At 42.7% G+C, this 57,671-nt stretch carries 58 protein-coding genes and 1 riboswitch (2 of these 59 cut by a window edge); of the genes, 24 read left to right on the top strand and 34 right to left on the bottom strand.

What is annotated here, in order from left to right; all coding sequences use genetic code 11:
* Together qoxB and qoxA are read right to left on the bottom strand one after the other, a co-directional pair.
* Nucleotides 1-1,049: the 5' portion of a cytochrome aa3 quinol oxidase subunit I gene (qoxB, locus tag MHZ95_RS16465; protein ID WP_239391877.1), read on the bottom strand. 910 nt of this gene lie to the left of the window's left edge; the window shows 1,049 of its 1,959 coding nt (coding positions 1-1,049); the start codon lies at nt 1,047-1,049; the stop codon falls past the left edge of the window.
* 96 nt (nt 1,050-1,145) lie between these two features.
* Nucleotides 1,146-2,054 carry a cytochrome aa3 quinol oxidase subunit II gene (gene qoxA, locus MHZ95_RS16470; RefSeq protein ID WP_239391878.1) on the bottom strand — a complete coding sequence of 303 codons (909 nt, stop codon included), beginning with the start codon at nt 2,052-2,054 and terminating at the stop codon, nt 1,146-1,148.
* Nucleotides 2,055-2,562: 508 nt separating this feature from the next.
* Here qoxA and MHZ95_RS16475 point away from each other — a divergent pair.
* Nucleotides 2,563-2,847 carry a phospholipase gene (locus MHZ95_RS16475; protein WP_239391879.1) on the top strand — a complete coding sequence of 95 codons (285 nt, stop codon included), beginning with the start codon at nt 2,563-2,565 and terminating at the stop codon, nt 2,845-2,847.
* A 40-nt stretch (nt 2,848-2,887) separates the two neighbouring features.
* Here the strand turns inward: MHZ95_RS16475 and MHZ95_RS16480 are convergent, their stop codons facing one another.
* Together MHZ95_RS16480 and MHZ95_RS16485 are read right to left on the bottom strand one after the other, a co-directional pair.
* Nucleotides 2,888-3,553 carry a TIGR04104 family putative zinc finger protein gene (locus tag MHZ95_RS16480; protein WP_239391880.1) on the bottom strand — a complete coding sequence of 222 codons (666 nt, stop codon included), beginning with the start codon at nt 3,551-3,553 and terminating at the stop codon, nt 2,888-2,890.
* Nucleotides 3,534-4,055 (bottom strand): sigma-70 family RNA polymerase sigma factor, encoded by a 522-nt coding sequence (locus MHZ95_RS16485; protein WP_239391881.1) that lies wholly within the window; start codon nt 4,053-4,055, stop codon nt 3,534-3,536. The genes MHZ95_RS16480 and MHZ95_RS16485 overlap by 20 nt, the downstream gene beginning before the upstream one ends.
* 288 nt (nt 4,056-4,343) lie before the next feature.
* On the opposite strand from MHZ95_RS16485, the gene MHZ95_RS16490 reads away from it, so the two are divergent.
* Entirely contained in the window at nt 4,344-5,270 is a 927-nt protein-coding gene (locus MHZ95_RS16490) for a DMT family transporter (protein WP_239391882.1), read from the top strand.
* On the top strand, nt 5,267-6,016 hold the full coding sequence (locus MHZ95_RS16495) for an IclR family transcriptional regulator (protein WP_239391883.1): 750 nt from the start codon (nt 5,267-5,269) through the stop codon (nt 6,014-6,016). Before MHZ95_RS16490 ends, MHZ95_RS16495 begins: the two co-directional genes overlap by 4 nt.
* 73 nt (nt 6,017-6,089) lie before the next feature.
* Here the strand turns inward: MHZ95_RS16495 and MHZ95_RS16500 are convergent, their stop codons facing one another.
* Nucleotides 6,090-7,085, bottom strand: a complete 996-nt coding sequence (locus tag MHZ95_RS16500) for a 5-oxoprolinase subunit C family protein (protein WP_239391884.1) — start codon at nt 7,083-7,085, stop codon at nt 6,090-6,092.
* The gene (gene pxpB, locus MHZ95_RS16505) at nt 7,082-7,801 is read right to left on the bottom strand and encodes a 5-oxoprolinase subunit PxpB (RefSeq protein ID WP_239391885.1); all 720 of its coding nucleotides are present in this window, start codon (nt 7,799-7,801) and stop codon (nt 7,082-7,084) included. Before pxpB ends, MHZ95_RS16500 begins: the two co-directional genes overlap by 4 nt.
* 260 nt (nt 7,802-8,061) lie before the next feature.
* Here pxpB and MHZ95_RS16510 point away from each other — a divergent pair, with 260 nt between their 5' ends.
* The 3 genes from MHZ95_RS16510 to MHZ95_RS16520 are packed head-to-tail and all read left to right on the top strand — an operon-like array spanning nt 8,062 to nt 10,883.
* A complete protein-coding gene (locus MHZ95_RS16510; RefSeq protein WP_239391886.1) occupies nt 8,062-8,823 on the top strand; it encodes a LamB/YcsF family protein in 762 nt (253 codons plus the stop codon).
* A gap of 15 nt (nt 8,824-8,838) precedes the next feature.
* Nucleotides 8,839-10,059, top strand: a complete 1,221-nt coding sequence (locus tag MHZ95_RS16515) for an NRAMP family divalent metal transporter (protein WP_239391887.1) — start codon at nt 8,839-8,841, stop codon at nt 10,057-10,059.
* Between the two features lie 32 nt (nt 10,060-10,091).
* Complete coding sequence (locus MHZ95_RS16520) at nt 10,092-10,883, top strand: putative hydro-lyase (protein ID WP_239391888.1); 792 nt, start codon at nt 10,092-10,094, stop codon at nt 10,881-10,883.
* Nucleotides 10,884-10,996: 113 nt separating this feature from the next.
* Here the strand turns inward: MHZ95_RS16520 and MHZ95_RS16525 are convergent, their stop codons facing one another.
* The 4 genes from MHZ95_RS16525 to MHZ95_RS16540 all read right to left on the bottom strand — a co-directional run bounded on the left by MHZ95_RS16525 (nt 10,997) and on the right by MHZ95_RS16540 (nt 14,897).
* Nucleotides 10,997-11,719 (bottom strand): amino acid ABC transporter ATP-binding protein, encoded by a 723-nt coding sequence (locus MHZ95_RS16525; RefSeq protein ID WP_239391889.1) that lies wholly within the window; start codon nt 11,717-11,719, stop codon nt 10,997-10,999.
* A complete protein-coding gene (locus MHZ95_RS16530; RefSeq protein WP_239391890.1) occupies nt 11,706-12,374 on the bottom strand; it encodes an amino acid ABC transporter permease in 669 nt (222 codons plus the stop codon). Before MHZ95_RS16530 ends, MHZ95_RS16525 begins: the two co-directional genes overlap by 14 nt.
* Nucleotides 12,375-12,448: 74 nt before the next feature.
* The gene (locus MHZ95_RS16535) at nt 12,449-13,303 is read right to left on the bottom strand and encodes a basic amino acid ABC transporter substrate-binding protein (RefSeq protein WP_239391891.1); all 855 of its coding nucleotides are present in this window, start codon (nt 13,301-13,303) and stop codon (nt 12,449-12,451) included.
* A gap of 616 nt (nt 13,304-13,919) precedes the next feature.
* Nucleotides 13,920-14,897 (bottom strand): 2-hydroxyacid dehydrogenase, encoded by a 978-nt coding sequence (locus tag MHZ95_RS16540; RefSeq protein ID WP_239391892.1) that lies wholly within the window; start codon nt 14,895-14,897, stop codon nt 13,920-13,922.
* A gap of 258 nt (nt 14,898-15,155) precedes the next feature.
* On the opposite strand from MHZ95_RS16540, the gene MHZ95_RS16545 reads away from it, so the two are divergent.
* Both MHZ95_RS16545 and MHZ95_RS16550 read left to right on the top strand, forming a co-directional pair.
* Complete coding sequence (locus tag MHZ95_RS16545) at nt 15,156-15,614, top strand: RNA-binding domain-containing protein (RefSeq protein WP_239391893.1); 459 nt, start codon at nt 15,156-15,158, stop codon at nt 15,612-15,614.
* A 184-nt stretch (nt 15,615-15,798) separates the two neighbouring features.
* The gene (locus tag MHZ95_RS16550; protein WP_239391894.1) at nt 15,799-17,412 is read left to right on the top strand and encodes an S-layer homology domain-containing protein; all 1,614 of its coding nucleotides are present in this window, start codon (nt 15,799-15,801) and stop codon (nt 17,410-17,412) included.
* Between the two features lie 102 nt (nt 17,413-17,514).
* Here the strand turns inward: MHZ95_RS16550 and MHZ95_RS16555 are convergent, their stop codons facing one another.
* The 10 genes from MHZ95_RS16555 to MHZ95_RS16600 form a co-directional block, all read right to left on the bottom strand.
* Complete coding sequence (locus tag MHZ95_RS16555; protein ID WP_239391895.1) at nt 17,515-18,579, bottom strand: LLM class flavin-dependent oxidoreductase; 1,065 nt, start codon at nt 18,577-18,579, stop codon at nt 17,515-17,517.
* 133 nt (nt 18,580-18,712) lie between these two features.
* Entirely contained in the window at nt 18,713-20,116 is a 1,404-nt protein-coding gene (gnd, locus tag MHZ95_RS16560; RefSeq protein ID WP_239391896.1) for a decarboxylating NADP(+)-dependent phosphogluconate dehydrogenase, read from the bottom strand.
* The gene (gntK, locus tag MHZ95_RS16565) at nt 20,109-21,680 is read right to left on the bottom strand and encodes a gluconokinase (RefSeq protein ID WP_239391897.1); all 1,572 of its coding nucleotides are present in this window, start codon (nt 21,678-21,680) and stop codon (nt 20,109-20,111) included. Before gntK ends, gnd begins: the two co-directional genes overlap by 8 nt.
* 110 nt (nt 21,681-21,790) lie before the next feature.
* Nucleotides 21,791-23,137, bottom strand: a complete 1,347-nt coding sequence (locus MHZ95_RS16570; RefSeq protein WP_239391898.1) for a gluconate:H+ symporter — start codon at nt 23,135-23,137, stop codon at nt 21,791-21,793.
* A gap of 143 nt (nt 23,138-23,280) precedes the next feature.
* Complete coding sequence (locus MHZ95_RS16575) at nt 23,281-24,300, bottom strand: zinc-binding alcohol dehydrogenase family protein (RefSeq protein WP_239391899.1); 1,020 nt, start codon at nt 24,298-24,300, stop codon at nt 23,281-23,283.
* Between the two features lie 32 nt (nt 24,301-24,332).
* The gene (locus tag MHZ95_RS16580; RefSeq protein ID WP_239391900.1) at nt 24,333-25,334 is read right to left on the bottom strand and encodes a LacI family DNA-binding transcriptional regulator; all 1,002 of its coding nucleotides are present in this window, start codon (nt 25,332-25,334) and stop codon (nt 24,333-24,335) included.
* 100 nt (nt 25,335-25,434) lie between these two features.
* Nucleotides 25,435-26,271 carry an SDR family oxidoreductase gene (locus MHZ95_RS16585; RefSeq protein ID WP_239391901.1) on the bottom strand — a complete coding sequence of 279 codons (837 nt, stop codon included), beginning with the start codon at nt 26,269-26,271 and terminating at the stop codon, nt 25,435-25,437.
* Nucleotides 26,271-27,344, bottom strand: coding sequence for a mannonate dehydratase (uxuA, locus tag MHZ95_RS16590; RefSeq protein WP_239391902.1), 1,074 nt, complete (start codon nt 27,342-27,344; stop codon nt 26,271-26,273). Before uxuA ends, MHZ95_RS16585 begins: the two co-directional genes overlap by 1 nt.
* Before the next feature lie 14 nt (nt 27,345-27,358).
* Nucleotides 27,359-27,976, bottom strand: a complete 618-nt coding sequence (locus MHZ95_RS16595) for a bifunctional 2-keto-4-hydroxyglutarate aldolase/2-keto-3-deoxy-6-phosphogluconate aldolase (protein ID WP_239391903.1) — start codon at nt 27,974-27,976, stop codon at nt 27,359-27,361.
* Nucleotides 27,977-28,012: 36 nt separating this feature from the next.
* Complete coding sequence (locus MHZ95_RS16600) at nt 28,013-28,969, bottom strand: sugar kinase (protein WP_239391904.1); 957 nt, start codon at nt 28,967-28,969, stop codon at nt 28,013-28,015.
* Between the two features lie 598 nt (nt 28,970-29,567).
* On the opposite strand from MHZ95_RS16600, the gene MHZ95_RS16605 reads away from it, so the two are divergent.
* Both MHZ95_RS16605 and MHZ95_RS16610 read left to right on the top strand, forming a co-directional pair.
* Nucleotides 29,568-30,041 (top strand): hypothetical protein, encoded by a 474-nt coding sequence (locus tag MHZ95_RS16605; protein WP_239391905.1) that lies wholly within the window; start codon nt 29,568-29,570, stop codon nt 30,039-30,041.
* 186 nt (nt 30,042-30,227) lie between these two features.
* A complete protein-coding gene (locus MHZ95_RS16610; RefSeq protein WP_239391906.1) occupies nt 30,228-30,893 on the top strand; it encodes a DUF3885 domain-containing protein in 666 nt (221 codons plus the stop codon).
* 58 nt (nt 30,894-30,951) lie between these two features.
* Here MHZ95_RS16610 and MHZ95_RS16615 read toward each other — a convergent pair whose 3' ends face one another.
* Both MHZ95_RS16615 and MHZ95_RS16620 read right to left on the bottom strand, forming a co-directional pair.
* Complete coding sequence (locus tag MHZ95_RS16615; RefSeq protein ID WP_239391907.1) at nt 30,952-31,245, bottom strand: RNA polymerase alpha subunit C-terminal domain-containing protein; 294 nt, start codon at nt 31,243-31,245, stop codon at nt 30,952-30,954.
* A 25-nt stretch (nt 31,246-31,270) separates the two neighbouring features.
* Nucleotides 31,271-31,924 (bottom strand): reverse transcriptase-like protein, encoded by a 654-nt coding sequence (locus MHZ95_RS16620; protein WP_239391908.1) that lies wholly within the window; start codon nt 31,922-31,924, stop codon nt 31,271-31,273.
* Between the two features lie 402 nt (nt 31,925-32,326).
* On the opposite strand from MHZ95_RS16620, the gene MHZ95_RS16625 reads away from it, so the two are divergent.
* Genes MHZ95_RS16625 through rbsK form a run of 3 tightly spaced genes read left to right on the top strand, consistent with a single transcriptional unit; the run spans nt 32,327 to nt 35,372 of the window.
* Nucleotides 32,327-33,508, top strand: a complete 1,182-nt coding sequence (locus tag MHZ95_RS16625) for a NupC/NupG family nucleoside CNT transporter (RefSeq protein WP_239391909.1) — start codon at nt 32,327-32,329, stop codon at nt 33,506-33,508.
* A gap of 12 nt (nt 33,509-33,520) precedes the next feature.
* Nucleotides 33,521-34,456 carry a nucleoside hydrolase gene (locus MHZ95_RS16630; protein ID WP_239391910.1) on the top strand — a complete coding sequence of 312 codons (936 nt, stop codon included), beginning with the start codon at nt 33,521-33,523 and terminating at the stop codon, nt 34,454-34,456.
* A 34-nt stretch (nt 34,457-34,490) separates the two neighbouring features.
* Nucleotides 34,491-35,372: a ribokinase gene (gene rbsK, locus MHZ95_RS16635; RefSeq protein WP_239391911.1), complete on the top strand. Its 882-nt coding sequence runs from the start codon at nt 34,491-34,493 to the stop codon at nt 35,370-35,372.
* 55 nt (nt 35,373-35,427) lie between these two features.
* Here the strand turns inward: rbsK and MHZ95_RS16640 are convergent, their stop codons facing one another.
* Nucleotides 35,428-35,901: a DinB family protein gene (locus MHZ95_RS16640; protein WP_239391912.1), complete on the bottom strand. Its 474-nt coding sequence runs from the start codon at nt 35,899-35,901 to the stop codon at nt 35,428-35,430.
* Between the two features lie 170 nt (nt 35,902-36,071).
* Complete coding sequence (locus MHZ95_RS16645; protein ID WP_239391913.1) at nt 36,072-36,494, bottom strand: SRPBCC family protein; 423 nt, start codon at nt 36,492-36,494, stop codon at nt 36,072-36,074.
* A gap of 274 nt (nt 36,495-36,768) precedes the next feature.
* Nucleotides 36,769-36,882: riboswitch (SAM riboswitch) on the top strand.
* Nucleotides 36,883-37,026: 144 nt separating this feature from the next.
* On the opposite strand from MHZ95_RS16645, the gene MHZ95_RS16650 reads away from it, so the two are divergent.
* The 4 genes from MHZ95_RS16650 to MHZ95_RS16665 all read left to right on the top strand — a co-directional run bounded on the left by MHZ95_RS16650 (nt 37,027) and on the right by MHZ95_RS16665 (nt 40,883).
* The gene (locus tag MHZ95_RS16650) at nt 37,027-37,851 is read left to right on the top strand and encodes a MetQ/NlpA family ABC transporter substrate-binding protein (protein WP_239391914.1); all 825 of its coding nucleotides are present in this window, start codon (nt 37,027-37,029) and stop codon (nt 37,849-37,851) included.
* A 105-nt stretch (nt 37,852-37,956) separates the two neighbouring features.
* Nucleotides 37,957-38,976, top strand: coding sequence for a methionine ABC transporter ATP-binding protein (locus tag MHZ95_RS16655; protein ID WP_239391915.1), 1,020 nt, complete (start codon nt 37,957-37,959; stop codon nt 38,974-38,976).
* Nucleotides 38,973-39,644: a methionine ABC transporter permease gene (locus MHZ95_RS16660; RefSeq protein ID WP_239391916.1), complete on the top strand. Its 672-nt coding sequence runs from the start codon at nt 38,973-38,975 to the stop codon at nt 39,642-39,644. Before MHZ95_RS16655 ends, MHZ95_RS16660 begins: the two co-directional genes overlap by 4 nt.
* A gap of 93 nt (nt 39,645-39,737) precedes the next feature.
* A complete protein-coding gene (locus tag MHZ95_RS16665; protein WP_239391917.1) occupies nt 39,738-40,883 on the top strand; it encodes an alpha-hydroxy-acid oxidizing protein in 1,146 nt (381 codons plus the stop codon).
* Between the two features lie 76 nt (nt 40,884-40,959).
* On the opposite strand, the gene MHZ95_RS16670 is transcribed toward MHZ95_RS16665, so the two are convergent.
* Nucleotides 40,960-41,625, bottom strand: coding sequence for a GNAT family N-acetyltransferase (locus tag MHZ95_RS16670; protein WP_239391918.1), 666 nt, complete (start codon nt 41,623-41,625; stop codon nt 40,960-40,962).
* Nucleotides 41,626-41,805: 180 nt separating this feature from the next.
* Between MHZ95_RS16670 and MHZ95_RS16675 the strand changes: the two genes are divergently transcribed.
* Together MHZ95_RS16675 and MHZ95_RS16680 are read left to right on the top strand one after the other, a co-directional pair.
* A complete protein-coding gene (locus MHZ95_RS16675; protein WP_239391919.1) occupies nt 41,806-42,192 on the top strand; it encodes an OsmC family protein in 387 nt (128 codons plus the stop codon).
* 201 nt (nt 42,193-42,393) lie between these two features.
* Nucleotides 42,394-43,356, top strand: coding sequence for an iron-hydroxamate ABC transporter substrate-binding protein (locus MHZ95_RS16680; RefSeq protein WP_239391920.1), 963 nt, complete (start codon nt 42,394-42,396; stop codon nt 43,354-43,356).
* 68 nt (nt 43,357-43,424) lie between these two features.
* On the opposite strand, the gene MHZ95_RS16685 is transcribed toward MHZ95_RS16680, so the two are convergent.
* Nucleotides 43,425-44,321: a hypothetical protein gene (locus MHZ95_RS16685; protein ID WP_239391921.1), complete on the bottom strand. Its 897-nt coding sequence runs from the start codon at nt 44,319-44,321 to the stop codon at nt 43,425-43,427.
* Nucleotides 44,322-44,522: 201 nt separating this feature from the next.
* On the opposite strand from MHZ95_RS16685, the gene MHZ95_RS16690 reads away from it, so the two are divergent.
* A complete protein-coding gene (locus MHZ95_RS16690; protein ID WP_239391922.1) occupies nt 44,523-44,981 on the top strand; it encodes a hypothetical protein in 459 nt (152 codons plus the stop codon).
* Between the two features lie 229 nt (nt 44,982-45,210).
* Here MHZ95_RS16690 and MHZ95_RS16695 read toward each other — a convergent pair whose 3' ends face one another.
* Together MHZ95_RS16695 and MHZ95_RS16700 are read right to left on the bottom strand one after the other, a co-directional pair.
* The gene (locus MHZ95_RS16695) at nt 45,211-45,429 is read right to left on the bottom strand and encodes a DUF5342 family protein (RefSeq protein ID WP_239391923.1); all 219 of its coding nucleotides are present in this window, start codon (nt 45,427-45,429) and stop codon (nt 45,211-45,213) included.
* A gap of 383 nt (nt 45,430-45,812) precedes the next feature.
* Nucleotides 45,813-46,430, bottom strand: a complete 618-nt coding sequence (locus tag MHZ95_RS16700) for an SMI1/KNR4 family protein (RefSeq protein ID WP_239391924.1) — start codon at nt 46,428-46,430, stop codon at nt 45,813-45,815.
* Between the two features lie 314 nt (nt 46,431-46,744).
* Between MHZ95_RS16700 and MHZ95_RS16705 the strand changes: the two genes are divergently transcribed.
* Nucleotides 46,745-48,148 carry an MFS transporter gene (locus MHZ95_RS16705; RefSeq protein ID WP_239391925.1) on the top strand — a complete coding sequence of 468 codons (1,404 nt, stop codon included), beginning with the start codon at nt 46,745-46,747 and terminating at the stop codon, nt 48,146-48,148.
* Between the two features lie 15 nt (nt 48,149-48,163).
* The gene (locus MHZ95_RS16710) at nt 48,164-49,345 is read left to right on the top strand and encodes an amidohydrolase (protein WP_239391926.1); all 1,182 of its coding nucleotides are present in this window, start codon (nt 48,164-48,166) and stop codon (nt 49,343-49,345) included.
* A 76-nt stretch (nt 49,346-49,421) separates the two neighbouring features.
* On the opposite strand, the gene MHZ95_RS16715 is transcribed toward MHZ95_RS16710, so the two are convergent.
* The 4 genes from MHZ95_RS16715 to MHZ95_RS16730 all read right to left on the bottom strand — a co-directional run bounded on the left by MHZ95_RS16715 (nt 49,422) and on the right by MHZ95_RS16730 (nt 54,265).
* Entirely contained in the window at nt 49,422-49,634 is a 213-nt protein-coding gene (locus MHZ95_RS16715) for an acetyl-CoA carboxylase biotin carboxyl carrier protein subunit (RefSeq protein WP_239391927.1), read from the bottom strand.
* Nucleotides 49,635-49,651: 17 nt separating this feature from the next.
* Nucleotides 49,652-51,007 carry an acetyl-CoA carboxylase biotin carboxylase subunit gene (locus MHZ95_RS16720; RefSeq protein ID WP_239391928.1) on the bottom strand — a complete coding sequence of 452 codons (1,356 nt, stop codon included), beginning with the start codon at nt 51,005-51,007 and terminating at the stop codon, nt 49,652-49,654.
* Nucleotides 51,008-51,121: 114 nt separating this feature from the next.
* Entirely contained in the window at nt 51,122-53,089 is a 1,968-nt protein-coding gene (locus MHZ95_RS16725; protein ID WP_239391929.1) for an acetate--CoA ligase, read from the bottom strand.
* A gap of 36 nt (nt 53,090-53,125) precedes the next feature.
* Complete coding sequence (locus tag MHZ95_RS16730) at nt 53,126-54,265, bottom strand: acyl-CoA dehydrogenase (protein WP_239391930.1); 1,140 nt, start codon at nt 54,263-54,265, stop codon at nt 53,126-53,128.
* A 259-nt stretch (nt 54,266-54,524) separates the two neighbouring features.
* On the opposite strand from MHZ95_RS16730, the gene MHZ95_RS16735 reads away from it, so the two are divergent.
* Nucleotides 54,525-56,330, top strand: a complete 1,806-nt coding sequence (locus MHZ95_RS16735) for a helix-turn-helix domain-containing protein (RefSeq protein ID WP_239391931.1) — start codon at nt 54,525-54,527, stop codon at nt 56,328-56,330.
* A 94-nt stretch (nt 56,331-56,424) separates the two neighbouring features.
* The gene (locus tag MHZ95_RS16740; RefSeq protein ID WP_239391932.1) at nt 56,425-56,649 is read left to right on the top strand and encodes a hypothetical protein; all 225 of its coding nucleotides are present in this window, start codon (nt 56,425-56,427) and stop codon (nt 56,647-56,649) included.
* 39 nt (nt 56,650-56,688) lie between these two features.
* Here MHZ95_RS16740 and MHZ95_RS16745 read toward each other — a convergent pair whose 3' ends face one another.
* Entirely contained in the window at nt 56,689-57,129 is a 441-nt protein-coding gene (locus tag MHZ95_RS16745; RefSeq protein WP_239391933.1) for a GNAT family N-acetyltransferase, read from the bottom strand.
* A 389-nt stretch (nt 57,130-57,518) separates the two neighbouring features.
* Nucleotides 57,519-57,671, bottom strand: partial view of a LysR family transcriptional regulator gene (locus MHZ95_RS16750; protein ID WP_239391934.1) — the 3' end only. Its footprint extends 717 nt past the window's final position; 153 of the gene's 870 nt are visible here — the last part of the coding sequence; its start codon lies beyond the right edge, outside the window; it ends in the stop codon at nt 57,519-57,521.

Here is a 57,671-nt window from a genome sequence, read left to right on the forward strand (position 1 = left end):
GCCATTGTCGTAATCGAGAAAATACTATTGGTTAATGGCCCTTGCCCCATCGTAAAGAAATGGTGCGTCCAAACCAAGAATGAGAAAAATGAAATGATCACAATCGAAGCGACCATCGATTTATAACCATAAAGGTTACGTTGAGAGAAGGTAGATACAACCTCACTATAAATACCGAATGCCGGCAAAATGAGGATATAGACTTCCGGATGCCCCCAAACCCAGAATAGGTTCGCCCAGAGCATATCCATCCCGCCATTTGTCATCGAGAAGATATGGGTACCAAACAGACGGTCCATTGTCCCTAACAAAAGTGTAACGGTCAGGACTGGGAATGCGAAAACTACAATCGCATTCGTGATAAGTGCTGTCCATGTGAACATTGGCATTTTCATCAATGTCATACCAGGTGCTCTCATCTTAAAGATTGTCGTCATGAAGTTGATACCCGAAATTAGCGTACCAATACCTGCAATCTGAATTGATAATAGGTAATAGTTTGTTCCTACTGATTGGCTGAAATCATTTCCTGCAAGTGGGAAATACGAAGTCCAACCTGCGTCAGGAGATCCGCCGATGACGAATGAGATATTGAATAACATTGCTCCCATGAAGAACAACCAGAAACTAAGTGCGTTCAAACGAGGGAATGCAACATCCCGTGCACCAATTTGCAATGGTACAACAAGGTTCATCAATGCATATATAAATGGCATCGCCATGAAGATGATCATGACAACCCCGTGCGTCGTAAATACTTCATTGTAATGCTGGGCATCTAGCAACTTATTATCAGGAACAGCCGTTTGTGCCCGCATCATCAACGCGTCTACCCCACCTCGGAAAAGCATGAGCAATGCGGAGATGAGATACATGATACCGATCCGTTTATGGTCAACCGTTGTCAACCATTCGCGCCATAAGTAACCCCATTTTTTAAAATAAGTTAAGCCTATGAGAATCGCAATCACAGTCAGCCCAATGGCAACCATTGATGCGTAAATGGCAGGACTTGGATGAGGTATGGCAAATCGATCAAAGTAGTCCATACTTTTTGTACTCCTTTCGGAAATTTAATTCGTGACAGTTAATGTCCGGTTATGGGTGCCAGGACTCTGTGGTAGCAGCTGGCACCGCTCAGTTTATTAATGATTCGAATGTTCGTCATGTGCACCCTGTGCGTCGTCGGAATCATGTTCATCCTCATCGGAATGACTTGATCCATGGTGATGACCTTCAGGCGGCGGCAAAAATTCCAAGTGCGTGCCACTAAACGTTAGCTGGCCAAGATGACCCGGTTCTAGTAACTCATTGAATTTTTCTTCAGTAAGAGGTTCAGCCGTCGCTTTCACATCTGCTACCCACTCATTGAACTCCGCTTCAGGCATCGCTTCCACGTGGAAGATATTCTCCGCGAAACCTTTCCCACTGAAGTTCGCATTTCTACCCATATATTCACCAGGAACCTCTGCGGCCAAGTGTAATGTGGTTACCATGTCTGACATCGCATACTTCTGTCCACCCAATTGCGGAATCCAGAAGCTTGTGATTGGGCCATATGAGTAAAGTCTAAATTCCAATGCCCGATCCGTCGGGATATACAAATAGTTTACCGTTTCTATATTTTCTTCCGGATAACTGAAATGCCATTTCCAATCAGAAGAAGAAGCATACACGACTAACGGTTTTTGATCTTCATATCCTTTCGGTGTCGCCTCAACTGCATAGTTGGATTTGACCGTGACAATGGAAAGGAAAATGATGATGATCACTGGAATCCCTACGATGATCGATTCAACAATATGATTCCCTTCGATATGTGGGGGTTCATAATCCTCGCTTTGTTTCGAAGCGCGGTATTTAAAAACGACGTATGCCATGAGGGCGAAAACAGCAATCACTACAATTGCCATCGTCGCAATCGATATCCAGATGACATTGGCTGTCGTCTCGGCTTGCGGTCCTTTCGGATCCAAAACCATTAGCGGTTCACACCCCGCCAACAATGCAATCATCGTTAAGATGGCAGCTAGAAAAGTCCATTTCATTCGCATGAAGAGACCCCTTTCTTTTATTTGATATACAGTGAAAATTTCTGAAAAAAAAGTATAGGGATGGGTGATTCCCCTAACATGAAATTCATCTTAATATAATAAAATCGCAAAAACAATATCAGAAAATCAATTTCACAAAAACTTCATGAGAAATACACAAAATAAGTCACAAAACGTTCATTTAACAATGTTTAATCGGACACAAAACGTTCAATAAATCGACGAACATTTTACATATTCATTAATTATACAAGAAAAATATGGCACCATTTCCCCTTTTCAGAAAACGGAAATATCCTATACCTACAACGATAGCGGCAATCAAAACTGCTCATACAGCTTTATGGGGAATGGAATATCTTATAGAAGGAAAAAAAATGAGCTAGATTAAATTAGAGCCTTCCATTGAATTTTCCACTGCATAAGGGAAGACCCTGACATCTGTTCATAGCTCCCTGTCAGGGTCGTCAATTGTTTTAATCTAGGAATAAAAAAAGAGGAGGGGGATATGTTGTCATATAGGAGAAATAGAAGATTCCGGCTTTGTGTTTTTCCTGGTTATAATTGGTGTGGACCGGGCTGCAATGGACCCGGTGCGCCGATCAATGATGTGGACGCAGCGTGCAAAGCGCATGATGAATGTTATCGTCAAGGTCGCCATCCATGCGAATGCGACCAAGAATTTCTAGACTGTCTTCGTCCAAAAATCGATCCGTGCACACAAAAAGGAAGACACGCCCGTGTCCTGTACAATTATATGCGCCTGCAAAAATGGTTCACCAGTAGATTCTAAAGTTTTAGAGGTGCCTTGACCAGGCACCCTAACCTTTCCATCACCACAACGGGTCATTGATCGGATCTTTCTCCTGAAGTTCTATATAATAAGGACTCAAACTGATTTGGAGATAGGCGACACAAGCAATGTAAACAAATAAACCGATGAAGATATGCTCAAATAATTGGGGCATGATAATGAAAAATGGAATGAATAAGTTTAGCATTCCGCCTCTCAATGCCGACTTTTTAGTTCGATATTGTTTTTGACCACAGTGCGGACAGGTCATTTCTCTATTTTTCATACTCTGCTTCAATGCCTCTTTATGTGACCATTCTTCACAGCAACTCACACAAACCGGTAAACTTATCCCCTTTTTTTGAAGCCGTCTTTTTAAAAACAACCGCAGTCCAAGAAAGAAGACTATGATAAGAATCGCTTTCCCAAAATCACTATTTAGGATCGACCAGCTCATCACCGTGCCAGTTTCAGGCGATGCTGCATTTGATGTTTTACTGGAAAAGTCATTCTGTTGCCAAAGCAAATAACCGAAGCCAAGCGCAAAAACCGTGAACGTCGCAAGTACAAAACGATATTGCCAATGGAGTCGTCGTTTTTGACGATAGGCTTTCGATTTTGCCTTCAGAACCATGCGCTGTTTTTGTTCTTTTGATAATGATATCGACTGGAGCTCATGATATAAATCATTCTTGAATTGATTCATGACGCAGTTCCTCCCATTCATAATCCTTTATCCGATGTGCAAGTTGTTTGCGAGCACGCTGAAGCCTTGTTCTGACCGTGGCTTCTGGACAATCCACTAACTTGGCGATTTCCACCGTCGTCATTTCCTCAAAATAGTACAGAATGAGCACTTCACGATAGATTAACGATAAGGTCAAAAGGGCTTCTACCAATTCACGCTTTTCTGCTTTCTCAAGCATGGCACGCTCCGGAGTATCGTTTGACCCCTTCCCCCTCACTTTTTCGAATAACATTAGCCGCTTCGCTTTCCAACTTCGCAGATGATCATGGCTTCGATTGACCGTCATCTTTACCAAATAAGTTCGAAGAGATGCCTCCGCTCTGAACTGCTCGTGTTTTTCATAAAAAGAAATGAACACATCCTGCACAATATCCTCTGCCGTCGCTCGATTTTTCACGTATAAATAAGCGACACGCAATAAATAATCGCCATGTGCCTCGATGATTTCCTCGATGTTCAATACGAATCCACCCACTTTCCCCCTACTGACGTATCCCGCACCTATTCCGATTCATTTTCCGCTTATTTTTTTCAGTATAGTATAGTTCATCATCTACTTTGTAAAAGAGTTCTGGACTTTTTCATAGCTAAAGATTAAAAGTAATGAAGCAAAAGTGGTTCTCCATGTCCTTCTACACTTGAAATTCATTTCCATAAAAACCACTATGTTGTTTGAATCCTCTCCCAAGTCTGATTTTGTTGTGTATAATAAGACTATCAGTTTGTATTGGGAGAGGGAGACGTTCAATTGGGGAAATTTTTTACGAAGTCTACACTATTACTCTTCTGTTTAATTTGCATGTGGGGAGTCAGTTGGCCAATTTATAAGCAGGCCGTCCCGTATACGCCCCCTTTATTATTCGCTGGGCTCCGTGCCTTAATTGGCGGGCTTTTATTGTTTGCTGTCTTGTTCAAAACAAGAAGTGAAATTAGATGGCGTGAAAACTGGGCAAAGTACTGCATTTCCTCATTTTTTAATGTCATTCTTTTTTTCGGTTTGCAAACATTTGGCCTAATCTATTTGCCAGGCGGATTGTTTTCAGTCCTTGTCTATTTTCAACCTGTTTTACTTGGCCTCTTTGCCTGGATGTGGCTAGGCGAACGAATGACACCGCTTAAAATTACAGGTCTTGTCATTGGATTTATCGGGATCATCATTGTCAGCATGGATGGATTGACCGTGCATATCTCCGCCATCGGGGTCATTTTAGGATTGCTCACAGCACTTGGTTGGGCAATTGGCGTCATTTATGTAAAGAAAGTGAATCAGGAAGTGAATGCCTATTGGATGGTCGGCATGCAATTTACAATTGGCGGGGCTTTTCTCGTAGGTACCGGAAGCATCTTTGAAAGTTGGGCTGCCATCGAGTGGAACGGGATCTTTATTTTCGGTGTCTTATTCGGAGCGACAGTCGGCATTCCGGTCGCTTATAGCATCTATTATTCTCTTGTCAACGCTGGTGAGGCGAGCAAAGTCGGCTCTTTCACTTTCCTCGTCCCCATCATTTCAGTGCTGATCGGCACTATTTTTTTAGACGAACCGATGACCTATATGCTTTTCGTTGGGCTTTTGTTAGTCGGCATCAGTATCTATTTTGTTAACTATAGAGGTAAAAGACTCCACAACTTCTTATCCTATAGTCATAAAGTGAAGGAAAATAAGGAGATAGTATGACTACTAAAAACAAAACAGTTGTCCGTTCTTTAGATATTTTAAATTTATTTATCGACCATGAAGAGCTAACTTTCCAAGAAATCATTGATTTGTCGGGCATCCCCAAAACTTCGGTTTATCGAATGCTGATGACTATCGAGGAGATGGGCTTTGTTGAAAAAGGGGAAGATTCCAAGTATCGGCTAGGTCTGCTTTTTCTGAAGTTCGGCGATCTCGTATCCAGAAGGCTGGACATCCGGCAAGTGGCTTACCCCATTATGAAAGACTTGCATAACGACGTAAAAGAAGCGGTCAACCTGATTATCCAACAGGGAGACGAAGCCATCTATATCGAAAAAATTGATACGTACCAAAAAGTTCGATTGTATACAGCAATCGGCAGAAGAAGTCCCTTATATGCAGGGGCTTGTTCCCGTATCATTTTGTCCCATTTACCAGATGACGAGATTGGCAAATATATTGCTTCTACTGAGTTCAAACCTTTTGCGAGTGGGACGATTATAGAGAAAGATCACTTAATGGAAACGATTCATCAAGCTAGAGAAAATGGCTACACGGTGAGCCATTCCGAATTGGAGAACCATACTTCCTCCATTGCTGCACCTATTTTTGACCACCAAGGCTACGTCATTGCCGGAATCAGTATTGCTGGAATCGAAGCCAATTATCAAAACGATCGCATTGCCTATCTTGCAGATAAGGTCATGACAGCCGCCCGCGAAATTTCAAAACGATTAGGCTATTAACATCAAAAAAACATCCTCTATGCGCTTTTAAATCAGCGGCTTGAGGATGTTTTTTTCATTCTAATAGGATCCATTAGTTCGCCATTCCTTTTAAATGGACTCCCGTCTTTATTTTTTGAATGACCCTTTCTTTGTTCATATACTCGTTTTCGGCTTGTTCGAGTGAGACTTCTTGAAAACGGATCTTTGCGCCAGGTCGCAATTGTGCTAAGCTTGCCAAATCAGCGGTGATCACTTGTCCGATTTTTGGATAGCCGCCTGTTGTTTGACGATCTGCCATTAAAATAATCGGTTGGCCATTCGGCGGTATTTGAATGGTGCCATACGTCACTCCTTCAGAAAGCAGCTCAAATGTCTCACTCAAAGACAAAACCGGACCTTCCAACCGGGAACCCATCCGATCCGAACTTGACGTCAATGTGTACGTCCCGTCAAAAAGCGCTTGTTGACTGGCTCGATCGAAACGGTCAAATTCGGTTCCTTTCAGCACATGGACGGTTTGTGTTTGTTCGAGATTAACAAGCGCATTGTAATTGACAGTCCATGTCAAATGTTCCCCCAAGTCTTCCAATTCACGGACCAATAAACGACTCTGTTCACCCATCTCCCTACAGCTGAAGACATCCTCTTTTTGCAGCGCCCTCCCTTTGTACCCGCCAATACCCGCGCGCATATATGTACTTTTGCTCCCCATCACTTCCGGTACATCGATACCTCCTGCAAAAGCAATATACGCCCTGCACCCCTGCACAGCATACTTGAACTGTAAAACAGACCCTCTTTTCACAACAATCGGACGCCAGAGAGGTGCATGTTCTCCATTAATGGTCGCCTGTAAATTCCCGCCCGTAATGGCGATCAACTGATCCGACTGAAACTGCAAGGATGGTCCCATCAACGTGATTTCAAGCGCCCCTTCTCCTTGATCATTACCGACAAGCAGATTGGCGATCCGGAGAGAATACGGATCCATCGCACCACTGACAATGACTCCATATTGTTGCGAGCCAAATCTCCCTAAATCCTGAATGGACGTCAACAGACCGGGCTGAAGTATTTTTACAGTCATTCCATCGCCTCCTCCATGTTTCGATATTCTTCTAACGTGATCGGCACAAACTTGATTTTATCTCCCGATTGCAACAATGACGGCGGTGATAGGTCAGGAAGAAACAGTTTCTTTGGTGTACGCCCGATAATTTGCCACCCTCCAGGCGTTTCCATTGGGTAGACACCTGTTTGTTTTCCAGCGATTCCAACTGACCCAGAAGGGATTGATAGCCTTGGGGTTTCCCTTCTTGGCGTTGCAATGGCTTCATTCATCCCGCCCATGAACGGAAAACCAGGTGCAAAACCGATCATATACACTAAATACTCATTTTCAGAATGGATACGGATCACATCTTCAATGGACAAACCATTAGCCTCTGCCACATAGGCCAAATCCGGACCGAACTCATCTCCATAATAGACAGGAATCGTAATTGTCCTTTCTTCAAAAGACTGTTCTCCTCCCATTTGTTGGATTAAACTTTCCGTGTAAGCGCTCACTTTTTGATATGAAGTAAGCCCTTCTTCTCCAAATCGGGCAAGACGGACGGTATATGGGTTGTAATGGATGGTAACATTATTGTAAGCAGGTACCGTTTCGATAAAACCTTCAAATGGTTGCGCTTGCAATAATGCCGATAAATTCCTTACCTTTGCATGTATCGAAGGATCCATCCCCTCCCCGAGCTGGACCATCAGTGCGGAATCCCCTAGCGGTTTCATCGTCACTTGCATCTTCATCACTCCTTAGTTCCGAAATTTGGAAATCAAATTCTACTAAATGGATTATATACTCATTATAAAGAGTGAAAAGCAAAAAACAAGGTTGAATTCTTTCAAATAACAATATTTTAATTCATTAAAATTATAAGGTTTTCAAATAAATTAATCTATGCTAGAATGAATTAACGTTTTAAAACTAAAGTTCCGTATTTCGGAACCTCATGATTGTAAACGCTTACGCATTTTTTCAATGATAAATGGAGGGATGAGAAATGTATCAAGTAGATTTGAATTGTGATTTAGGTGAAAGTTTTGGTCGTTATCAACTTGGGGAACAACAAGAAATATTAAAATACGTCACTTCAGCAAACGTTGCTTGTGGATTTCATGCAGGTGATCCGACAGTCATGCGGGAAACTGTTAAGCTCGCCATCAATCAGGGTGTGAAAATTGGCGCTCATCCCGGTTTACCCGATCTGAATGGATTCGGTCGACGCAATATGAGCATCACACCACAAGAAGGATATGATATGGTCGTCTACCAAATCGGAGCCCTTCAAGCATTTTTAACCATCCATAACGAAACCATGCAACATGTCAAACCTCACGGGGCATTGTACCAGATGGCCTCTAAAGATCGGGAACTAGCGGAAGCGATCGCCCAGGCGGTTTATGATGTCTCCCCTTCACTTGTCTTATTCGGGCTTTCCGGCAGTGAATTGACGAGAGCCGGGGAAAGAATAGGTTTACGTACAGCGCATGAAGTATTTGCCGATCGCACATATCAAGCGGATGGCTCATTGACTTCGCGTGCCCAAGCGGATGCATTGATTACCGATCAGGAACACTCCGTTTCACAAGTGATCAAAATGGTGACGGAAGGAAAAGTGACTTCCCAGCAACAAACAGAAGTTTCCTTGCAAGCGGATACAATTTGCATTCACGGGGACGGCGTTCATGCGGTTGAGTTTGCCAAATATATTAATGAAACATTAACGAGTAAAAATATTTCTGTAACAGCCATTTACAGCTAAGAAGGGGTTTTCACAATGGGAGAAAATAAATTAGGGGTGTCCGAGGTCAAACAGAAGACGACAAGAAGTGTCTTGCTAGGTGCAGCCTTCCTTATGGCGACTTCTTCAATCGGGCCAGGCTTTCTAACACAAACAACAGTATTCACGCAACAATTGGCGGCAAGTTTTGGTTTCGTCATTTTAATCTCACTCATCTTGGATATTTTCGCGCAAGTGAATGTGTGGCGGATCATTGCCGTTTCCGGGTTGCGCGGGCAAGAAATCGCCAACAAAGTTATCCCCGGGCTTGGTGTCGTACTCGCCATTCTGATCGTCATGGGCGGCCTGGCGTTTAACATCGGGAATGTCGCAGGGGCGGGGCTCGGCTTAAATGCGATGCTCGGATTGGATCCGATCAAGGGAGCCATCATTAGTGCATTATTTGCCATTTTTATTTTCGTTGTAAAAGAAGCGGGGAAAGCGATGGACCGGGTTGCGCAAATTGCCGGTTTCGTCATGATGCTGTTAATGATGTATGTCGCCATCAGTACGTCTCCACCTGTTGGTGAAGCAATTGTCAATACCTTTAAACCGGAACAGATCAGTATTTTTGCCATTGTGACACTCGTCGGCGGAACCGTTGGCGGCTATATCACTTTTGCCGGTGGTCACAGATTGTTGGATGCAGGCGTAAAAGGCGTCGAATCCTTACCGGAAGTCACCAAGAGTTCGGTAACAGGCATTTTAGTGACAGGCATTATGCGAGTCGCTTTATTTTTAGCAGTACTCGGAGTTGTGTCACAAGGTCTGGCCATCGATCCCGATAATCCGCCTGCATCCGTCTTTCAGCTTGCTGCTGGCGATATCGGCTATCGAATGTTTGGCGTCATCATGTGGGCCGCGGCCATTACTTCCGTTGTAGGAGCTGCCTATACATCCGTTTCGTTTATCCGTTCGTTCAGTCCAGTCATCGAAAAATATCATAATTGGATCATCATCCTATTTATCGTTATCTCAACGTTGACATTTGCATTTGTCGGACGCCCTGTGACGGTACTTCTTCTAGTCGGTGCTTTGAATGCGCTAATTTTGCCGCTTGCGTTAGGTACATTGCTCATCGCAGCGTATAAGAAAAATATTGTCGGGGATTACAAGCATCCAATTTGGTTAACAATCGGAGGCGGAATTGTCACTGTTGTCATGGGCGTTTTGGGAATTATGACGCTGATTGAGCAAATTCCATTGCTATTTAAATAACCTAAACGAAATTGCTAAGGAGCTGTCCGAAGATGAAAGATTATGCAATGATCTCCCCTGTTGAAATTAGGGAATTGATTCGAAAACAAGAAATCACCGGGCCGACTGCCGGGATGTCCAAAGGTTTTGCGCAGGCCAATTTAGTCATTTTGAAAAAAGAGCATGCTTTTGATTTTCTCTTATTTTGCCAACGGAACCCAAAGCCTTGCCCATTGCTCGATGTCACGGAGCCCGGCTCTTTCCATCCAAGCAAAATTGCTCAGGACGCTGATATCCGAAAAGATATCCCGAAATATCGTATTTACAAAGATGGTGTCTATACAGAGGAAGTGACGGATATTACGGAGTACTGGGAGGACGATATGGTCGGTTTCTTACTCGGCTGTAGCTTCACCTTTGAAACACCGATGCTGGAAAACGGCATTCCGATCCGGCATATCGAGGAAAACTGCAATGTTCCGATGTATAAAACGAATATCCAATGTGAAAAAGCGGGGATGTTCGAAGGGCCGACCGTTGTCAGCATGCGGCCAATGTCGCCTGAAGATGCGATTCGGGCCATCCAAATTACAACTAATTTGCCAGGCGTCCACGGAGCCCCGATCCATATCGGCGATCCGAGTCAGATTGGCATTCAAGACATTTCCAAACCCAATTTTGGCGATGCCGTAACGATAAAAGAAGGCGAAGTTCCTGTATTTTGGGCGTGTGGCGTAACGCCTCAAGCGGTCGCCATGGAAAGTAAACCTTCCATTATGATTACCCATGCACCAGGCCATATGTTCATCAGCGACCTAAAGGACCGGGAATTGAGTATGCTCTAATATCAATGAAGATGCCGGGATCACAAGCGAGCCTAAATCGCTTGGAATCCCGGCATCTTTGGCTACAAACGATAAAATGCCCCACTCCAAAGAAATTTGGAACGGGGCATCGCTTATAATACTTTTGATAAAAAGTTTTGAGTGCGTTGTTCTTTCGGATTGCCGAAAATTTCAGCCGGTGTCCCTTCTTCCACAAGATAACCACCATCAAGAAAGAGGACACGATTTCCTACTTCACGTGCGAAGCCCATTTCATGTGTGACGACGACCATCGTCATCCCTTCTTCTGCAAGTTCGCGCATGACATTCAACACTTCTCCGACCATCTCGGGGTCTAATGCGGATGTCGGTTCGTCGAATAACATCACTTTCGGTTTCATCGCTAACGCACGTGCAATGGCAACGCGTTGTTGCTGACCTCCAGATAGTTCGTCCGGGTAATTCTTTTCCTTCTCTTGCAACCCTACTTTGTTCAACAATTCACGCGCTAACTTTTCACTTTCCTCTTTACTTTTCTTCAATACTTTCATTGGACCAATCGTAATATTGTCCAGTATCGTTAAATGTTTAAACAAATTAAATTGTTGGAAACACATCCCGACATGCTGCCTTAACTCATAAATATTCGTTTTAGGCGAAGTCAATTCCATCCCAGCGATTTCAATTTTTCCACTCGTTGCTTCTTCCAGACCATTTAAACAGCGAAGAAAGGTACTTTTCCCACTACCAGAGGGTCCAATCACAACCACGACTTCTTTGTTAGCGATTTGCGTGCTAATCCCTTTCAAAATTTCCAGCTCGCCGAATGACTTGTGTAAGTTTTCAACGTTTATCAAGTTGCATCTTCCTTTCGAGATAACCAGCAAATTGGGACACACTAAAGATGATGATAAAATACAAAATACCGACGACGACCCAAATCGCAAATGGCTCAAAAGTGGATGAAATAATAATTTGACCTCTGTAAACTAATTCGATAATGCCAATCGGTGCAAGAAGGGATGTATCTTTGATCGTTTGTGCCGACTGATTCACAAGCGGTGGAATCATTCTTTTAAAAGCTTGCGGCAAAACAATATAACGCATCATTTTAAATTCCGTCATGCCTATGCTGGCGGCCGCTTCTTTTTGCCCGCGATCAACCCCAAGTATACCGGCCCGAATAATTTCGGAAATATAGGCCCCTTCATGTAAGGCGAGCGTTAGCGTTGCAGCGATAATTGGATAGGAGCGTTGTCCAAACCATTCGTTTACCGGCAACACGCCCGCCAATCCAAAGACGATAAAAAATAATTGCACCAATAATGGCGTCGAACGAAAAACCTCAATGTATACGGTCGAAACACCGCGTAACATTTTCGATTTAGATAACTTCATCAAGGCACTAATCAAACCGAAAACAACGGCCAATAGTATCGCCGCAATCGAATAATTGATTGTTAACTTAAGACCTTCCAGTATTTGCGGAAGATTATCCAGAACAACTTGCAACTCCACCGCCCCCTTCTTCGTATTCTATAAAGATCAGCTTGTTAATAAGAGAATTCGGCGGTCGACCTTTATCTTCACTCGGCAGTTATAACAACCTCTTCGGGTTTTACGACACCTTCAATAAGCCCATTCTTTTCGCCTCTTAAATATTCATCAAATAATTGTTCATACGTACCGTCTTCTTGAAGCTTTGCAAGTCCGTCATTTATTTTTTCAAGCAATTCTTTTTTGTCTTTATTGACAGCAATTCCATAAAATTCACCGGCTAAAATGTCGCCAACAATTGCTGCGTCTGTTTCTTGTTCATTTAAATAATTGATATTGGACGGGTTGTCATAGAGAATCGCGTCGACCCCGCCATTTTCCATCGTATTATAAGCTGTACTAATATCAGCGTATTGCTTAATATCCTGATCTTTAATACCATTAGCTACCATATAGTTATAAGAAGAAGTACCTTTTTGAACACCGATCAACTTTCCTTGTAAATCATCGAAACTTGTAATACCCGAGTCTGGTTTTGTAAGAATAGAAAGACCGGATTCATAGTACGCATTCGAGAAGTCAACACTTTCCATTCGTTTATCCGTAATTGAAAGCGCCCCCACAACGACGTCTAATTGGCCGGATTTCAGAGCAGGAACCAGTCCATCGAATTGCATCGTCGAAAATTCAACTTCAAAATCTTCCACTTCCGCAATTTTTTCAATCAATGCGATGTCAAAACCAACAAGCTCCCCTTGTTTCTCAGATTCAAATGGTGGATACGTAGGACTTGTCCCCACCTGTACAACCAATTTCTCTCCATCAGAAGTTGAATCCGGTGCGGAAGAAGAATCGCCTTCTGAAGAAGGTTTTTCTGCACCACAGGCCGCCATAGCGAAAGCAAAGCCAAAAACGAGTAGTATAAATAACATTGTCTTTTTCATACAAATTCCCCCTTGTCTGTTTCGTAAAAATGTTTTCGGAATGCATATTAAGTTGACTCCACTAGTAATCTTGGTATTCCGCCCCTTTTGATCATTCCGTCAATTGAAAACCGAATAATCCAGTTCTTTCAGACCATTCCGAAAAGCATGTAATTTAACAATACCATAATATAAAAAGAATGAAAAGTGTTCTTTGAAACCACTAAAATAAGCTGAAATTGTACCCAGGCTAGGTATCGGCATATCTAGACCAACAGCGTGTGGACAAAGTTATTTTCGGCTTTGTCTACACGCTGTTGGTGTATCAATTACGCCTCGGCGTAATTGCGTCCAGATTTTGAATTGAGCAAAGCTCAATTAACTCCTTTCAAAATCTGTGACATCCGCGGGCCTACAGGATGTAGGTCATGCAGTCGTTGCGACAGGACGTCGCGCACTTAGACTGCCCTCCATTATTCTTTCAGCGAGCGTTTGGACACCCACTGAACAGGAAACAAAACCGGCATTCATCCCGCCACCTATAGAGGTGGGAGTCTTCTGCTGAATGAAGATAAACTATAAATTAAGCATTCCCTCAGCCTGTTGCTACAGGATGCCTCCCCGCATATGTATGTCCTTATTTTCCTACAGGATCGAGCGGGGCTTTCCCCGTTAGAACTGCTACGAGATTTTTCGCTGCCCGCATCGCCATGGCGATTTCCGTTTGAGCTGTCGCTGATCCGATATGCGGAACCGTGACGACATTCGGCATGCTGAGCAATGGATTCTGTGGATCCACCGGTTCCTGCTCGAATACGTCCAATCCTGCCGCATGGATATCTCCATTTTCCAAAGCTCGAATAAGGGCTACCTCATCCACAGTCTGGCCACGGGATATATTAACAAAAACGGCTGATTTTTTCATCAATTTAAATTGTTCTTCCCCGATTAAGTGATACGTCTCAGGCGTGAGTGGTGTCATCAGCACGACATAATCTGCTTGCGTTAATAGAGTTTCCAAGTCACAATACGTTGCACTGTATTTCGCTTCTGCCTCCGGTTTTCGATTCCGGTTATAGTAAAGGACATCCATATTGAAACCAAATTTTGCGCGTCTTGCGATTGCTTCACCGATTCTCCCCATTCCAATGATTCCGATCGTCGTTCCATTGACATCTTTGCCAAACAACTCTCGGTAATCTGTCGTCCGGTCCCATTTTCCTTCTTTCACAAACCGATCCAATTCAACCATACGTCTCGCAGTAGATAAAATGAGACCAAATGCCAAATCGGCAACCGTTTCATCCAACACATGAGGTGTATTCGTTCCAATGACTTGATGTTTTTCCATCGCTTCCACGTCAAAATTATTATAGCCGACCGATACATTGCTCACGACTTTTAACTGTGGCGCACGCGCAAGTAGCTCCTCATCGATTCGACCGACGATCGTACTGCCCCCTGTATATAATCCTTCTATATTAGCAACTTCGTTTAATAGCGTTTCTCTCGGCACCCGTCCATCGCCTTGCCATTGACGGATATCGCAATGCTCACGCAAAAACGCCTCCACCTCGGCTTGTATCGGATACGTTACATAGATTTTGGGTTTCATTTTCTCTTCACTTCCCTTTCCGCGAATACTCTCTCTATTATGCACTATTTCATAAAGTCTGCCATCCCCTCACGCAGATTGAGTCATCGGATAGGGACAGGAATGGTACTGTAACAATTCCGCTCACATATAAATAGAACAAGTCGTTCTATCCAATCTGTTAAGTCTTACAGGCTAGAAGCTTTATTTTCTATTGCCGTAGTTGTCAGTACACTCGTATGAAATAGATGAGTTTAGCGCGGAAAGGAGGTTAAGCAATTGAAAAGCAAAAGTGAAATTATGGAGATCATCCGCCAGTTGGAAGATCATATTGCCGATGATTTCGAGGCACAAGATTTGGATTTCAAGCAATGGAATGATAGATGTAGGGAAGAAAATGTGAAAAAGATGATCCGGTATGCAGTTTGCATGGCAAATGGCGGTGGAGGTAGTGTAGTTTTTGGTGTAGCCGATCGAATACAAGGGTTAGCAAATGTGTTAAAAGGAGTTCCATTCGATGTGGACATCCCTGAATTAAAACAAAGGATAGCCGAAAATACAGCCCCTACCTTGATCCCTTCATTTGAAGAAATCTTTTATAACGATTATTCGATCAGGCTATTAGTCATGAATATTTTTCCTGAAACACCGCCTTATACGACGACTGACGGTTCTGCTACCATCCGGAAAGGAAAAGAGTGCCTACCGTATAAGATTATCAAGGGAAATAAGTACTAGTATTCTGAATATTCATTAATTCAAACGGAACATTCATTTATGTGCAATCTGGTACTATCGTTTATTTCATATTTTTCCAAACAATGCTATAATCCTCGTAGACAACTATATTTTTCTAACTCGTATGCTAGTTGAAAACGAAAAACTACTAGCGTGTGAGAGAAAGAAACTGAGGAGGAAAAGCATGAGATTCGTTAAAGTATTAGCATCTATTTTTATCCTATTCGCTTTACTAATTCCCACGAAAGCAGATGCTGCAACAAAGTTTAAAGATGTATCTCAAGATTTCTGGGCAGCAGAACAAATTTATCAGTTTACTGATAAAGGTGTAATCCGCGGCTATGAAGATGGGACATTTCGTCCCAATCAACACATTACTCGCGCGCAAGCTGCAAGTATTCTAACAAGGGTTCTTCAATTAGAAACGGAAAACTTACCGCCAATCGATTATAAGGATATTAAGAAAAGCTATTCTTCGTATAACGCCATTGCAGCCATTACAAATGCAGGGATTATGCAGGGTAATAACGGGAACTTCAAACCGAATGATCCACTTACCCGCGCGCAAATGGCGACAATCTTAACAAATGCTTTTGAATTAAAAGGCAACAAAACTGCAGCATTTAAAGATGTTCCTAAAGAACATTCTGCCTACGCTGCCATTGATGCAATTTTTGCCAATCAAGTAACGACAGGTTATCAAGACCAAACATTTAAACCAGGTCAGCCGACGACACGGGCACAATTCGTTACATTTCTGTCACGTTCGATCGATCAACGTCCATCTGTTTCCGCGTTGTTGAAAAAAGCTTATGCAAATGAGCAAACGATTGACGCTTATGAGTTCGATGGAAATGTCAAGTTCGGCCTTACGCTACCAGAAACATTAAACTCACCAGAAACTGGTATGATTATGGATATGCTAAAAGATATCAAGATTGACGTTACTGGAGCATATCAAAAAGATCCTATGATGTTGGAAGCAAATGTCGCGCTTACACTTTCAGGTGATATGCAAACAACGATCAGTATGCCGATTGTGATGACGGAAGATACGATGTGGTTTAAACTTCCAAACACACCACTTGCTCCTCTACCTGAGGAATTGGTTGGAAAGTATATTGAGTTTGACTTGAAGGAATTACAAGAACTTGAAGGTCAACCAGCCGGTTCGTTGGATATCGATTTGCAAACGGAACTTGCACTCGCAATCAATCAATTATTCGTAGATCAGTTTGCAGATGACTTTTACAACGCTGTTGAAAGTGACGCACTTACAGTACCTAATGAGATCGATGTCAAACAGGTTGTTAAATTTGAATTAACAAATGAGAGTTTACAGCCATTTGTTGAACGATTAATGACAGGCTTTTTACCACAGTTCTTTGAATTGGTCCAAGACCCTCAATATATGGACGCACTTGGATTAACTATTGAAGACATTCAAGCAGCTCAAGAAGGCATTAAAGAAATCAGCGCTAACATCGAGGAAATTGTTCAACAAATCAATCAGGTAGTATCAATCAATACGTTTGAACAATATGTCGTCATCGATCAAAATGACTTCATCGCCTATGATTTGATGAATCTGGATCTCGATATTACAGTAGATGAGGAAACGTTCGGCATTAAAATCTCGTCAACTCAATCAAAATCTAACATCAACGGGAATGTACCATTCGCAATAGGCATTCCGAATGCTGCGGATGTCATTACATCGGATGAGCTTGAAAAACTGTTTGAAATTGAGTATGAAGATGAGCTTGAAGCCATCAATCCAGAATTGGAAATAAAGTGACCGTCTGAGTCACTCATTCCATTCTGTCAGCTTAGTGAGCCATATCCTAAAAGCCCTTCGATTTTCGGTCGAAGGGCTTTTTTCATTACAAAAACGTACTTTTTAACCTCGTGTATTTTCCGTTTCTTCCTCCCAACGCCCGATTTCCGCTTTTACAATCGGCGCCACTTCTGTTCCTAACAGTTCAATCGCCCGCAACACTTCATCATGCGGCATGGAACCGACAGGTACGTGGAGCATGAAACGTTCAACACCGACATTTTTACGCAGGAAGATAATTTTTTCCGCGACAGTTTCCGCATCACCGACATACAAAGCGCCTTCCAAACTGCTGGCCGCCTCGAAAGTGTTACGCGTATAAGGTCCCCAACCACGTTCTCTCCCTAACACATTCATCGCTTGTGCGGTGGATGGGAAAAACTTGTCTTTTGCCTCGGCAGTTGTTTCCCCTACGAAACCGTGCGAATGGGAAGCAACCTTCAGTTTTGAAACGTCATGACCCGCCTGTTTTGCGGCTTGCTTATATAACTCGACGACCCGTGCAAACTGCAGCGGACTCCCTCCGATAATTGCAAGCACGAGTGGCAAGCCAAGAATCCCTGCACGTACAGCGGATTGTGGGGTGCCGCCGCTGGCAATCCAAATCGGTAAACGGTCATGATCCGGTCGAGGATAAACACCGAGATTAGGAATGGAAGGACGGTGATTTCCATTCCATGTCACTTTTTCCGATTCGTTAATTTTCAGTAATAACTCCAATTTCTCATCAAATAATTCATCATAATCTTGTAAGTCATAACCGAAAAGGGGAAACGATTCGATAAATGAACCACGCCCAGCCATGATTTCTGCACGCCCATTCGAAATAGCATCGACTGTTGCAAATTGTTGATACAAACGGACCGGATCATCTGATGAAAGGACAGATACAGCACTCGTCAGTTTAATCTGTTTCGTCTGTGCCGCTGCCGCAGCAAGCAAAACAGCCGGTGAAGAACAAGCATAATCCGCACGATGATGCTCACCTACTCCAAATACGTCCAATCCAACCTGATCCGCTAAGACGATTTCCTCCACCACTTCCCGTATCCGTTCCGCATGGCTCGTCACTTTCCCTGTTTCGACATCCGGTGTCGTTTCAACAAACGTTGTTACGCCAATTTCCATTATGATTGCCTCCTCAATTACGATCATTACGCTAACTAATTCAAAGTATAATTGAAGCAAAATGGCTTGTATAGGAACTAGGTCCCATACTGTCCAACCATCTCTGGTCGCGTAAAGAATAGCGCCTTATCCTTTACTTCCAATTCGTATGGAACGTTCCTTCCATATCTGTACGTTCATACGTATGCGCACCAAAATAGTCACGCTGTGCTTGCAATAGGTTCGCACTGGATTCGGCTGTACGGTAACTATCATAATACGTAAGTGATGCACTCATGGCTGGAAACGACATACCAGATATCACACTTTCGACTACAACTTTTCTTAAACTGCTCTGGTATTCATTCGCTTTTTCTACAAAATAAGGTGCAACCAACAAATTCGCAATGTTTGCTTGTCCATCATAAGCTTCACTAATCGTGTTTAGAAATTCTGCCCGTATGATACAACCACCGCGGAATATAAGAGCGATGTCTTTTAATGGCAAATCCCAATCATTCAGTTCTGAAGTCTTTTTATATTGAGTAAACCCTTGTGCGTATGCACAAATTTTCCCCATATATAAGGCTTGCCTTACAGTTTCAATCCATATGTCTTGATCTAACTCTTCACCCTTACCTACTGGTCCTGTTAATATACTTGCCGCATGGACCCGTTCTCCTTTTAAATGGGAGAGGTAACGTGCAAATAACGATTCCGTAATAATAGACACTGGGACACCATTGTCGATTGCTTGGATGCTCGTCCACTTGCCGGTACCATTTTGACCTGTTTGATCGAGGATTACATCGATAAGTGGCAATCCAGTTTTATCATCCTGCTTTCTTAATATATCAGCAGTGATTTCAATTAAATAACTTTTCAATTCTCCCTGATTCCACGTTTCAAAAATATCCGCAATTTCATCCAAAGGAAGCTGTAATCGCGTTCTTAGAAAAGTATATGCTTCCGCAATCAACTGCATATCTGCGTACTCGATCCCATTGTGCACCATTTTCACAAAATGACCTGCACCTTTCGGACCGATATAAACACAGCAAGGATCCCCTTCAACTTGAGCGGCTATTTTTGTTAAAATAGGTGCCACTTTTGCATACACTTCTTTATCACCGCCCGGCATAATTGACGGACCCTTTAAAGCGCCTTCTTCCCCGCCTGAAACGCCAATTCCTAAATAATCGATTCCTTTGGACTTCAGTTCGTCAAATCTCCGTGCAGTGTCTTTGTAATTGGAATTGCCGCCATCCATGATGATGTCCCCTTGCTCAAGATAAGGGAGTAGTGAATGAATCACTGTATCGACAACTTCGCCAGCTGTCACCATAAGAAAAATTTTTCTCGGTGACTGTAAAGACTGTACAAACTGTTGTATCTCATAATAGGGAGTAATCTGTTTGTCTTCACTTTTTTGTAAAAGTAAATCTGTTAAATCTCTTGTGTAATTATAGACTGCTACTTTTTCACCTTTACTTGCCATATTTAATGCAATGCTACTGCCCATTACCCCTAGCCCTATAACCCCAATCGTATTACTCATAGTTTTTGTCCCCCTTTTGCTTGTATTGTGTTAAGCTTCTTTGATAGGTAGCGATACTTTCATATTCATGCCCCAAAACTCTAGACACATTGATGAATATCGGTAGCAGTTTTACATACTCCTCCACAGCGGACTCTACAGGTGTGTGTTTATACGTACTGCCTATCATGTCCGACACCACATCAAATGATTCGACTTTTCCAATAGCAAATAACCCCAAGATACAAGCGCCCAGACATGAGCTTTCATAACTTTCTGGAACAGTCACTTCCAAATCGAAGATATCTGCCATCATTTGGCGCCATATGGCGGACCTTGCGAACCCTCCTGTTGCTTGAATGCGAGTTACAGGTTCATCCATCACTTCTAATAAAGCCAAAAACACTGTGTAAAGATTGTAAATTACACCTTCAAGAGCTGCTCGAATCATATGCTCTTTCTTATGCGATAGCGTTAAACCAAAAAACGTTCCACGAACATCCGGATTCCATAAAGGAGCGCGTTCACCTGCTAGATAAGGATGAAATAACAAGCCATCTGATCCCGGTCTAACACGTTCAGCAATCTTTGTTAAAACTTCATAAGGATCTATACCCAATCTTTTCGCTGTTTCCACTTCTGCTGATGCAAATTCATCCCGAATCCAACGAAGGACCATTCCACCATTGTTTACAGGTCCACCAATCACCCAATGTTTTTCAGTTAATGCATAGCAAAATATTCGTCCTTTTTCATCTGTTTGAGGCCGATCAATGACTGTCCTTATGGCGCCGCTCGTACCAATCGTTACGGCTACTTCTCCCTTACCAATCGCATTCACCCCTATATTCGAAAGCACGCCATCGCTCGCGCCAATGACAAATGGAGTTTGTGCATGAATACCGAGCTTTTTGGCAATTCCCGGATCACAATTTGTAAACAACTCGGTTGTCGGCACAAGTTCAGATAATTGCTCCCGCGTAACGCCCGCGATTGCCAATGCTTCCTCATCCCAATCCAGTTCTTTCAAATTCATCATGCCCATTGCGGAGGCCAAGGAATAGTCCACAACATATCGGTCAAAGAACTTTTTAAAGATATATTCTTTAATACCAATATATTTTCTTGTCTTTATCGCAATTTCAGACCGGTCATGTACGATCCAAGCAATTTTGCTTAATGGGGACATCGGATGGAGCGGTGTTCCCGTTCGTTTGTACACTTCATGACCATTCAACTCTTCCTTTATTTTACGCGTCCAAGCTTCACTCCGATTGTCTGCCCAAGTAATACATGGTGTTAACGGATGATCATTTTCATCCATCGCAATGACGCTATGCATCGCACTACTAAAAGAAATGAACAATAGCTCTTCCGGTGCGATTTGGGAGTGGTTCATAATAGCAGAAACGGCTTGTAATACAGCTTGATATATTTCCTCTGGGTTCTGTTCCGCTGTAGAAGGATCTGGCGTATGAAGCGGATAACCGATATTCTCTTGCCGGATAATTTCACCTTGTTCAGAAAACAAAACTGCTTTCGTACTTGTCGTGCCAATATCTACACCTAACATATAGTTTGTCATCTTTGTTACTCCCATCCTTTCATACGTATTTATTGTACACATAATTCTAGATGTCTACATAAAAAGACCTGCAGATATTTTACTTTCTACAGGTCATCCTTTTATGCTAATTAAACGAAGAGGCTTAGAATTAATACGAAACCAAGTCCAGCCACTGATATGATCGTTTCAAGTACTGTCCAAGTTGCAAATGTTTCTTTCATCGTTAAGCCGAAGGACTCTTTAACAATCCAGAAACCAGTATCATTCACGTGCGATGCTATGATACTACCTGCGCCTGTTGCTAATACCATCAGTTCAAAATTGACATCTGTACCCGCCATCATCGGAATGACGAGTCCAGCTGTTGTTAGTGCGGCAACTGTTGCGGAACCTTGCGCAATCCGTATGACCGCAGCAATCAGCCAAGTCAAAACTAGCGGTGAAATTGAACTACCTTCGAAAATGGCAGCGACATAATCACCCACTCCTCCGTTGATCAAGACTTGCTTCAGCGCTCCTCCGGCACCCAAAATCAGTAACATCATACCGATTGCTCGAACCGCACTTTCCGCAGACTCCATCAGCTGTTTCATCGGAATCTTCCGTGCGATTCCCATTGTATAAATTGCTAGCAACACAGATAGTAGCATAACTGTAGTCGGTGCCCCAATCATGGTTACTACATCGAAAAATACACTTCCCGATCCGTCATCAACCAATTTAATGATCGTTGAAAATGCCATTAAGAGTACCGGGAATAATGCTGTGAATGCACTGATCCCAAACCCCGGTGTATCTTCCAATTTAAATTGTTTTGTCTCGCCGATCGAAGCGATACTACCGCTAGTACTTTCTTTATCAAAAGCCTTTGGTGCAAATTTTCTCGCAAATTTCGTAAATACCGGACCTGCAATAATGACAGTTGGAATAGCGACAATAAATCCATAAAGTAAAACCAAACCTACATTTGCACCGAATTCATTGGCAATTACAGTCGGACCAGGATGTGGCGGTAAAAAGCCATGCGTAACAGACAACGCAGCCGCCATTGGAAGACCTAAATGTAAGAAGGATACTTTAATTTGTTTAGCAATTTGATAGACGATTGGAATTAATAAGACAAGACCTACTTCAAAGAACAAGGCGATTCCAAGAATAAAGGAAGCCACCACTACAGCCCACTGAATATACTTCAAGCCAAATTTATCAATTAACGTCATCGCAATTCGTTGGGCACCACCTGAATCGGCAATGAGTTTACCAAGGATTGCCCCCAATCCAAAAACTAACGAGATACTACCTAACGTTCCACCCATACCACTTTCAATTGATTTTACAATTTCATTGATCGGCATACCTAAAGCTAAAGCGATTAAGAATGACACAACCACTAATGAAATAAATGTATTTACATTAAATTTCATAATTAAAATGAGTAGAACAATAATCCCCAAAGCGACAATCACTAATGGCACAACTTTCTCCCCCTCTAAACTAGTGAATTTTTTAATAGTCCCCTACAGTTTTTGTTATAATTTAGTCGCTTATCTCAAAGAAAGACTGGCTTAAAACGGAATGATCATACACCCGTGTAGAATCCAAATTGTTGTAGATCCCCTCAGTCGAATACGATAACAGCTTTTCGAACTTTATCTGGATTGTTTTCAACAAAAGTGAATGCTTCTTGCACATCTTCAAGTGCAAATGTATGCGTTATCAATCCTTCATGACGGATTCTCCCCGCGTTCAACAATTCCACAACTTTTGGCATTTGGTTCGTTTGCAATCTTGATCCAGCAATGGTTATTTCTTTTTTTGTAATAAGTAACTGTGGAATTTGAGCAGGCCTTTCATCAAATCCAAGTACAACAACCGTTCCAGCCGGGGAAACAACTTCAATTCCCAGTTCGAAAGTCGACGGTAGACAGACCGCGTCAATCACGACATTAGCCCCTTCGCCTTGCGTCCACTCTTTCACTCTCTCTTGTACATTCTCTACCCCTGCTTGAACAGTCACATCCGCTCCATTTTCACGTGCAAATGCCAATCGTTCTTCGCTTAAATCAGTCATCATGACGGAAGCACCTTGGAGTTTGGCAAATTTCAAAATACAGATTCCGATTGGTCCGGCTCCTTGAATAAGAACGGTATCGCCTTGCTCGACCTGACCTCTCCAAGTCGCCTGCGCGCCAATCGTGTAAGGTTCCGCCATAACAGCTTCATTCCAATCAAGCGTCGCATCGACTGCATAGAGTTGCTTTTCAGGGAGAACGAAATATTCCCTCATTCCACCATCCTCATGTACACCGAATACAGATAGTTTTTCACAGACATTCGGACGTCCTTTGCGACAAGCATAACATTCGCCGCAGTAACTAATTGGTTCCACGACGACATGGTCCCCGACTTTAAGTCTCGTAACGCCAGATCCAATCTCCACCACTTCTCCTGTTACTTCATGTCCTACAACACGTGGCAATGTCGCAAGAGGATTCGTTCCATGATAGATATGCATATCTGACCCACAAATACCTATCCGTTTCGTTTTCACGAGCACATCCGTTGCAGAAACAAGTTGCGGTTGTTCGACTTCATTGATGACGAGATCGTACGCTTTCCTTACTTGAACAACTTTCATTTTACCTCTATCCCCTCTCAGGCACTTTTCTTTTAACAGGATCCTCTTTGGATCAATGTCGGCTGTAACCGGTATACGCTCGGCTTCCCCGTTTCTTCTTTGTTAATTTGATTGGTCAGTAATTTAACAGCCAAATGAGCCATTTCAATCGTCGGTTGTGAAATCGTTGTCAGTGAAGGCGTATAAAAGCTGGCAAATGGAACTTCGTCAATCCCTATAACCGCGATGTCTTCCGGAATTTTCATATCGTGTTTTTTGATATACTTCAACACTTCCATCAGCACAATATCATTTGCTGCCAAAATAGCTTGAGGTGGCTCTTCACTTACGAAAAGCTCTTCCAGTGATTGATAGAGCATATCGGGTTCTGCAGTTTTGATATACGCCGGATTGACCTGTATTTGATGACGTTCCAATGCATTTTTGTAGCCTTGAATTCGCTCTAATCGCGGACTGATATTTCTGATGATTGACGTTGTGACAATGGCAATCTTTCTGTAACCGTTTTCCACAAACTGGTCGATAGCCAGTTGCGCAGCCCGGTCATTATCGAGCACGACAGTTTCAATTGCGATATCTTCAATTGTCCGGTCCATGAACACAATTGGAAATGCAGATTTCTTCATCTGTTCGTACAGGCTGACATTACCTCCCGTTGGAAAAATGATAATGCCATCCACCTGTTTTGCCATCAGCATTTCAATATAGTCTTTTTCCTTATCTGGTTCGTCATCCGCGTTACAAACAATGATATGAAACCCTTGTTCATGGAACTTATTTTCAATCGCACGAATGATCTGAGTCGAAAATGAGTGTAAAATATTGGCCACAATCACGCCAATTGTAAAGGTCGATTTTTGCTTTAAGCTTCGGGCGACGATATTCGGTCGGTAATCCAATTCTTCTATCGATGCTGCAACCCGTTCACGTGTCCGCTCACTCATATATTCATATCTTTTATTCAAATACTGGGAAACAGTACTTTTAGATACATTCGCATGCTTGGCTACATCGCCGATTGTTATTTTTTTCATACGATTCATCTCCATTTCAACTTCTTTCCCTATCATAATCAAGAGAGACATTCTTCACCAGTTTGATAGGGAAAAAAGCGAAATTCCAACTAATCGGGATTCATACACCCGAATAAGCCATGAACCCTCCATCTACGGGAATCGTTGTCCCTGTCACAAAGCCCGAACACGTTTCGTCGATGAGGAAAAGCAAAGTACCGAGCAAATCTTCCGGTTTTCCGAATCGTTTCATCGGTGTAGCCGTAATGATCTTGTTTGAACGCGGCGTTAAGTTTCCTTCTTGATCCAAAAGCAAATCCCGATTTTGTGTGGTCAGGAAGAATCCAGGTGCAATCGCGTTCACTCGTAATCCAGTCTCCGCAAAATGAACTGCCATCCACATCGTGAAATTATTGATGGCTGCTTTGGCTGCACTATAAGCCGGCACTTTTGTCAACGGCGTGTACGAGCTCATGGAAGACAAATTAATAATATTTGGTGCTTCAGCCTTCAGCAATTCTTTTCCGAATACTTGCGTTGCTAAAAAAGTGCCTGTGAAATTCGTTGAAAACACATTTTCAAATCCGTTTTCGTCCAAATCGAAAAATGATTTTGTCGTTTCCTGTTCGCCAAAAACTTCAGGGTCCGTAATGGCATCTGGATGATTTCCTCCCGCGCCATTGATGAGTACATCTATGCGTCCGAATTGCGCAACAATTTCATTTCTCGCCCGCTCTAAGGATCCCCTGTCCAAGACGTCGGTGGTGATAGCGATTGCTGTCCCTCCGTCTTCTTGAATTTGCTGGACAATTTGTTGCCCTTTTTCGGCGGTTCTGTTTAAGATCGCCACTTTGACGCCTTGGCGTGCCAGTTCATGCGCCATTGCAGAACAGAGTACACCACTTCCACCCGTTATGACGGCAACACGTTCTTTTAAGTTTTCATGGATCGGTATCATTAAGCACTATCCTTTTTCTTCGTCTCATAGCCATCCCATAATCCGAGTAAATACATGATCCCTAACGCCCGATCGTATAATCCGTAACCTGGACGGCACACTTCTCCCCAGAGATGACGGCCATGGTCCGGTCTGACATATCCATCATAATTTTGACGATGCAATTCCTCGACAACACCTTTAATATCGATAGAACCATCTTGTGTATAATGCGATGTTTCCACAAAATCCCCATTATCGTAGATTCTCACATTACGGATATGTGAAAATGGTGCGCGGGAAGCGTATTTCCTTGCTACTTGGACCATATCATTATTTGGATTAGCACCCATCGAACCTGTGCACATCGTAAATGCATTGGAAGGTGAGTCAGAAATGGCAATGAGTCTTTCATAACTTTCTTCGCCCGTAATAATGCGTGGAAGACCAAAGATAGACCAAGGCGGATCATCCGGATGGATCGCCATTTTAATGCCGCAAGCTTCTGCCACCGGGAGGATTTCCTTCAAAAACACCTCTAGATTCGTCCATAATTGTTCTTCGTCGACTTCTTTATACGCTTCAAACAGTTCTGTGATGCGTTCCATTTTCTCTGGTTCCCAGCCAGGCAACGTCAGATCGGATGCTTCACTAACTGTTCGGATCAACTCTTGTGGATCGAGTCCATGTACTTTCGCTTTTTCAAAAAATAGGGCCGTTGAGCCATCTTCAAGTGGATGGAACATTTCTGTACGCGTCCAGTCAAAAATCGGCATGAAATTATAACAGATGACTTTTACGCCAAATTCGGCTAAATTGCGGATTGTCTCTTTGTAATTTTCGATATACCGGTAACGGTCTTCGTTGCCCAATTTGATTGATTCATGGACGTTCACACTTTCAACGACATCCGTATGGAAGCCGAATGATTGAATATAATCGATTTCCTTTTTAATTTCTTCTTTCTCCCAAACTTCACCGACCGGCTTCTGATGTAAAGCCCAAACAATGCCTTTTGTACCTGGAATCTGTTTCACTTGTTCAAGTGTGACCGTATCATTATCCTTACCGTACCAACGAAATGTGATATTCATCATGCCACTCCTCTTCATGAAATTTTGTTCATATATTGTCGAGCCAACTCTACGACTGCATCATAACCACCGGATTTGAATGCCTTATTCAAATCGCTACCAATTCCAACAGCTACTGCTCCTGCAGCTAGCCACTCATTGATATTATCCAAATTGATGCCACCTGTCGGCATAATGCTCACTTGCGGCAATGGTCCGTTCACCGATCCGATGAAAGAAGGTGTAAAGTTATTTGCCGGGAACAGTTTCAGTACATCACAACCCGCTTCAAGCGCTTCCACCATTTCACGGATAGTCATACATCCTGGAAAATAAGGAATGCCGTATCGATTGCAAATACGTGCCGTATCCGCATTAAAATGTGGACTGACGACAAACTTTGCACCGGCCAGAATGGCATGCCTTGCTGTTTCCGCATCAAGGACACTTCCGGCCCCCAAAAGAGCGTCTGTCTGTTGAAGTTCTTCAAACACCTTTTGAATGCCTGGTGTTGTATAAGTCAATTCAATGACATGGATGCCTCCATCCACCGCTGCCTTGGACAGTTGAATGGCTTCTTCCGCATCGCGACCACGAATGACCGCTACGACTTTGGACTTTTCTATTTGTGCATGCACAACATACTTCGACATGATCCGATCTCCTCCGATTTCAACTGGTAAACAGGTTCATCTTTCAATGACGATTTCTTTATGGATAAAAGGCAATACCTCATCCAAATAAGGCAGACCTTCATTGTCTCCGGAAACGGTCGTGACCAAAGCGCCCACTCCGTTGGCCAACTCTAATCTTTCTTCCGGTAAATAACCGTTCAAATAGGCATAAATATACCCGGCATCAAACCCGTCACCTGCCCCAACGGTATCAATCGGTTTGACGACAAACGCCTCTTTTTCGTACCAGTTGCCGTCTATATACGCCCTCGCTCCATTGGCACCGTCTTTTATAACAAACTGACCAATATTAAAACGCTCCGCGCATTCCACTAACGCCTCTTCCGATGATTCCCCTAAAATCAGTTCAATCTCATCCAGACCTGTCAGTAAAATATCGACATAAGGAAAAACTTCTTCAAATGTGGTTCTCGCTTCTTCGATGGTCCACATCTTCAACCGCAGATTCGGATCGAACGAAACAGGAATGCCCATTTCCTTCGCCAGTTTCAGCACACGTTCAATAATCTTTCTATTCCCTGGATCTATCGATAGGAAAACACCTGAAAGATGAAGCATATTAATGCCTTCAAGCAACTCTTTTGTCATATCTTCCGGTTTCAATGTAAGAATTGGAGATTGCTGGCGATAATAAAATGTCTTCCCGGAACCATCTTCCCGAATTTCTTTAAAGTTCAGTGAAGTGGGATACCCTTCTACAAACTCGACATTCGACACATCGATGCCTTCTCCGCGTGCAAAGTTATAGATAACACGGCCAAACTCGTCATTTCCTAATCGGCTCACCCATTTCGATTGAAGCCCTAAGCGTGCGCATCCAATCGCAAAATTCAGTTCCGCCCCTCCCACTTTACGGGAAAAGCCAGATACAAATCGAAGTGGGCCGTTTTCGTGTGGATTCAACGTAATAAGACCATCACCGATTGTTAAGACAGCAAATTGTGGTGACAACTTATTTCCTCCTTTTCTTGACGCTTTCATTCTCTAGTTGCAATCGGTTTCATAAACCGGTTTAGTTCGAATCTATAAAAAATCAATTACGCCTCGGCGTAATTGCGTCCAGATTTTGAATTGAGCAAAGCTCAATTCACTCCTTTCAAAATCTGTGACATCCGCCGGAGGCTTTATCTTCTTTCAGCGGGCGTTTGGACACCCACTGAACAGGAAACAAAACCGGCATTCATCCCGCCACCTATAGAGGTGGGAGTCTTCTGCTGAATGAAGATAAACCGACTCCCTTACTGGTATTTCTTCTCTCTTTATCTCTCGTTCTTCTAAGGACTAAATCGGTTTAGTTTTTTGCTTCAGTGCCAGTATAAACGAACATTTCAGCAAATACAAGTAATTTTTCAAAAAATCAATTACCCCTTAACTTAACTGCGTTTGAGCCGATAAAAGCCGTCTCTATGGGAAGATGAGGGCCAGTGGGTTCTAGTTGAAACCTTTCATACTGCTATTCGTCAAACTAACGCCGAATAATTAACATAATTTTCAATCCGCATTATAAATCTATAGAAGCTCTTAAAAATTGAGGAGGATTAGCTAAAATATGAAACGAAAAAATATAGTAGCCTTTATACTAATATTAGGTTGTGTAAGTTTACTAGTAATAAACCCATTTAAGAAAGACATATGGGATTCAAATTTAGTATTACTTAAAAATAAAATACTCTCGGAAAAAGAGATTGACGACAAAGTGAACCTTTCAACTTTTACACCATTTGAATGGGATCACGTCTATTCTTTTAATCCCTATGTTCCAAAAGAATCCATCTATGAAACGATAGGATATAAATGGGACAACATTAGCGAAACGGTCAGTGAGGGAATGAATCAAATTGTTTTTATGAAAGATGGAAAAGTCGTTTGTTATCTTTATGGCTATCCTGAAAATAATAAGTTTGGCTTCTACTTCAACGGTACAGATCACACAGAGAATGCATCAATTCTACGTGTCGAAGACCATGCTATTTTTGATGTGAAGAAAAACGGGGATGTTGTTTTCTTAACGCATTATCAGTAGAATTTGATGTCATTCATTTCAGGAACAAGGCTCCAAGCGATTCTGCCTTGCCATCAAACAGAATGAAGTTAACACCAATAGGGAGGATGCCTTATTCACTTCGGCAACTTCTTTTAGAAGAAAAGGTGAACTAATGTAACTGTCAAGAATTCTGTTAATAGTTTACAAATGAAAGGGAGGATGATTATGACTGCTAGCGTCAAACATTTTATGAAAGAACATTTTAACAACCTGATCCTAAGGCCACCTCTATTTTATTCCTGGAAATATGGCATTCGTTTTGAAATTTCCATGCCTGGGACTGAACATGAAGACAACAGCAATCTTCAACAAATCAAAGACAGAAGCACTGGAATTTTTAATCAAGTCTTTCAAGATACAGATGAGGTATTGTTCATAACAGACATCTCTTGTGAAAAATACAATACCTTTTTGCGAAAAAGGCCGATAAATGTCTATCGGAAATATGTGAAGAACAAAGACTTACTAAAGAAATTACAACATAGCGTATTGCCGCATATATTCGAGGAAGAAGACGATGGTGATTACGATGAGCTAGACACACATCGGTTCATTCTCCCCTGCACAAAAAGCGACATACGGTACCTCCAACTATTAGTAGCCATCAGCTATGAGGACTTTCCACATCCAACACAAATCTTGAGGCGAAATATGGCTGCGGGGTACGATATCTATTTTGTCAATGTAACGAGGAAAATGATTTATCATCTTTATGACGACCGGGGTTGCGATGTCATCGCAGCAAATAAAGAAGATTTACGTCCACTATATAAGGAATGCAATGAGTGGATATTGGATTATGACCGAGAACAGATTGACTTGTTGTTTTGAATGTAAGCTACCCGATCCCAACCAATTCGGCTTGATGTTAAGGTCAGGTAGCTATTTTTCATTTTTGAAAACTTAATCCTTCTACCTCTAAAGCAGCCCTCAGTTTGGGCAAAGAAGCAGGTCCCATGCCATGAAATGTCAAAATCTCTTTTTCACTATAGTTGGAGAGTTGTTCCAAAGAAGTGATTCCATTACTCTCCAACGCGCGTCGAGCTGGTGCCGAAAGAGTTGAAAGAAACCCGCTTTCAGGTTTCCGTTCTTGCTCGCAAATCGGGCATGTCGGGCAATCACTGCTCTTCTCATATTCATGCCCATTGTCGCAAACCCTTAATGTTTTCTCTGATTTCGCCATGCTGTAATCCCCTTTCTCCTTTCAATTATCGTTCAATCGTCGCGGTAATTTCAATGCCCTTCAATGCCTGCGTAGCGAGCCGATCCGCTTCTGTATTCGCTTTTCTCGACACGAGCTCATATTCCGGATCAATGCCCAGCGCTTTCATTTTTGCTTCGATTCGGTCTGCCCAGTTGGATAATGTCTGTTCAATGACCGGCCATTCTTCGCTCAGATGATGAATGACGACTCGAGAATCACCGAAAAACTTGACCGGCAAATGATGGGCTTCCAATAATTCAAGCTCTTGCAAGCATAGATGGAGCGCCGCGTATTCCGCTTCGTTATTTGACGTGAGCCCCGTGACCGATGCGTTCCGTCTCAACCTATATGATTTTCCGCTCTGGTCATAATGGATAACGCATCCTAAGCCCGCTGCCTTTGTCGTCTGATCAAAACCGCCATCAAAATATACCGTAATATTATGCGGCTCCGTTTCAATACCTTTCAAATAACTTTTCAGTTCTTTAACCGTCCACGAACTGTCAAACCGATCGATGAACTGCATATTTTTTGCACGACCGGTCTTCTCCAAATCTTCGGCGATCACTAATGCTTGTGCCGCTGCCATTTCTTCCGATCGAAACGTAGTCTCCACACCCTTCGGTGATCTGTATATCCATTCAATTAATACATTCATCGCAATTCCTCCATCACTGTCAGTCTTTATATTTATTCCCCTTCTTTTCAAAAATGCATCCTTTTCATTTATCGTATTTATAATTTCCCGAGTTCGCCCCATTTCTCCAAGACAAAACGTCTGCAATAATGTTTGAAAACGCCTTGTTCGGGAACTTAATACGGATGAGGCATTTTTATATTCCCACTCGTCTGACTCTTTGTATAGACATTGACAATTATAGGTGAAAGCGTATACTGAAACATGTGTTTTAAAAAGAAAACTATTGTCAAAAAATAAAGAAAGTTCATCTGTACTTTGTTCTAGGAGGCTCCCCTATCGAAAAGATTTTTTTATAACTCGACCGTCTAAAATTCGGTAACCCGTAAAGAATGTAAGCGCTGACGAAAAAGGAGGATTCACTTGAACATTCTTTTCTTACTCACTGGAGTCTTGCTCGTATTTGGTATTGCCTTTCTAGTTAGTAATGATCGTAAAAAAATAAAATATAAACGTATTTTGCTCATGTTAGCAATCCAAATTGTATTAGTGTTTCTCATGATGAACACGAATATCGGCCTCATTGCGATTACCAAAATAGGTGTATTTTTTGAAAACCTAATGGCGATTGCAGATGCAGGTATTCAATTTGTTTTTGGTGGTATGGTCAATGAAGGGGCTACAACGTTTTTCTTTGTAGCACTATTACCATTGGTGTTCATGGCCGTGTTGATCGGTATTTTGAATTACATTAAAGTATTGCCATTCATCATCAAATATTTAGGTTTGTTTTTAAGCAAAATTACAGGAATGGGTAAACTGGAGAGCTATTTTGCCGTTTCCACGTCTGTCCTTGGACAACCTGAAGTATTCTTAACGATCACTAAACAGATTCCACTATTAACGCAAAAAAGACTATATACCATTTGTACGTCCGCGATGAGCGCTATCAGTATGGCGATGGCTGGAGCTTATATGACGATGCTGGAGCCGAAATTTGTCGTGACAGCTGTTGTGCTCAATATCTTCAGTGCGCTGATTGTTGCGAACATTATTAACCCGTATGATCTAGACGAAAAAGAAGACCTCATGCAAATTGAAGAAACGAAACGAGTTCCTTTCTTCCAAATGATTGGCGATAGCGTCATGGATGGCTTTAAAGTTGTCATCGTCGTTGCCGCGATGCTCTTAGGATTTATCGCCTTAATGGAATTGGTGAATGTGATGTTCGAAGGAATCTTCCAAATTTCCTTCCAGACAATGATCGGCTATATTTTTGCACCGATCGCCTTCCTCATGGGGGTTCCTTGGGGAGAAGCAGTACAAGCAGGGGGTATTATGGCGACCAAACTCATTACGAATGAATTCGTAGCGATGTTGAATTTCGGTGAGATTTCTTCGAATCTTTCCGACAAAACGATTGCCATCGTATCCGTCTACCTCGTGAGCTTCGCGAACTTTGGAACGGTGGGCATCGTTTCAGGTTCCATCAAATCGATCAGTGAAAAACAAGGAAATTATGTTTCAAAATTCGCGTTAAAACTGTTATTGGGAGCGACACTCGCTTCCGTCATTTCAGGAACCATGATTGGACTCATTATGTAAGGGGGAAGTACGATGACTACAAGAAAAATTATTATGGATTGTGATCCAGGACATGATGACGCGATTGCGATCATTTTAGCAGCAGCGCAGCCTGAATTGGATATTTTAGCAATAACAACCGTATCTGGCAATGCCGAAATTGAAAAAACAACGGATAATGCATTAAAAATTTGTGACTTGGTTTCTTTAACGGACGTCATCGTCTCTAAAGGGGCAAGCGAGCCATTGGTCCGATTACGTGAAACGGCGCCGGGCATCCACGGAGATTCAGGTTTGGATGGTCCGGAACTGCCAGCACCATCCCGCAGCTGGAGTGAGGAACACGGGGCGGATACGATCATCCGATTGGTCAAAGAATCAAACGAACCTGTGACGATTCTTCCGACTGGACCGTTGACAAACGTTGCATTGGCGCTTACAAAGGCACCAGAAATTAAAGAAAACATCGAAGAAATCGTCCTGATGGGTGGCGGCACATTCGGTAACTGGACACCGTCTGCCGAGTTTAATATTTGGGCGGATCCGGAAGCGGCGAGAAAAGTGTTCGAAAGCGGCATTCCGACTGTCGTAATGGGACTTGATATTACACACCAAGCGTTGGCGACAAAAGAAGTGATCGAGCAAGTGAATCAAATCGACAATCGTGTCGCGAACATCGTCGGTGAACTATTGGTCTTCTTTGCATCGACTTATAAAGAAATGTTCGATTTTGACGGCGCACCGGTCCACGATGTCCTCACTGTTGCCTATTTGGTCGCACCGGAATTATTTACGATGAAGGATGTCAACATTGCCGTGGAAACGAAAGGCGAATTTACTGCGGGAACGACGTTAGTGGACCTGCACGGAGTCACAGGCAGAGAAGTGAATGCGAAGTTCGGTGTGGAACTTGATGTAGATGGTTTTTGGAAATTGATGATCGAGGCGCTTAAGAAGTACTCAAATTAAGGGCGTTCGTATACCCTTTAAGTGAGGTGAAAATATGATTACCGTAATCGGAAGCATTAATATGGATTTGGTCGTGGAAACGGACTATGTACCTGAAAAAGGGGAAACGACGTTAGGCAAGACTTTTTCAACATTTTTTGGCGGAAAAGGGGCAAACCAAGTTGTCTCCATCGCACGTTTAGGAAAGGCAGCGCAAATGATTGGTGCTTGTGGTACCGATCAGTACGGTGAAATGGCATTAGCCTCCTTACAACAAGAAAACGTGAAAACGGATCATGTCTTTGCAATCCCTGACGAATCGACAGGCATCGCTTCCATCATTGTTTCAGAGGCCGATAACCGGATTATCGTCGTTCCCGGTGCAAATAACCGCCTAACACCTGATCATATCGAACAAGTGAAACAGGAGATCATCGGCAGTGAACTCGTCGTCATCCAGCTGGAAATACCGACGGAGACCGTCCAGGCAGCGCTAGAAATTTGTCAGGAACATCAGATCCCTGTCGTCTTAAATCCGGCACCTGTCGATCATTTCCAACAGGAGTTCATCGATTTAGCCACTTATTTGACGCCGAATGAATCGGAATGTAGACAAATCTTCGGTGAGAATATTGAAAAAGCATTGGAACAATATCCAAATAAATTAATTATTACATTAGGTGATAAAGGTGCTCGTTTCTTTGATGGAGAACAGCATCATTTCATCCAAGGATTCCAAACGACACCGGTCGATACAACCGGTGCCGGCGATACATTTAACGGCAGCTTCGCCGTTGCTGTTGCGGAGGGAAAGAGAATAGAAGAGGCGATAAAGTTTGCCAATGCAAGTGCATCCCTCTCCGTGGAGAAAAAAGGAGCCCAGAATGGCATGCCTTCGTTGGAATCTGTATTGGAACGTTTGAGTTTAGAACAATAAATCGAAGGCGCTAACTTCCAATCTTGTTTAGATTTGGAAGTTGGCGCCTATTTCATTAACCTTGCATTTCTTTTGTCGGACCCATGATAGGTGGGACAGTTAACCCCGCCTGGCGAAGGAGAACAGTCATTTGTCCACGATGATGTGTTTCGTGGCTGATAAGCATGCTTAATAATTTCCCGCGTTTAGTTGGACCTGTGAAACCGGTAACTTCCCCGAGTAGGTCTTCATCAGTCAGTTTCGTTGCTTCTTCCTTAATCGCTTGAGCGAGTGTTTCATACCTCTCAACAATTTCTTGCGCACTTGTTGGTTGAGGATCCTGTTGACCAGGCCCTTGAACTTGAAAACCAGCAAAATGGCCGAAAGCCCCCGCTGCGCCAACCAAATGCCACGACAACCAGCCAAGCGAGCTATGACCTTCTACAATTGCCTGACCAAGTTTTTCATCTGTCATCGCTTTCATCACGTTAGCAGTTCCTTCAGACGACACTGTCCAATCCTCTAAAAAGTCTTCTACTTTACGATACATACCCAATCACTCCTTAGTAGTGTTTCCTCACAATTGTAGTGATCAGCGTTTTCCTTGTCCAATTTACTGACTGTTCACGTTTAATCATCCAGATAAAATACGTATTAATCTTCATGAAAGATGCGAGGCACATTGGTGTTTGTATTTTGCATCTTTTGTAACTACACATATTACTGTTGCTCCGCATACTTTTTAAAATTGTTTAAAATCGCTTGCCAGCCTTCTTGTTGCATATCAATCGGATTCGTTGTTTCGGGTTCAAATATTTCGATCACCTTCGTATCATTTCCTTGGGGAATAAAGGAGATTTCAACCTTTCTTCCATCTTCTAAGGTATAAGAAATGAAATCGTGAACACGCACTTCGTCATAGATGCCGCCAAAGTCAAAACCGAAGCTTCCATCTTTCGCTTCCATCCTGGTAACAAACTTTCCGCCAGTTCTTAAATCATTTTCAGCGTATGGCGTATGCCAATCATCAGAGGCATTGCTCCACTTCGTAATATGTTCGGGCACTGTCCAAAATCCCCATACATTCTCCACTGTGGCATGCACAATCGTTTCAACTGTTATTCCCGAATGATTCGCATCCATCTTTTCAGCTCCTTTTTTTCGAAGTTATTCTTTTTATAATTCGTCATCTCTAACAGCTATACCTTTTCTAGTTTATCCGAAAACAAGCGACTAAAAACAAACGGCGAGAACCAAGTTTAGGCATGATTTACCATCGTATTAGACCCCATTATCTTTCATACGCCAATTTTCGACATTTTTCTAATTCAAACAACATTTTTTCTCGGTACTGATTGACGAAGCCACTCAGATGCAGTATAGTATTTCACAACAGTATTATTGACATAACATATATCTCTCATGAAGAGAAGCTGAGGGACTGGCCCATTGAAGCTCGGCAACCAACCATACTATCGAGTGTGGAAAGGTGCTAAATCCTGCAAAACAAAATTGTTTTGAAAAATGAGAGAGGACGTCTGCGTTTATTACAATGCTTATGAACCTCTCATTTCGAGAGGTTTTTTTATTATTTTCTACTAAGTTGTCGGTAATCCACTGTTCAAGCTTTTTAGTTTACCAAGCATCAAGAAAAACAATAGATTGGAGAAGTGTTATGAAAAAGTTACTATTTACAGCATTACTCATTTTAGTTTTAACAGCACTTGCTGCATGCGGTGGCAAGGACAAGTCCGAAGAAGCAACAGAAAGTTTATTAAGTGATGGAGTTCTAACCGTTGGTGTCACTGCTGGTCCACACGAAGAAATCGTTGAAAAAGTGAAAGAACTGGCGGCAAAAGATGGTCTTGAAATTAAAATACAACCATTTTCTGATTACGTAATGCCAAACGTTGCGTTAGCCGAGAGTGAGATTGATATGAATATCTTCCAAACGATTCCTTTCTTTGAACAAATGAAAAAAGACCGGAACTTGGATCTCGTTTCTGTAGGTGAAACAGTCACTTTCCCAATGGGTATTTACTCTAACGAAGTAAAAGATGTAAGCGAACTGCCTGAAGGTGCGAAAATCGGCTTACCGAACGATCCGACTCAAGGTGGACGCGCACTGATGCTCTTTGAAAGTGCGGGCATGATTACAATCGAAGAAGGTCTAGATTCCAATGCGACGGTCAATGATATCGTCGACAACCCAAAACAATTCCAATTTATTGAATTGGATGCGGCACAAATCCCTCGTCAATTGATCGAACTTGACGCGGCAGCCATCAACACGAACTTCGCCATCGATGCGGGTCTATCGCCAGCGGAAGATTCCATTTTCATCGAGCCGAAAGATTCTCCGTTCGTCAACATTATCGCTGTCAGAGCCGAATCAAAAGATGATGAAGTGATTCAGCAATTTGTCGATTTATATCGTTCTGAAGAAGTGAAACAATTTATCGAAGAACGATTTGATGGATCTCTCATTCCTTCTTGGTAATGAAAACGAATGTTTGAAATTCCATCATTCCAAACTGGAATGAATAATTAGTTCAGGGAACGTTACCGCTCAAGGTAACGTTTTCTTTCAAAAGGAGATTAAACAGTGATTGTATTGGAAAATGTTTCGAAAGTTTTCCCTGCGAAAAACAATGAAGTAACAGCCGTCGATAAAGCAAATATTCATGTGAAAAAAGGCGAGATCCATGGCGTTATCGGCTATAGTGGTGCCGGGAAAAGTACGTTGATCCGTTGCGTGAACTTGCTGGAACGACCGACAAGTGGAAAAATCTATATTAACGGGGAAGAACTCACTTCTCTCCCTCCTCATAAACTAGACAATGCACGTCGCAAAATCGGGATGATTTTCCAAGGCTTTAACTTGCTAAAGACGGCAACGGTCTACGACAATATCGCCATTCCTCTTAAATTGATCGGGATTGATAAGGCGGAAGTAAAAGCACGTACTGAAAAGTATTTGGAAATCGTCGGTTTAGCCGATAAACATCAAAGCTTCCCGTCCCAATTGTCCGGGGGACAAAAGCAACGTGTCGCAATTGCGAGGGCATTGGCGCAAGAGCCTGAGATTTTACTTAGCGATGAGGCAACGAGTGCACTTGACCCTGAAACAACGGAATCTATCCTCGATCTCCTGTTGAAAATCAACGAAGAGTTCGGCATAACAATATTACTGATTACACATGAAATGAATGTTATACAAAAAATTTGCGATTATGTCTACGTTTTGGAAAGCGGAAAAATCGTAGAACACGGTACAACGATTGACTTGTTTTCAAACCCTCAAAAACCAACGACTACTAAATTTTTGGGCACCATCGCTCAACGGAATTTATCCCCGTCCCTCATTTCACAATTAAATTTAACAGGTTCTGTTCAACGATTGACGTTTACTGGCGACATTGCGGGAGAACCATTGTTAGCGGAAATGAGTAAACGATTTGCCGTTGTGCCTAACATTTTAGCAGCTAATATTATTGAACTGAAAAATGGCGTGATTGGGAATTTAGTTGTTCACGTTGCAGGTGAAAAAGAAGAAGTTGAAAATGCATTGCTTTTCCTACATGAGCAAGGCGTTGGCACGGAAGAATTGGAGGGTCAAAATTGAACGGATACGAAGATTTTATCCAAAAGTGGTTGCCCATCATTGGACAATCAACAATCGAGACATTCCAAATGGTCGGAATCGCTCTGTTATTTTCCATCATCATCGGGATTCCATTAGGGATTTTATTGGTCTTATCAAGACCAGGACAAGCGCTTGATAATAAATTGCTATACCATACGTTAAATTTAATCATCAACATCATTAGGTCCATTCCATTTATCATCTTGTTATTTTTCATTTTGCCATTCACGAAGCTGATTGTCGGCACGTCGATCGGCGTCAAAGGGGTTATCGTACCGCTTGTACTATATACATCCCCCTATATTGCACGTCTGATGGAATCTGCACTTCTTGAAGTCGAGCAAGGTGTCGTAGAAGCTTACACTGCGATGGGTATCAAAACAAGAAAAATTATTTGGCATGTTATGTTACGGGAAGCACGTCCATCTATCATTTTGGGATTGACGATTGCTACCGTCAGTCTAATCGGGGCGACGGCGATGGCTGGGCTTGTTGGCGCCGGCGGTTTAGGTGACTTGGCCTATCGTTTCGGCCATTTGAGATACGAAGTCGACGTCATGTACGCAACGGTCTTGATTCTCATTATTATTGTCCAATTGATCCAGTCGCTCGGCAATCGTCTTGCTGCTCGTATTAAAAAAGACTAAATGAAGCATATATTGAAGTTTGTGGCTATTAGCACCGAGACGAACAGCGTTTTTTTATAGTAGACAAATTCATCTGATACGGAGTGAGCAACAATGATATCTACAAGAAATAACGACTTATTATTGCAAAATATCGACCCGTCCGAATCCTTCCCGGTTTCATTTGAGCAGTTGGAAACAGCAGCGCAGGCAAAAATGGGAACAGGCGCATTCGGCTATGTCCACTCCGGTGCCGGCCGTGAAGAAACTTTGCAAAAAAATGTTTCTTCCTTTTCCAAGTACGCTATCGTTCCTCGTTTTTTAAATGATGTAACAGAACTGGATACTTCCGTCCAACTTTTCGGACGTACATATGCCACACCATTATTCGTCGCTCCGGTTGGCGTACAAAAAATTGCGCATGAAGACGGGGAAATTGCCACTGCACAAGCAGCCGCTTCCCTCGGTATTCCTTTCATCCAAAGTACGGTGTCCAGCTATTCCATCGAAGAAGTCAAAGAAGTAACCGGTGATAGTCCGAAATGGTTCCAGCTCTATTGGTCAAGTCAGAATGCGGACATTTCCTACAGCATGGTACAAAGAGCGGAAGCTGCCGGCTATGAAGCAATTGTGCTAACGGTCGATACCGTCATGCTCGGCTGGCGTGAAGAAGATGTCAATAATCAATATTCCCCTTTGATGCAAGGGTTTGGAAAAGCGAATTATGTCAATGATCCTGTCTTCATGGCGTCTCTTCCGAATGATGACGACGATTCCATCATCCAAGGCATCGTGGACAATATTTATCACCCTTCCCTTAGCTGGAAACAGGTAGCGGAGCTGAAAAAGAAAACTTCATTGCCAATCCTTCTAAAAGGTATCCTGCATCCAGAAGACGCGAAGCTGGCGATCGAAAACGGCATCGATGGCATCATCGTTTCCAACCACGGCGGGCGCCAACTAGACGGTGTCATCGCAAGTATCGATGCGCTTCGAGACGTTGTGGAAGCTGTTGAAGAAAAAATCCCTGTACTATTCGATAGTGGCATCCGTAGAGGCTCTGACGTTGTCAAAGCGCTGGCGTTAGGAGCAGATGCTGTTTTAGTCGGTCGGCCTTTCGTTTACGGCTTAGCAGTTGGCGGACAACAAGGTGTTGAAAAAGTATTATCCAATATCCTGCAGGAGATGAAAGTAACAATTTCATTATCCGGATTCACGTCCGTCCGCGATCTGCGTAACGTTACAATTGTGAACCGATAAAACTAGATAACAAACCCGAGCGCCAAGAGAAAGCACATGCTTCCCTTGGCGTTTTTATATTCCAATTAACGAGCTGTTAGTGAAACGGATTTTTCCATTCCATTAAGAATCCATAATTCAACGATTCTTCGTCCTCTAAATAATTTTCCACTACAGCAACCGGCGTTCTTCCGCATCTCAATAAAAATGTAATGACAGGGTCTTTGAACTCTCCACTGATCACCGCCTGCACATAATCATCGGCAGTCATTTCGAACGCATGGAGATGATAACCAGGCATTCTTCCACCGCCAAGCAAACGTTCCAATTTCAGTTCGATCACGATTTGGTACATTGCCTGCATAAGCAACTTGCCAAGCCCCCATTTGCGATACTTCGGGCTTACAGCGATATCGACAATATAAAGCGTATTCCCCTTTGGATCGTGATTTCGGATATAGCCGTTGTCCGTCATCGCCTCCCATCGATGGGAGGGATGAGCCGGATCGAATTGCACACACAGACCTGTCAAGGAACCGACTAACCTGCCGTCCACTTCCACACAAAGGGTCCCTTCCGGGAAAAGGGTAATATGATTGGTCAGTTGCTCCTCATTCCACCATAAGTCAGATGGAAATGGCGGCGGAAAACATTCCGATTGGATGCGAATCATATCTGCAAAATCGTCCTTTGTATAATTTCGAACAACAGCACGAACAGGTCTCCCTTCATCGAAGACAAACACTTCACTGCGGTAGGCCATTTCATCCCCCTTTACCCGTCATATTTTTCCTCAATCTGAATATGATTTTTGATTCTCTTATCGCACACTATGCAGAAGATACAAGTAAGATTCATTTCATAACTTCAATCCTTCATCTACCAAAATGATACAAAATTCGGTATACTTCAATTAAAGAAAGAGAGAGGATGGAAGACATTTATGAAATTCGAAATGATTGAAAATGCATTTGAAACAGAGACATCCTTTGGACAACTGACCATTTCAGGGAATGATGAATATGGATTTAGACCTTATCAGCTGCTCATTTCATCGATTGCAGTTTGCAGCGGCGGTGTGTTGCGTAATATTTTGGATAAAATGCGGATGCCAGCCGAACATATCTCAATTGAGGTGAAGGAAGTCAAACGGAATGCGGAAATCGCCAACCGAGTCGAAAAAGTGCACCTCCATTTCACCATTAAAGGAGAAGCGATTGATGCATCCAAAATGGATAGAGTTTTTGAATTAACGAAGAAAAACTGTTCGATGGTACAATCCGTCATTGATTCCATCGAAGTTGTGGAGACTTATGAAGTACTAAATTGAATGTAGTGAATCTAAGCGCCTAGTCCGCAACTGTATTCGGACTGGGCGTTCTCTTTGCGCTCCTCCTTCCCTCCATGCTTCCACTCCAACGTCCTTCTTTGTAGATTCAATCGATTTTTAGTTGACCTTTTCTACTATTCTTGTTACATTCTATAAGTGATAATGATTATCACTATCATTCAAGGGAAATGAGGATATCAAATGTTCAAGAAAAAAGGATTTGCCATTTTCTTCGTACTCCTATTCATGTTTGTTGTAAGTGGTTGTACGAGCAATACGCCTCCAGAAGCGGCGACGGATGAACCGGAACAAGAAGCACCTACGACGAGAACTTATGATAGTGTCAAAGGACCTGTTGAGCTACCGATGCATCCTGAACGCGTCGTCGTCATCGATCAAGATTATGTCGGGGATGTGTTAGCAACCGGCATTACACCCATCGCTACAACAGGCTGGGCATTTGAAACACCATACTTTGAAGAACAGCTAAAAGACGTTGAAAGCATCGGGGATAAATCATCGTTCTCCATTGAAAAAGTAATCGAGTTGGAACCAGATCTCATTCTTACGTATAACGAAGAACAATATGAGTCACTTTCCAAAATAGCACCGACTGTGATCATTCCATTCGGCATGTATGCAGATTATAAAGAACGTCTTCTCGAAATTGCCAACGTGTTAAATCGAGAGGAAGAAGCAAAGCAATTCCTTGCTGATTTCGATAAAAAAGTGGAAGATCAAAAGAAAGAACTGGAACCCATCCTTCAAAATGATCCTAAAATTGTCATCCTAGAAATGACGGATAAAGATTTATACCTCTTTGGGGACTCCTACGGTCGTGGGGGCCAGGTGATCTATAACGAACTTCAATTGAATGCCCCTCAAAAAGTAGTGGACATCGCTTTTAAAGACGGTTGGGCAAGCATCTCCCAAGAGACGATTCCTGAATATCTCGGAGAGGCAGATTTTATCTTATTAGGCGTTCGTGACAACGGCGTTGAAAATAGTAAAGAAATTATGAAGAGCCAGCTATGGAAAGACCTCCCTGCCGTGAAAGCCGGCCATATCTTTGAATATGAACTCAATACTTTCTACTTCCAAGATCCGATCGCCTTGGAATACCAAATGAAAGAGATTGCCGATTTCATTAAAAGTAAATACTGAAAAGAACCAGGTACCGGACATGCGAGAAGTCCATGGTACCTGGTTCTTTTCTTTATATTCCCAACCGATCAGTCGACATTTACGTGTAACGGGTTGCCTTCTAAAATCTGCTCCACCTCTTCATACCCTGTTGGAAATGCGAAGTTATAACGAGCAGGGAGTGCAAAAACATATTTGTCATTGCGATTCAGTTCTTTAGGTCCAATAGGCGCTGCACCTAGATGGAATTTTTCCTGTTGCAGCGCATCCCATTGCTCGATTGTGAAAATCAGGATCGGAATGTCTTGGCGTGGATTTTCCGAAGTCCACTGTGGGTGCCGGATCGAAAGCATCGGGCCCTCTTCCATCTCCTCTCCCGTCACTGATTCTCCCTTCCACTTGTCCATCATAATCGAATAATCCTTCCAAGTGGCAGGTAACGTAAACTCAAATCCATATTCTTCATTTGTATAGACGAGTGTATCGCCCTGTTTTGCTTCACCAAGCGTAACCTCGTTGATCAACCAATGTTCGCCCATTTTTTCAACTACTAGATGGATCGGTATCTCGTTTACGGTTTGCCCAACATTTGTCCTTTCAACGACTTTCCCTTCTATTGCATAGATATGATCAGACTGTTTCTCCGTCGTTTCGATGTCAATCCGATCTGGCCAAGGACTGGAAGTTAATCTACCCGGTGCTTTTAGAGGATCTGTCAGCCATTGTTCCACAAGCTGAGGGGAAACCGTTTCCCCATAATGCTCTTGCATACTTTTTTCCACTTCTTCTTGCGATCCCATTAATGAAACGTTTTGAAGGTTATGGCCAAATTTTTCAACAACGTCGACTACGCTCTTTTCTTCGTCTATACTCGGATTTGTTACCTCTGTCTGATCTTTCCCCTGCAGCTGACCTGTACTTTCTCCATTTGTACAACCAAACAATGGAATGCTCAATAGTAAAACTATACCAAGAAATTTCTTCACTTTGTTCCCCTCCTAAAAAAAATTGTATACACATAGACGTTTCCACCACGTTTTTCGTTTCAATCCAACTTTCTAACGAATGAACCCATGACAACATACCCAAACGCCTCTACCTGCAATGGGTACCTCGTACCTTCCATGAATCCCCATATTTTCTTACACTAGTACGGAGAGGATCATCGTATGAAAGGGGTGAGAGTTGTGCAGAAAAATATAACGGAAGAGGCTGAAAAGATAGATAGTGATTTCACTGCCGAAGCCATTTCATTGAATATGTGTACGCGCCCGATTTACCTTATTTTATGTTCTGGATTTATAACCTTTCTTTTTAGCATTTCACATGGTTGGCACTCCTTGACCCAATTTTTTCTGTTCATCACTGTCCTTTCGATAGCGTTTTTCTTTTGGTTTCCTTATTCAAAATTTGTCAAAAGACAAGTTGCAATTACAAAAGTGACCGTCGATATTGGGTCCCACTGCCTTTTTCCACGAGAAATCGATTATGTGGTTTGTAGAGCGAATGGCAATATGTTTGAATTTCACCTCCATCGCTCCAATGAAGCAACCCAAATTAGAATGGAAGATGAATGGAAGACCGCGACGAGGGACCGTCTAAAACAGTGGTGCGAAAAGTTTGATATCCGCTTCGTTGAAAAATAAAGTGAAACTTCAATCAGTGGGAGGTTCCTCATCCTCCACTGATTGTTAGTTGAACCAATCGGGCTTTTACGGGCAGTTGATCTCCCACCTCTCCTTATCGTTTTACTTAAGTCTTGAGATGGGAGTCTTACTGCCCGTTAATGCGGGATAAATTCGAAGAGTACTTTATGAAAGCCCAAAAGGACCGGAGGAATTCATTTTCCTCTCGGCCCTTTTGGGCTTTTGCGTATTATGCAAGAAGTTGCTGCATTTTATTCGATACATTGGATTCAAGTTGTTGTAACTGTTCTGCCTCTAATTTATGGCAAGGTTGCGGATTGAACCAGTTGATGTCCCCTTCGTGGTAAAGTCCTTGAAATTCATTTCCTTGAATAAGGACCGAAAATGAAAACCATTCATGTGTTTGATCTTGAAATAATTCTTTTTTAATTTGAAATTTGGATAACATAATAACCGCCTCCATCATTGTGTACTTTTCAATGTCATTCTGTATTACTAGAATACCTTTCACACATTATAGCAACATGAGAGGCAAATGAAAGTTTAATGAGAAAAAATCCTTGGATGAAGGAACTTGGAAACAACCTTTCAAAGTATCAATCACGCCTCGGCGTGATTGCGTCCAGATTTTGAATTGCGCTTGCGCAATTAACTCCTTTCAAAATCTGTGACATCCGCCGGAGGCTTAACTTGAATCAGCAGGGAGTTTGTACTCCCTCTGATTGAAATGCATTCTGGCATTCATCCCACCACTTATAGAAGTGGGGGACTTCTGCTGAATCAAGTTAAACCATCCCCCAGAAGCTATTCATGATTAGGAGCAAATACTTCTCACCTGAACTTTTTAGATTTTGAAAGCAGGGTATTTGCACTTGAGCTGTTCAGCCTTGAGAGAAATTTATCACTTACTTTGATTTCTTCGATCATCGAATCCTCCAACGGATCAACCCCCTCCTGCTTTTCAAAACTCATGATAAAATCTTTAAAGTTATTGTGAAGCAACACCAACGCTTGCCATAATTCCTTTTCAGAACTTGCATGCATTGTTTCTTGATGATGATCCCAATGATATATTTTCCCAATTGTCTCCTTTTTGACCCCAATACATAATTGGTCACCGCCTGGACATTCAGCAATCGGTATGACTTCATCGGGCAAACGTCCTTCGTAACGTGCCTTTAAAACCCTTACATCATAATCATCATTTTCAAGACCATAAAAGTTCACAAACGTTCTTGCTTCTATATCTACATGTGTAACAAGATGTTTGGCTGGATAAAAAATAATCTCTTGATCATCGAAGTCTAATGTGCCAAATCTTTGGAGAAAGTTCTTGTATTCACTAGGCAATGTAACACCCATCTCAACTTCAAGTTCCTGTATTTCTTGTTCAGAATGGCATCCGTATTTACTTGAAATGCCCAATTCACTCAATCTCTTACTATACATATATTTACCCCCTTTCGACTGAAATAAAACGCTGTACGTTCAAGACTGGACTACTTTTACTGTCCAAGTTCATTCTCAACATTCTTCGGCTATCAATCAGGCTGCGGTTTTATCTACTTATGGTTTACGCCCTGAAAAATGCAGAGAGAATTTGGCCTTTTGTAGTTCCAGTTTACAGCATAATTGGTTGGTATTCCAATTTTCAAAAAGGTTTCAATGCGTTTAGAACAGGGCATCTTAATGTCGTCTCAAACAGTCTTGCCGGATTCACATCCATATAGATTCTGTGTAATAATTCTCAAATCCCCACAAAAATGGAAGGAGTGTGCTCTTTGGAAACAGCGTATAGAGGAACAAATAAAATGATTACAGGTATCGTCTTCGGCGTGTTGACGTTCTGGTTATTTGCCCAAGCAATGGTCAACATTGTGCCTACCGTGCAAGAAGATTTAGGTGTTTCTGCTGGAACACTCAATATCGCCATCAGTTTAACAGCGCTATTTTCGGGAATATTTATCGTAGCTGCTGGGGGACTTGCCGATAAAATCGGACGTAAAAAAATAACAAATCTTGGCCTCATTTTGAGTATTATCGGCTCGCTTTGCTTAGTATTGGCAAACGGTGCCCTCTTACTCGTTTTAGGTCGAGTGATCCAAGGTTTATCAGCAGCTTGTATTATGCCTGCAACAATTGCATTGGTCAAAGCTTATTTTGAAGGAGAAGAGCGTCAACGTGCGTTAAGTTACTGGTCGATCGGCTCTTGGGGTGGATCGGGTGTCTGTTCGTTTTTAGGAGGCGCCATTGCCACTTATATGGGATGGAAATGGATTTTTATCTTTTCCATTATTTTCGCTCTCCTTGCGTTGTGGTTAATTAAGGACACGCCTGAAAGTAAAGCAGCGGATACAGGGAATTCTAAATTTGATAGTACCGGTTTGATTATTTTTATCATTACGATGCTGGCCTTGAATATTGTCATTACCCAAGGCGATGAAATTGGATGGACAAGCTGGATTACAATCGTATTGGCAGCTGTCACCATTATCGGGGCAATCGTCTTCGTAAAAGTGGAAAATGGTAAGTCCAATGCATTGATTGATTTTGGTTTATTTAAAAATGCACCTTATACAGGGGCAACCGTATCAAATTTCTTGCTGAACGCTGTTGCTGGAACATTGGTCGTTGCCAATACGTATGTACAAGAAGGAAGAGGGTTTACTTCATTCCAATCCGGTATGCTGTCCATCGGCTATTTAGTTGCCGTCCTGGCCATGATTCGTGTCGGAGAAAAGATTTTACAAAAAGTCGGTGCGAAAAAACCGATGCTATGGGGCACGACTTTAACGCTCATCGGTGTTGGTGTCATGGGGTTAACGTTTTTACCCGATCTCGCTTACACCATCGTTGTCTTTATCGGCTTTGCTCTTTTCGGCTTAGGGCTGGGCATTTACGCCACACCTTCTACAGATACAGCCGTATCGAATGCACCTGACGATAAAATCGGTGCAGCCTCCGGAATTTACAAAATGGCAAGTTCCCTCGGTTCAGCATTCGGGGTTGCTATATCCGCAACGGTTTATGCAACGATTTCACATACAAGCGGCGTGAGTGTTGCAGCTACCGGTGGAATTATTGCAAACGTCATCTTTGCAGTGATTGCATTACTATCCATTTTATTTTTGGTTCCAAACAATACCGGGAAAAACGATGTTCGATAGGAGGGGGCAAGTTTTATGAAAGAAAAACTCATGAAGATGTTAGAAGAGCGCGAAGAGGAAATCATTCAAATTCGACGCCATTTACACGAAAATCCAGAGCTTTCATTTGAAGAACAACAAACGGCTCAATATATTATTGATTTTTATCAAGGCAAAGATGTCGATATCCAAACCAACGTCGGGAATGGCTACGGAATCATCGTGACAATCAAAGGTGCTAAGCCTGGGAAGACCATTGGACTCCGCGCAGATTTTGATGCATTGCCCATTGTAGAAGAAACACCTGTACCGTTCAAATCGAAAAACGAAGGTGTAATGCATGCTTGTGGTCACGATGGACATACCGCTTACTTATTGGTATTGGCGGATTGTTTGATCCAATTGAAAGATGAGCTTTCCGGCACCCTTAAAATTATCCATCAGCATGCCGAGGAGGTTCCACCTGGTGGAGCGAAAAGTATTGTCGAGTCTGGCGTCCTTGACGAAGTCGATGAAGTGTACGGCATTCACTTACTCCCTATGGGGCCTGCAGGTTTGGTCGGCTATCACGCAGGATTTTCTTTCAACGGCAGAGCGTATATGAAATTGGTTATCCAAGGTCGAGGCGGACATGGCTCTTCCCCACATTTAGCCAATGATGCCATCGTTGCAGGCGCTCATTTTGTCACGGCCGTCCAAACAGTGATTAGTCGCCGATTGAATCCATTCGAAATTGGCGTCATTACCATTGGTTCATTTGATGGAAAAGGCACATTCAATGTCATTAAAGACAGCGTGGAACTGGAAGGCGATATTCGTTATATGGCTATGGAAACAAAAGAAACCATTGAAAAAGAAATAAAACGCCTTGTCAAAGGGCTTGAAGAAGAGTTTGGTGTCACATGCGAACTGACGTATACACCGGATTATCCGCCGCTCTACAACAATCCTGAATTGACAGCGAAAGTGGCGGAAACACTCAAAAATGCCAACGATCCACACATTAAAGAAGTAAACGAATTCCCAGCACTGCCCCCATCGGAGGACTTTGCTTATTATGCTGAAAAGTTCCCAGCATGCTTCTTCTATATCGCCTGTTCACCGGTGGGCGTTGAAAAGCCTTATTTCAACCATCATCCAAAATTCGATATCGATGAAGCGGCATTGCTCGTCGCCGCGAAAGCCGTAGGGCAAGTTGTCTGTAGTACACAAGGATAAGAATGATGAATGGTACCTCGACGATTTCAATCTTAACGAGGTACCATTCACACTTTTTTATCATCGGCTTTAGCGATTATTCAACTTCTACAAGGACGTCTCCTTCGTTTACAAAGTCGCCCTCGTTCACTTTTACGTCTTTCACAGTCCCACTCGTTTCGGCGGCAATCGGAATTTCCATTTTCATGGATTCTAAAATTACGACGTCTTGCCCTTCTTCTACTTGATCGCCCGTTTTTACAAGCACTTTCCACACGCTTCCTGCCATATTTGCTACGATTCCACTCATTGTGAATTCCTCCTAATTCATGTTGTTTGTTTTTTCGTTATCAAATGTTTTGTAATGAAGTCCGTTGTCGTATCTCCTGCCCGGAATGCCGGATGGGCGATGATCTCTTCCAAAATAGGTATATTCGTTTTAATGCCTTCAATGTGGTAACCCGCCAATGCTTCTTGCATTCGATTGATTGCCTCATCGCGATCATTCCCTTTGACAATCAGCTTGGCAATCATCGGATCATAGAATGGCGTCACGACAGATTGATCTTGAACGGCTAATTCATGGCGAATGCCAGGCCCGTCCGGCAATTCCAATTTGGTGATTTTTCCTGGAGAAGGAAAGAACGTTTTAGGGTCTTCAGCGTAGATTCTCACTTCGATAGCATGCCCCTCACGTTTGACCGCTTCTTGCGTAATTGTCAGCGTTTCACCTGCCGCAATTTTCAATTGTTGTTCAACTAAGTCCAACCCTGTAATTTCTTCTGTCACCGGATGCTCTACTTGCAAACGTGTGTTCATTTCAAGGAAATAAAAGTTTTGTTCTTCATCGACTAAGAACTCGATCGTTCCTGCATTTTTATAGCCGATGGAAGTGGCCGCTTTCACTGCCGCCTCCCCCATTTTGCTGCGGGTCGCTTCAGAAAGAAAAGATGACGGCGCTTCCTCGACGACTTTTTGATGGCGACGCTGAACCGAACATTCACGCTCCCATAAATAAACGGTATTGCCTAAGCCATCTGCCAATATTTGAATCTCAATATGTCGAGGGTTTTCCACAAATTTTTCAATGTACATGGCACCATCGCCAAAGAAATCGGTCGCTCGCTTTTGGTTCCCTGCAAATGCTTTGCGGACTTCATCCCCGTTATGGACAACTTGCATGCCGATTCCGCCTCCACCAGCGGAAGCTTTTAACATGACAGGATAGCCGATCTGATCCGCTACCTCTACCGCCTCCTCTGCATCCGCCAAAGGATGGGTGATTCCAGGAACAACCGGGACGCCTGCTGTTTCCATCGCTTTCCGTGATTCAATCTTGCTGCCCATTTTGGAGATCACATCTGGAGAAGGTCCGATGAATACCAACCCATCCGCCTCACAACGTCGGGCAAATTCGGCATTTTCGGAAAGCAATCCATAGCCAGGGTGAACCGCCTCGGCTTTTGTTAAACGGGCAACCTCCAAAATTTTATCGATATTTACATAGCTTTCTGTAACACGCGGTCCGCCAATTAAATGGGCTTCATCCGCCAATTTGACATGAGGAGCCTCCGCATCTGCTTCTGAATAGACAGCAACGGTCGAAATCCCTAAGTCTTTGCATGTCCGGATGACCCGAACGGCAATCTCTCCACGATTGGCAATCAACACTTTCTTGAACATGCTTACCACCCTTTCCATTCATTCGTTAAGAATGCTTTGTAGAATATAAATACAGCGGAAATGATGCAAGGGAGCCAGCCTTTTGCCGAACAGACAACTGGTCCGAATGCAAAATTATTTCGTTACTAATCCATCACCAACAATATTTTGTATATCTTCAACCGTTGATGGATCTTCAAGTCCTGTAATATCCCCCGCTACCTTGCCTGTCGCCACAATTTCTTTCAATAAACGGCGCATAATTTTTCCGCTGACGGTTTTCGGTAACGTATTTGTAATGATCACTTCTTTTGGACTGGCGATCTTTCCAATTTGTTGGACAATATTATCGTTAATTCGTTGGATTAGCTCTTCGCCACCTTCAAATCCATCCGCCAGACGGACAAATACGACAGGCACTTCCCCTTTAATTTCATCGGGAACCCCTATGACCGCGCATTCGGCAACCCCTTCGCATTCAAGTACAGCACTTTCCATTTCTAGTGTACTTAACCGATGCCCCGCCACATTAAAGGCGTCATCCGAACGGCCGACTACCCAGATATAGCCGTCTTCATCGATCAATGCTAGATCGCTGGCATAATAACTGCCATCGACTTGACTGAAATACGAGGCGTAATAGCGTTCCGGTTCTTTCCAAAGCGTACGGCACAGCATCGGAAACGGTTTGTTAATCACCAAGTTCCCTAATTGACCCGGTTGAAGCGGATTGCCTTCCTCATCCACCACATCAAATACGGCCCCTAAAAACGCAGTGCCTGAGGAACCCGGTTTCATCGGCGTCAGCCAAGCTGCTCCTGCGATCGGAGATCCCGCTGTTTCCGTTTGCCCCCACGTATTATTGATATAGATCTTTTTCTTTCCTAACACATCATACGTCCAATGCCATGTTTCCGTATCAAACGGTTCTCCCACCAGCGAGATGACATCCAGACAAGACAAATCGAATTGCGCTAACGGTTTTTCTCCCATGCTTTTTAACATGCGGAGTGCGGTCGGGGCGGTAAATAATTTATTCACCCGGTACTTTTCAATGATTTGATAAAAACGGTCCTTTTCTGGATAATCCACTGCGCCTTCATAGACAACAGTCGTTACCCCATTCGCTAAAGCACCTGTAATCCCCCAAATATGCATCGTTAACCAACCGATATCAGCGGTACACCAGAAAACATCATCATCGTGATGATCCAAATGATATTTGGCATAGATGTAATTTTGAATAACGAAAGCCATACCGGAATGGACGACCCCTTTAGGTTTTCCTGTCGTACCACTTGTATAGAACACAAGCCCGCTTTCATTCGCTTCCATCCGCTCAGGTTCACATACGATGCTCGCCTTCTTTGTCAGCTCGTGCCACCAGTAATCACGTCCCTCTTTCATTTCCACCTCTAACCCTAAACGATCGACAACAACAACCGCTTCAACGGATGGAATTGTCGGGACAACGTGATCGACTTTTTCTTTTAATTGAATTACTTTCCCGCGCCGTTCTGTTGCATCTGCCGTCACGACCACTTTAGGCTCGAAGCTGATGAGTCGATCTGCCAATGATTTTTCGGAATAACCCGAGAACACCGCATTGTAAATCGCACCAATGCGAAAACATGCGAGTATGGCAATAAATGCTTCTGCCAGATTAGGCAGGAAAACAGCGACACCATCCCCTTTTTTCACACCAAGTGATCGGAGAACATTTGCAAAACGATTCACTTCTGCAAGAAGCATATCGTAGGTGTAAAATTTGGAGTCCCCATTCTCCCCTTCCCAAATAAGCGCTGTCCGGTTGCCTGCTCCATTCTCGACATGCCGGTCCAGCAAATTGATGCTCGGGTTGCTAATGCCGTTCACAAAAAAACGAAAATCAGGGAGTTGTCCACTAATGGTTTCAGTCCACGGTTCATACCATTCAAGGTCGCGGGCTGCATTGTCCCAAAAGGTAGCAGGATCTTCTTGGGATTGTCGAAGAAGTTTTTGAAAAGCTTCTGTGCTTCCAATGGAGGTAGAACGCACTTTTTCTTCATTTGGAAAAATAAGCTTGCTATTTGAAACAACTTGCAAAATTCCATTGATATCCATGTTATAACCCCTTTATCAATTTTTCGAAAAACGTATTTAGCAGCCGATTTGTTTTGCAATAACCATCCGTTGCACTTCAGATGTGCCTTCTCCAATTTCCAAAAGCTTGGCATCGCGGAAGAACCGCTCGACTTGATATTCCTTCATGTATCCATAGCCTCCATGAATTTGGATCGCTTGATCACATACGCGCATGCAGATTTCGGAAGCAAATAGTTTGGCATAGGCGGCCTCTTTTTTAAATGGTCGACCTTGATCCTTCAACCAAGCAGCTTTGAACACCATATTCCGGGCAAGCTCGATATTCATTGCCATATCGGCCAATTTAAATTGGATTGCCTGGAAGTTTGATAGACTTTTTCCAAACTGTTTTCTTTCCTTTGCATACTGCAGTGATTTTTCATAAGCACCTTGTGCAATTCCGACAGCCATGGCTCCGATGCCAACTCTTCCCCCATCCAAAGTGGCTAAAAACTGCTTGTATCCATTCCCTTCTACACCAAGCAGATTCTCTTTGGAAACCCTTACATTTTCTAAGACGAGTTCCGTTGTATCAGAAGCGTGAAGCCCCATTTTTTCGTAATTATTGATCACCGTAAATCCTGGTGCGTCTGTGGGAACGATAAATGCGCTAATGCCATTGATGCCTTTCGAGCGGTCTGTCACAGCCGTCACAGCAAGATGTTTCGCATAGCTCGCATTGGTAATAAAACATTTAGAGCCGTTAATGACCCATTCATCCCCATCCAGAACGGCGGTCGTTTGAGTGCCTCCCGCATCAGATCCCGCATTGGGTTCCGTCAAACCAAATGCCCCAAATGACTCGCCAGTACAAATCGGCGTTAAGTATTTCTCTTTTTGCTCGGCAGTGCCAAACAAATGAAGAGGTGCTCCCCCTAACGAAATATGAGCGGAATAGGTAATGCCGGTAGATGCACAAACACGGCTTAGCTCTTCAACGACAATGGCAAAGCTGATCGTATCCGCATCACCGCCGCTGTATTGTTCAGGGAAGGGAAGACCCATGATCCCCAACTCTGCCAATTTTGCAAAAATCTCTTTTGGGAATTCCCCGGTCCGATCCCGTTCATCTGCGCCAGGGGCAACTTCCGCCTCAGAAAATTCACGAATCAATCGACGTATCATCTCTTGTTCTTTCGTTAAATCAAAATTCATTTCTTGGCGACCTCCATTCATGCTAACGATATTTTGAACAAACTTACATTTCTTTCTTACCTCAGAAGGATGCATACTGGAAAAACATTACTAAAACTGTATGCCTCACCTAACAGACTTTCATTATTTTTCTAACTACACTATAATTATAAATATTGGGAAATATAAATCTATGTTCATTTCTATGAAAAAACTTGTGTATTTTACACAAATGCACAACATCAGATGATACAACTTCGATGAGGAAGGATGATGCAGGATGCAAGATACATTGACGCACCGTCAGTTACAATCATTAATCCATGTTTCAAATGTCATTAATTCCACATTGGATCTTGATACAATCTTCGATTCGATTTTAAATGAGGCAATTTCTGTTGTAGACGCAGCGGGAGGAGGATCTATTTGGATTTTCAACGACAAAGAAAACCGTTTAGTTGCCAAATCAGCTCAAGGGTTATTTTATCCACATATCTTCAAATCCATTAAACTTAAAAAGGGTGAATCCATGACTGGCATGGCTTTTGCTGCCAATAATTGCCTTGTTTTTTGGAATGAGGAAGAAATTAAACAGGCCTTGGATACATTGACGCCATACAATCGAGACTTATTAAATAGATCGATTTCAAATAACTTTCATTTTACATCGGTCATTTCTTCACCCATTTTACATAATGGAAAATGTATCGGTGTCATCACTTTAGATTCTTTTGACAAGTCCTTACATTTCAAACAGGAAGATATTCATCTGTTGGAAGCGATCAGTTATCAAGCCGCTATCGCGTTAGGCAAATCGAGCCTATACTACGAGAAGGAAAAAATGGTGAAAAAGCTCTCCCGATACCTTGAAACGCACCGGAACATTGCCAATTTGGTCGTCAATGAGGAAGGTATCCAATCCATTTTAGACTATATCCATCAAACGATCGGTCAACACATTTTTCTTTTCGATGATTTAGGAGAATTACAGGCATCCGCCTGTCATTCATCGTTTACGGATGACATGACGAATTATCTCATTCAATACACAAAACAAATCATCCTATCGCTGGAGAATTCCTATACAGTTGCCGATATTACGTTGAATGACGAGGAATATCAATTAATCGTCCTATCACTGGGCTCTAAACTAAAATCTCTCGGAGCGCTTATCATCCTTTCCAAAACTAAAGTGAGTGAAGTGGATATTGCGGCGCTTGAACATGCTTGTACAGTCATTTCCCTTGAGTTGGTCAAAGAACAAGCCATTTTTGACACACAGCAGCGCTTAAGGGGGGAGTTTGTCACAAAACTGTTTTCCGGACAAGTCGATGAAACAATCATGCAACGGGCTAAAAATTTAAATTTTGACCCGAACAGGAACTATATTTCCATTATCATTCATGTGGAAGATCAAAATAATGCACAAAAGGATGTTATTAGTGAAAGCGCTATCAATAATTTACTCTATTTAACAAACAAAATATTCCTGAAGAGAAATTCGCAAGGCATGGCCGTACGAAACGGCAATCAAATCGTTGTGCTACTCTCCTGTCATTCAGCGTCATTGTCGGCTAACGTCATTGCAGAGATGAAAGAGCTGGCAGCAAATCTACAGCGGGAAATTCAAAGGTTGTATAGTGAGATGAAGATATCGATCGGTATTGGCAGAATGAAGCCCAAACTTACTTCTGTACACGAATCCTTTAAGGAAGCCACGAAATGCATAAAGTTCCTGCAAAACTATCATTTCGATCAACATGTCCTTTGCTTTACAGATTTGGGCGTTCAACGATTCATCTTACAAAATTCCGAGGAAGAGTTAGCCGATTTTGTGCAAGAAGTATTGGGCCCACTCATTCAATACGAACAAGCTCGAAAAGGCGACCTTCTCCATACGCTGATTGCTTATTTGAGTCAAAATCAAAACACCAAGAAAACAGCGGCTTTTTTACATATTCATAGCAACACGTTAAACTACCGTTTAAAACGAATTGAAGAGATTCTCTTAACAGATTTGTCGGATAGCCAACAACTATTCAATATTCAATTAGCAGGAAACATTTATCAATTTATCAAAAAATAAATAGGCTCAAGGCACCCATACCGTTCTAAATCTCCCATCCTATCATAAAATGAAGGGATTCCACCTGTCAGATGAAAGCAAAGGAGATTGGGATATGTATGCCATCCATTATTACGAAAACAAAACCTATGTACTGACACTGGCCAAAGGAAATGTCCCTTCTGTCGGTGAAGAAGTGAAGATCAAAGGCCGTAAAGGAAAAGTGATCAGTGTACTGGAGATAAAGGAAAACGTTTATCATGTGTTTGTGGAGTTTAAAAAAATTGTAGATAAGAGCAAATTGGCTACCCATGATTTCGGGAAGAGGAAAAGAAGATGATTGTATGAAGAGTGCCAGTTCCTGAACTGGCACCTGTATTTACTGCTTGGTCAATTCTTTTGTCATTAAAATATGAGGAATTCCATCCTCCATAAACATCTCTGAGGCGGTCTCATAGCCGAGCTTTTTATAAAAGTTCTCCGCATGTGTTTGCCCATGCAATTTGACACGGGCAATGCCTTTCTCTGCTGCAATCTCCTCCAATGTTTGGATAATTCGTTTGCCAAGTCCATATTGACGATAGGGCTTGAGGATACAGATTCTTTCCAACTTACCCGATCCATCGACAACTCGTAACCTGCCTGTACCGACAGCCTCCTCATCATGATAAACGAGAACATGCTCACATCGCCCATCGAGTGTGTCGAATTCATCAAATTCATCCTCCAATGGGACGCCTTGTTCCTCTACAAACACTTCTTTTCGAATATGAAAAGCCCTTTCTAAATCGCTGTTTGTTGTGATTCTTTTTGCATTCAATGTTTCTCAACTCTTTTCGAATTTATTTGATCAAGTCATTATTATACCTTTTATCCCGCATTAACGGGCAGTAAGACTCCCACCTCAAGACTTAAGTAAAACAATAAGGATAGATGGGAGATCAACTGCCAATCGAACAGCGAAGGGTTCGATTTGCCGTATTTTTGCGCTCTTTGCAGAAATTAAGGCACTAACAGGATGCAGCGAACTTAAGTTGCCTTCCTTCAGCAGGTAGTTTGGACATCCGTTAAAGGAAGGTAAAAGCCCGATTGGTTCGGGCCAACACGATGTTGGTCACACAAGCGTTGTCACAAGACGTGACGCTTTTAGCTTGTGTTCCCCTCAATCAGTGGGGGATGGGGAAAACCCCCACTGATTGAAGTTTCACTTTATTCATCCAACCACGCTTTCACATAGTCAATAAATTTTCGGGCAGCTGGCGAGATCGTGCGGAAGGACGAAGCTGCGATACCGATGGAGCGGTAATGCTCCCCTTCCAAACTTAGGATACGAACGTTCTGCGGAACGCGATGCAAAACCAT

Source organism: Sporosarcina sp. ACRSM, assembly GCF_022346545.1.
In the GTDB taxonomy this organism is placed as follows: domain Bacteria; phylum Bacillota; class Bacilli; order Bacillales_A; family Planococcaceae; genus Sporosarcina.

Coding starts and splice junctions, on each gene's coding strand:
- qoxA (WP_239391878.1), bottom strand. CDS start 2,054: ATGCGAATGAAATGGACTTTTCTAGCTGCCATCTTAACGATGATTGCA.
- MHZ95_RS16475 (WP_239391879.1), top strand. CDS start 2,563: ATGTTGTCATATAGGAGAAATAGAAGATTCCGGCTTTGTGTTTTTCCT.
- MHZ95_RS16480 (WP_239391880.1), bottom strand. CDS start 3,553: ATGAATCAATTCAAGAATGATTTATATCATGAGCTCCAGTCGATATCA.
- MHZ95_RS16495 (WP_239391883.1), top strand. CDS start 5,267: ATGACTACTAAAAACAAAACAGTTGTCCGTTCTTTAGATATTTTAAAT.
- MHZ95_RS16500 (WP_239391884.1), bottom strand. CDS start 7,085: ATGACTGTAAAAATACTTCAGCCCGGTCTGTTGACGTCCATTCAGGAT.
- pxpB (WP_239391885.1), bottom strand. CDS start 7,801: ATGCAAGTGACGATGAAACCGCTAGGGGATTCCGCACTGATGGTCCAG.
- MHZ95_RS16510 (WP_239391886.1), top strand. CDS start 8,062: ATGTATCAAGTAGATTTGAATTGTGATTTAGGTGAAAGTTTTGGTCGT.
- MHZ95_RS16515 (WP_239391887.1), top strand. CDS start 8,839: ATGGGAGAAAATAAATTAGGGGTGTCCGAGGTCAAACAGAAGACGACA.
- MHZ95_RS16520 (WP_239391888.1), top strand. CDS start 10,092: ATGAAAGATTATGCAATGATCTCCCCTGTTGAAATTAGGGAATTGATT.
- MHZ95_RS16535 (WP_239391891.1), bottom strand. CDS start 13,303: ATGAAAAAGACAATGTTATTTATACTACTCGTTTTTGGCTTTGCTTTC.
- MHZ95_RS16540 (WP_239391892.1), bottom strand. CDS start 14,897: ATGAAACCCAAAATCTATGTAACGTATCCGATACAAGCCGAGGTGGAG.
- MHZ95_RS16550 (WP_239391894.1), top strand. CDS start 15,799: ATGAGATTCGTTAAAGTATTAGCATCTATTTTTATCCTATTCGCTTTA.
- MHZ95_RS16555 (WP_239391895.1), bottom strand. CDS start 18,579: ATGGAAATTGGCGTAACAACGTTTGTTGAAACGACACCGGATGTCGAA.
- gnd (WP_239391896.1), bottom strand. CDS start 20,116: ATGAGTAATACGATTGGGGTTATAGGGCTAGGGGTAATGGGCAGTAGC.
- gntK (WP_239391897.1), bottom strand. CDS start 21,680: ATGACAAACTATATGTTAGGTGTAGATATTGGCACGACAAGTACGAAA.
- MHZ95_RS16575 (WP_239391899.1), bottom strand. CDS start 24,300: ATGAAAGTTGTTCAAGTAAGGAAAGCGTACGATCTCGTCATCAATGAA.
- MHZ95_RS16580 (WP_239391900.1), bottom strand. CDS start 25,334: ATGAAAAAAATAACAATCGGCGATGTAGCCAAGCATGCGAATGTATCT.
- MHZ95_RS16585 (WP_239391901.1), bottom strand. CDS start 26,271: ATGATACCGATCCATGAAAACTTAAAAGAACGTGTTGCCGTCATAACG.
- uxuA (WP_239391902.1), bottom strand. CDS start 27,344: ATGAATATCACATTTCGTTGGTACGGTAAGGATAATGATACGGTCACA.
- MHZ95_RS16595 (WP_239391903.1), bottom strand. CDS start 27,976: ATGTCGAAGTATGTTGTGCATGCACAAATAGAAAAGTCCAAAGTCGTA.
- MHZ95_RS16605 (WP_239391905.1), top strand. CDS start 29,568: ATGAAACGAAAAAATATAGTAGCCTTTATACTAATATTAGGTTGTGTA.
- MHZ95_RS16610 (WP_239391906.1), top strand. CDS start 30,228: ATGACTGCTAGCGTCAAACATTTTATGAAAGAACATTTTAACAACCTG.
- MHZ95_RS16615 (WP_239391907.1), bottom strand. CDS start 31,245: ATGGCGAAATCAGAGAAAACATTAAGGGTTTGCGACAATGGGCATGAA.
- MHZ95_RS16620 (WP_239391908.1), bottom strand. CDS start 31,924: ATGAATGTATTAATTGAATGGATATACAGATCACCGAAGGGTGTGGAG.
- MHZ95_RS16630 (WP_239391910.1), top strand. CDS start 33,521: ATGACTACAAGAAAAATTATTATGGATTGTGATCCAGGACATGATGAC.
- rbsK (WP_239391911.1), top strand. CDS start 34,491: ATGATTACCGTAATCGGAAGCATTAATATGGATTTGGTCGTGGAAACG.
- MHZ95_RS16640 (WP_239391912.1), bottom strand. CDS start 35,901: ATGTATCGTAAAGTAGAAGACTTTTTAGAGGATTGGACAGTGTCGTCT.
- MHZ95_RS16645 (WP_239391913.1), bottom strand. CDS start 36,494: ATGGATGCGAATCATTCGGGAATAACAGTTGAAACGATTGTGCATGCC.
- MHZ95_RS16650 (WP_239391914.1), top strand. CDS start 37,027: ATGAAAAAGTTACTATTTACAGCATTACTCATTTTAGTTTTAACAGCA.
- MHZ95_RS16665 (WP_239391917.1), top strand. CDS start 39,738: ATGATATCTACAAGAAATAACGACTTATTATTGCAAAATATCGACCCG.
- MHZ95_RS16670 (WP_239391918.1), bottom strand. CDS start 41,625: ATGGCCTACCGCAGTGAAGTGTTTGTCTTCGATGAAGGGAGACCTGTT.
- MHZ95_RS16675 (WP_239391919.1), top strand. CDS start 41,806: ATGAAATTCGAAATGATTGAAAATGCATTTGAAACAGAGACATCCTTT.
- MHZ95_RS16680 (WP_239391920.1), top strand. CDS start 42,394: ATGTTCAAGAAAAAAGGATTTGCCATTTTCTTCGTACTCCTATTCATG.
- MHZ95_RS16695 (WP_239391923.1), bottom strand. CDS start 45,429: ATGTTATCCAAATTTCAAATTAAAAAAGAATTATTTCAAGATCAAACA.
- MHZ95_RS16700 (WP_239391924.1), bottom strand. CDS start 46,430: ATGTATAGTAAGAGATTGAGTGAATTGGGCATTTCAAGTAAATACGGA.
- MHZ95_RS16705 (WP_239391925.1), top strand. CDS start 46,745: ATGGAAGGAGTGTGCTCTTTGGAAACAGCGTATAGAGGAACAAATAAA.
- MHZ95_RS16710 (WP_239391926.1), top strand. CDS start 48,164: ATGAAAGAAAAACTCATGAAGATGTTAGAAGAGCGCGAAGAGGAAATC.
- MHZ95_RS16715 (WP_239391927.1), bottom strand. CDS start 49,634: ATGAGTGGAATCGTAGCAAATATGGCAGGAAGCGTGTGGAAAGTGCTT.
- MHZ95_RS16720 (WP_239391928.1), bottom strand. CDS start 51,007: ATGTTCAAGAAAGTGTTGATTGCCAATCGTGGAGAGATTGCCGTTCGG.
- MHZ95_RS16725 (WP_239391929.1), bottom strand. CDS start 53,089: ATGGATATCAATGGAATTTTGCAAGTTGTTTCAAATAGCAAGCTTATT.
- MHZ95_RS16730 (WP_239391930.1), bottom strand. CDS start 54,265: ATGAATTTTGATTTAACGAAAGAACAAGAGATGATACGTCGATTGATT.
- MHZ95_RS16735 (WP_239391931.1), top strand. CDS start 54,525: ATGCAAGATACATTGACGCACCGTCAGTTACAATCATTAATCCATGTT.
- MHZ95_RS16740 (WP_239391932.1), top strand. CDS start 56,425: ATGTATGCCATCCATTATTACGAAAACAAAACCTATGTACTGACACTG.